Raw genomic sequence first — 57671 nt, 5'->3', positions numbered from 1 at the left:
CCGATTTCCATAGTCAGTCCGTAGTGTTGTTTGAGTAAGCGCTAATGCGCGTGAATGGTCGGATCAGCCTTGCGACTGCTGGTGCCGGTCAGGGCGTTTGCGGCGTTTGGGACGGGCAGCCCGGCATCGGCACGAAGCCCGTGACTTCGAGACCGTAGCCCGACATGCTGCCCAGCTTGCGCGGGTTCGACAGCACCTGCATCTTGCCGACACCCAGTTCGCGCAGGATCTGCGCGCCGATGCCGTAGGTCTTGAAATCGACCGGGCGGCGCTTGAGCGCGTCGGCTTTGTCCTTCGAATCGAACGCCTTGAAGACGTCGATCAGATGCTCTTTCGAATCGCCGCAGTTGAGCAGCACGACTACGCCGAGATCGCGTTCGGCGATCTCTTTCATCGCGGCGTCCAGCGTCCACGAGTGGGTCGACGTGCTGACTTCGAGCAGATCCAGCACCGACAGCGGCTCGTGCACCCGCACCGGCGTTTCCTGCTCCGGGGTGGGCTTGCCACGCACCAGCGCGAGATGCGGCTGGCCGCTCGGCTGGTCGAGGTACATCACCGCGCGGAACGGGCCGTGCGCGGTCTGCATGGTGCGCTCGCAGACGCGCTCGACGATCGATTCCGTGCGGCTGCGGTAATGAATCAGGTCGGCGATCGTGCCGATTTTCAGGTTATGTTCCTTCGCGAACTCCAGCAGGTCCGGCAGGCGCGCCATGGTGCCGTCGTCCTTGATGATCTCGCAGATCACCGCGGCCGGCGTCAGGCCCGCCAGCGCCGTGAAATCGCAGCCGGCCTCGGTGTGGCCGGCGCGCACCAGCACGCCGCCGGGCTGCGCCATGATCGGAAACACGTGGCCGGGCTGGACGATATGCTCGGGCCGTGCGTCATGCGCAACGGCGGTGAGGATCGTACGGGCCCGGTCGGCCGCCGAAATGCCGGTGGTGACGCCTTCAGCCGCTTCGATGCTGACGGTGAACGCCGTACCGTACTGGGTGCCGTTGCGGTACGTCATGAGCGGCAGGTTCAGCAGCTTGCAGCGTTCCTGCGTGAGCGTCAGGCACACGAGGCCGCGGCCGTAGCGGGCCATGAAGTTGATCGCTTCCGGCGTGACGAATTCGGCGGCGATGACGAGGTCGCCCTCGTTTTCGCGGTCTTCTTCGTCGACGAGTATCACCATGCGGCCGGCTTTCAGTTCGGCGATGATCTCAAGGGTGGAGGCGAGCGTCATGGTGGCGAGAAGTTCGGGAAAGCGCGTATTTTACGCCACCAGCGGGTCCGCGTCGTCGCGGCGAAGGGGATAGTCCGTTTGGCGGGGTGGCGAACGGCGGCTGCACGACTCTGTCTTAGGTAGACTGTGGCATCTGCAATGCAACAATTTAACGGATTACGCTCCGTTGCGGGTTGCCGGTACGCTGTGCTCCCATCGTGGTTGCGCCCCCTGTCCGGCGCGGCCGTTTATCGCTTCATCCTGGTCTCAAGTCGAAAACATGTCATTTTTCGGAATCGGTCTTCACGTCATCGTTGCGCTGTTTTTTGCCGTGCATGTAGTGCGTACTCACCAGAACATGTACTGGCTGTTCCTGCTGTTCATCTTCCCGCTGCTCGGCAGCGTGGTCTATCTGTTCGCGATCTATTTGCCGAGCCTGCGCGAGTCGCGCGGCGGCCGGGCTGCCACGCGGGCGATTTCGCAACTGGTCGATCCCAATCGCGCGGTGCGCGAGGCGCGCGTCAACTTCGACCGCGCGCCGACGGTCGAGCATCGGATGCGGCTGGGCGCGGCCTTGCTGGAGGCGGGGCAGGCGGGCGAAGCGCTCGAGCATTATCAGGCGGCCGCGAATGGGCCGTTTGCGACCGATGCTGCGCTGCTGCTAGGCCTGGCAAAGGCGCAGTTCTCCGTCGGTCAGCATGTGGCGGCGCAGGAGAGCCTGGGGCGGCTGTTTGACTCGAACCCGCAGGCTCGGCAGCAGCCTGAGCCCGCGTTGTTGTATGCGCGGACCCTTGCTGCGCTCGATGCCCCCGGCACGCGGGCGGCCTTCGAGCAGTCGCTCGCTTGTGCGAGCGATGCGGCGCCGCGCTGCCTGTTTGCCGACTGGCTCTCCAAACAAGGGGACGCGGCGGATCGCCAGCGTGCCATCAGCCTGTATGCTGATATCGCGCAGGATGCGAAGCACTGGCCGCGTCATGCGCGGGAACACAACCGGGAGTGGCTGCAGCGCGCTCAGGCGGCGCTGGCGGCGGCGCCGTCACGCTCGTAAGGAGTCTTCCTCAGGGAACCCGCTGGCGCCAAGGGCACTGCTAGTCAGTGTCCCCAGCTACTTCCGCGCCCGTGATGTGGTGGCGCGCGAGAGACGCCGCGACAAAGCCCGATGCCTTCATCTCTTCGACAAACCGGGAGAGATACGCGGCCGCCTCATCGCCCCTTGCCTTTGGCACCCCCATCGCCTGACGGATCACCATGAAACGTTGATCGAGGATCCGCAGTCCGCCGGTTTTCGCGGCATCGGTTTCGAGCTGCTGCTTCACGCCTGCGGCCACGTCCAGATGCTGATCCAGAAAACCTTGCACCACGGCGGGCGAGGTTGGAATCCGCACAATCGTCGCGTGATGCAATTCGCGGGTGAGAAACAGATCGTAGGCGCTGTCTTTGCCGACTGCGACAGTCACTCCCGGTTGATCGACCTGATCATTGGTGGTGATCGGCGATGTGTCGTGCACCAGGTAAAAGCCTTCGATCAACACGTACGGCTTGGTGAAACTGATTTCCTGTCCGCGCTTCGGATCGACGGCGAAAAAACCGATGTCGGCCTTGTCCTGATTCACGTTGTCGACGGAAGCGCCCGCCGACTTCACCGCGACCAGTTGCAAGGGCACGCCGAGACGGCGGGCGAGTTCGGTGGCCAGGTCGACGGAAACGCCAACCGGATTGCCGGTGGCCGGATCAAGGCTGGCCAGCACCGGATTGCCGAGATTGATCGAAGCGCGCAGCGTGCCGCTCGGCGCAAACACCTTCACCATGGATTCACCTGCTGGGTTCGTTGACTGCGAGGCGGTTTGTTGTGCGAGGTTCGCGCCTTGACTTTGAGCGAACACGGACCCTGGGAAGAACACGGCGGCGCTAACCGCCAACATGAGCGATAGCTTGCCAACAAGACCCATTGTTCGGCGTCCCGTCGTTGAAAACCGCCTCATCCGAGGATGCCTTTGTTGAGCGTACCGGCGTGGCCCTGCAAGCGCGCGTCGAACGCACTCGAGCATCGATTCCCGAAGCGCCTGCTCACGATTACGAGTTCGGATACAGCGTATCGCGCGGGAAGAACATGCGCGGCTCAAAAGCCGGCATCCTCACGGTCGCACCTTTCGCAGTAAGGACGACATTGCAGGTCTGATCGATCTGCTTGCCTTGCCTGTAAATGAACGCGCCGGGGCCGCCGGCACATTCGGCCGTGTGTTCCACGAGGCGCAGTTCACGCCCCTCCGAGATGGATTGCCTGATGTCGAACCCTTCGGCATAGGCTGCGGTTACGCCGACGAGCGCGGCTACTCCGATGACGACTTTGGCAATCTGCATGATGGAGACCTCCGGGTTCGGCTGTGTGGCGCACCGGTTGCCCGCCAACGGGCTCGAGCCGGTGTGAATGCAACTATATTAGACCGAGCGGCGCGCCAGCGGTTGCGAGGTCGCCGCTTCCTTCCTCAACCACCCGAACCTACTCCACCAGCGCCGACAGCAACTGATTCTTGACGATCGCGGTCGCCAGCGGCTGCCGGCCAAACTCGTACCAGCCGATATGCCGGCGCCACGAGGTGCCGGGAATCGGCTTCACGCTCAACAGCGGGTCGTCGTCCCACGCGGCATGCCGCAGGCGCGGCACGATCGATATCCCTACGTTTTGCCGCACCAGATCGGCAATCGCAGCAATCGAGTTCATTTCCAGCACCAGATTGACCTCCACCCGCAAGCGGCGCAGCAGGCTAGTGACATGCGCGCCGGTGAGCGACGCCGCTTCGAAGCCGATGAACGGCAGGCGCTTGAGCAGCGAGCTCACCGATGCGTCGGCCGGTGCAGCCGCCGGATTGGCTAGCAGCACCAGCGGTTCGTCGTACAGACGCTCCCACAACTCGGGCAAGTGGGTCGCCCGCGGCTCGCTGACGATTACCGCCGCGTCGATCTCGCCGGCGCGTACCTGCCGTTCCAGTTCCGGGCTGCTGCCATGCGTGAGACGCACGTTCAGGCCAGGGTACGACACCTTCAGACGAATCACGTTGGCCGCCAGAAAGCCCATCGAGTAAACGGTCGAGCCGATCGTGATCGAGCCTTCGATGCTGCGCTTGTCGGCCACGCCACGCAGCAGCGAGTCGTAGGCGGCGACCACCGAGCGTGCCTGCTCGATGATCGAGCGGCCGGCATCGTTCAACTGGATGCTCCGTCCGCTGCGGTCGAACAGCTGGCGCTGGCACACGCGTTCCAGCGTGCGCATCTGCGCGCCGACGGCGGCGTGCGTGAGTGCCATGCGATCGGCTGCGGCTGCCATGGTTCCGTGTTTCTCGATCGCCAGAAACGTCCGGAGCATGCGAATTTCACTCATGCAAAACCTCATGAAAAATTGCCGGGAGGCGCGTGAACGGCGCGTTTGCCCCGGCGCTGACCTGAGTTGCATGATCGCATGAAACTAAAAAAAATCTTTCCTTTGGGGAAAGAAAATAACGCTTTTTATTTTATTTATCGCACCCGAGAATCGCTTCATCAAGCCGTGCCGACGCCAGCAGCGCTGACGCGTAGCGGTCCGGGCGCGGCCTGCCCGCAGCCGGACCGTTCGCCATCCTCGGTGCCTTCGGCTAACTCGGTGCTTTCCAGGGTGAGGAGTCCCACGATGTCGCAAATCCAGCAATTTCCTTTTATCAGCGTATCCGGCAAACCGTACGAGCGCGGGGTGCAATACGGCCGTGCGGCGGCCGAGCGCGTGCGCCTGAGCGCTTCCCGATACGGGCAAACGCTGCGCAATCTCGGTTACAGCGAAGCGTCGCAGATGGCGCTGATCCGCTCGCTAGAACAGGCTATCGGTGAGTTTCAGCCGGCGTATCTGGAAGAAATGCGCGGCATCGCCGTCGGCGCAGAGGTGCCTTACGAGGACATCGTGATGATCAACGCCCGTACCGAGGTGCTGGCGAAGGCGCGTGCAGAAAAGGCAATGCAGGCCGAGGACGAAGACGGCTGTACCGGCGTGCTGGTGCTGCCCTCGCGTTCGGCGACCGGGCAGTTGATCCATGCGCAGAACTGGGACTGGAAGGCCGACTGCGTCGATACCGGTGTGGTCTTGCGGGTGCGCAACGACGACGGGCCGGACTTCCTGACGTTCGTCGAGGCAGGCGGCCTCGCACGCAGCGGGCTGAATGCCGCCGGCGTGTCGATCACCGCGAACTATCTCGAGTCCGACCGCGACTATACCCAGCTCGGCGTGCCGCTTTCGCTGTTGCGCCGGCGCGTGCTTGAAGAACCCGTGTTTGCCAACGCGCTGCGTGTGATCGCCACGACGCCGAAGTCATGCTCGAACAACATCATGCTCGGCATGGCCGAGGGCTTCGGCATCGATTTCGAGTGCGCCCCCGACGAGGCTTTCCCGATTTATCCAGGCGACGATCAGTTGATCGTGCACGCGAACCATTGGGTCAGTCCGGTCGCCCGCACCAAGCTGCGTGACACGGGCTGCGAGAACTCGCCGGACAGTTACTACCGCGACTGGCGCGTACGGCAATTGCTGAACGCGACGCCCAAGGTGGATCGCAACGCGGTCAAGGCTGCGCTGTTCGACGCGTTCGGCACGCCGTACTCGGTATGCCGTCCGCCGCGCATGGGCACGCGCCACACGATGTCGGCGACCGTCGCGATGATCGTCATGCATCCGGGCGCCGGCGAAATGGATGTCGCGCCGCTGCCCGCACTCAATCGGATCTTTACTCGTTACAGCCTGCACCACGAGCCGCTGCCCGAAGCGGTGTGAACGGCCGTTGCCCACGCGCCCCGCATGCCGCCGGGCGCCCACGACATATTTGATTCCGTCCTGGAGGAATAACAGATGTTCGAGATTGCCCAAAAGCCGTCCGGTGCCGGTCATGAGAAAGCAGCGGCGCTGTACGACCTTGACTCGACTACCGTCTATGCCAGCCGTCACGATCCTCGTTTTCCGTACGCACTGTATGTGCCGCGCGAAATACTGGCGTCCGGCAACGATGTCGAACTGGTCGTCGTGATGCACGGCACGGGCCGGCAATTCACGCAATACCGCGATGCGTTTGCTCCGTTTGGCCGCTGGAACCGCTGCATCGTGCTGTGCCCGCTCTTTCCGGTGGGCGTGCGTGGCGATGGCGATCGCAACGGCTTCAAGCGTTTGATCGAAGGCGATATCCGTTACGACAAGGTGCTGCTGGACATGGTGAGCGAAGTCGGCGAGCGCTACGGCAAGCGTTTCGATAAATTCGCGCTGTTCGGCTACTCGGGCGGCGGGCAGTTCGTGAACCGCTTTGCCTACGTCCATCCGGAGCGTCTATGGGCCGCGACTATCGGCGCGCCGGGCAACGTCACGGTGCTCGATCAAACGAAGGACTGGTGGCTGGGTGTAGGCGGCTTCGAGCGGCACTTCGGCAAGCCGTTCGACGCGGCAGCGTTGCAGCGCGTCCCGGTGCAGATGGTGGTCGGCCGGGCCGATCTTGAAACCTGGGAAATCACGGTGCGCGAGGACAGCCCGATGTATTTGCCGGGCATCAACGACGCCGGCGCGACGCGGCCGGAACGGCTTAGGACCCTCAAGGCCTCGTTCGAAGCAGCGGGCATCCAGGTCCGCTTTGACGAGCTGGACAATATCGCGCACAACGGTATGCAGGTCGTCGAGGTGGTCCAGGACTTTTTTGCGCAGGTACTGCGCACGATGCGCGCCGGAGAATAGACCCATGCGTACCGACACCGACACCCAGGCGAGGAAGATCCGGAAAGTCATCTTTACGACCGTGATCGGCGGCACGTTCGAGTGGTTCGACTTCATGGTGTACGCCTACTTCTCGAGCATGATCGCGCGGGCGTTTTTCGGCGGCGTCGATCGCGCCGAGTCGTTGCTGCTGACCTTCGCGACGTTTGCCGTCGGGTTTCTGGTCAGGCCGATCGGTGGCGTCGTGATGGGGATGTACGCGGACCGTGCAGGACGCGTGAAGGCGCTGTCATGGATCATGGTGGCGATGTCGATGGGCTCGCTGTTGCTGGCCTTGACGCCGGGTTACGCGACACTGGGGCTCGCTGCGCCGATCCTGGTGGTGATTGGCCGGCTCGTGCAGGGCTTCGCGGTCGGTGCGCAGTTTGCATTGTCGTCGGTGACGATTTACGAGGTGGCGCCTCCGGACAAGAAGATGTTCTATGGCAGCTTCAACATGCTGTCGTTGGGGATTGCGGCGATGTTGTCCTCGGGGGGCAGCTATTTACTGTCGAGGCATCTGTCGCATGGCGAGATGGCGGAGTGGGGATGGCGCGTGCCGTTCCTGATCGGCGCACTGGTCGGGCCGATCGGCTTTTACATCCGCCATCACCTCGCGGAGTCGGACGAGTTTCACCGGATGCAGGCGCGCCCGGCCGCTCGGGCTCCGCTCGGCAAGCGCATGCGCGAATTCGTCCGCGAGAACGGCGACGCGCTCGTCTGTGCGATGGGCGTGATGATCGCCGGCACATCGCTGAACTACGTATGGAATGCGTATTTGCCGAATTATGCGCAGTACCAGTTGCATCTATCGCTGAGTTCTTCGCTGCAAGCCGTGTTCGTCACGAGCATCATGTCGTGCGTGCTTTCGCCGGTGTTCGGCAAGCTGGCGGACCGTGTCGGCCCCTACCGGCTGTTCTGCTTCTTTATTGCCGGTTGGCTGACGTGTGTCTTTCCGTTGTTCTGGTACTTGCTGGCCGCGCCGACTGAAACGAGGCTGATGGTGGTGCAGTTGATTGGCATGCTGTTCGTGACGCTGCAAGGCGCTGCGCATCCGGGGATGCTGGTGAAGATCTTCACTGTGCAGGGCCGTTCGACCGGTGTGGCGATTTCGTATAACACCGCGGTGATGCTGTTTGGCGGGCTGGCGCCTTTTTATATTTCGGTGGTGGCGCGCTTTACGGACGCCCGTTTCATCCCGCCGAGCTACCTGTTCGGCACCAGCTTGTTGGCGGTCGCGCTTGTGCTGGTTTCGCGCACGGGGCGCCGGGTGTTGCGGGACGATCGCTTGGAGCGGCGAAGCCGTGCTGGGTTGGCACCCAATTCTTCCGGGTCGAGCGAAGCGGGGCGAACCTGAACGTTAGTGGCTTTGAGTGAGGCCGAACGCTGCGCTACGTTGCCGGTTTGAATTCCATCACCGGCGACGTAGGTGTTGTAACTGGATTGGCAGGCAGCGGACCATCAAGTGCAATGCTAACGGGACCAGCACGCCATCGTCCACGATCCCGACGAATGGAACAGCGAAATTGAAAGGATCGATCGCGTACAACGCCACGAGAGCGACCGCGGGCATCAGCCATCCCGGTCGGTCGGGATGCCGCAGCGCATACCAGAGTACGCGCAGATCGCCCTTCACAATCTTCCATAGCAAAGCGATTTTTTTCATTTCGACAGTTCCTCACTATCTCTCCATTCGGCGCGCAAGAGTTTTATGAGCGCGCTGATTGGGATTGCGGCAGCACGAGGCCAGATCAATCTTGTACAGGAAGTGACCCTGTCAACTATATCAGTTACGGGAATGAGAGGGCATGGATAGCCTCTGACATCAAGGCATTCTTGAGGTGCCAGCCACAGTGCGGCATTGCGCCGGACGAGCAACACTCTAAATTCGAGCCTGCTTCAAAGAATGCGAATTCACCGGCAATGATTGTCCCGACTGACGTGTGTTCGTCACGTTATCCGGAGTTTAGTAGTGCGCAGCGTTTGTCGACGGCCCGTTTGGGCTTTTTTTGAAATCGTTTCTACGGAAGAGGTGCGAGCAATGGCTTCCCAGACTACTCAATTAACCGCAAACTCCAACAGCACCGCTAGTGGCAGCGGTGATTCAAATCAATCGACCCAGATCCGCTTCATGTCGCCGGCCAACAGCACGGTGTGGTGGCTGCCGACGGTCTCAAACGCGATTACTAATTCTGTCCTGCCGGAAGATACAGGTAACGACACCGTGACTTTCGTGAAGGGTCTCACGGTCACGTTCACTGCCCTGGGCGGCAGCGCTTATCAGGTAACGCTGACGGGCCAGATCCGCGACAAGGTTTCCGGCACGGCAAACATCAGCGGCCTGGTCATCTACTCGCAAACCTGAGAAACGGCTCGCGGAAAGCCTGAGCCTGGTCCGCCGCGGGTTGGTGGATCCGGCTGCAGGCGTGCCTCGTGAATGTCGTCCGGACATCGTCTGGTTGAATCCGGGCCTGGTGGCGGGAGGGCTATTTGCGAGGCAATCTCACGACAGGCGGTGTTAGCAACTGCAGCACGATTCTGCCGGTGCCGAAGCATCGGCGCGGCGGCGTGCGCGCGCTCGTCTCTCGCTCTGTCCGGATGTGCTGGCGTACTGTCGTAACGTTTCGCCTGGCATCGACAAGGCCTGTGTTGGCCGTCGTCGTGCTGATGTCGATGGCCTTGCCGGCAAGGCCTGTGATGGGCGCGGAACTCGAGTCCCTCCAGGTGGAGCCCGGCGTACCGGTCGAGCAGAGCTATGGCGTCATGGGCTTGCGTTTCATGGTCGAGCGGCAGGCAGCGGCATTGAACGTGTCGATCTCGCTCGACGGGCAGGAGGTCGGGGAGCAGACCTTGACGCCGTTCGACAACATCTACCTGCTCGACATGCGGATGCAGCAAAACGGTGTGGAGGGCAGCCTGGTCGCCCACTTCGGCATGGCCGGGGAAGTGTCATCGCTCGAGGGCGATTTCACTGTTACACAATGTCAGGGACCGGCTAACGATTGCAAGGCGCAACAGGTTCGTTACCGGCGCGAGTTCGCCAACTGGGTGTGGACGACGCCCGTGATGCTGAAGCACTGGACAGTCTGGCTGACACCGGAGTTGAACGCCGAGATCACGCTGCAGTTCATCGCGAACCAGAACGTCGAAGTGAAATTTCTGACTGCAGGGCAGTTTATCCGCACGACCAGCTTGTCTGAGGGAGCCAATAGCAGCCGGTTCCCACAGGGAGCGATGGTGGGGACGGTCAGCATCGCGCCGGACATGGTCGTGACGTTGCGTCCGGCCACACCGGTGCAGATGGGTGAGGTGACCTTGCGGGGGCGCTTTTCGTCGTCGGACCACCATAGCGTGAAATATGACGGCACGCTTGCGGCCTGGCGTTATCTGGCGCCGCAGGCAAGAGGAATGTCCCCTTGAGGGCGCCGCTCGGTACCGGAACGTGGCAATGCAATCGGCGTGGCTGCGAGCGCTTCATGAAGATCGCGTGCCGCGGCGTTCGCCGGCGGCAACTCCAACATTCATTTGGTTAGCGCATCCAAGATGACCGACCCGACCGTGTATGTGCAAATCGCCGACCCCAAGGGGAATCCGACGGCGTTGTATGAAACCCGCGAGGCGGGATCGGTGGGCTGGGCCGGGTATCTGGTGACGGCTTCGGTCAGCTTGCCCGCCACGATCGGGCTCACCGATTCGCTGAGCGGACCGTATAACGGTGCCTACATTTTCTGCGTCGATCGACCGGCGATTCTCGATACCGATCCGGCTGGCTTCGCCGAGCAGTTGAGCGCGTACATCAAGAGCAGCATCACTGCCAACCGGGCGTTTTTCTGGCTGCAGAGCAGCACGGCGCCTTATTTCGGCACCTTCGCCAACTACGGTTTCCAGTTCGGCCAAAGCTTCAACAACTACGTCGTCAACACCAATATGAATGCGGTGCTCGGAGCGAATCTGATCTTCAATGTCCAGAGTTCGCTGGTCATGACGGTCGATGAGGCCAATGCCCAACTGCTGCTCAGCTATCCGCTGACGACCAACCCGTTGATCAATCTGCAAACCGGTAAAACGATCATCGTCGCGGCGACCAATGTGCGGATGGGGGTGCCGGTGGCGGGGCAGAGCACGGGCTGCGCGGTGTTCAATGCATCGCTGTCCACGGCGACCGTTTTCGCCGGTGCGCCGAAGGGTCTGCAGTTAGGACTGCAATATGCCTACTACGACGGTGCCCAGGACCAGACCCTGTTCTTCCCGGTGTTTGCGCTCGGTGCAATGCCCGCTACGCTGGCGGCCCAACTTGTGGTCGACCCCAGCGATCCGATCAACATTGTGGTTGGAGGGGCCGCGCTGGCGGCCGGCTATCTGCGCAGCGGCATGCTGTTGAGCGGGGCGCCCGCATTGCCGAGTGCCTACGTGAACCAGCAAGGTAACGCGCTGACGCTGACGCCCGTGGGGGCCAACGTGGACAACGTGACACCGCCGGCGCGAGCCGGCGGTTTCGCGTTTGCCTCGCTGTCGCCGCTTGCTTCCACAGCCGCATCGCGCAACCTCTATCTGACGCCGACCGGCACCTCTCAGGTCGCCACGGCGAGCGTCGCGGCCGGCGCGCAGATCGGCCTGCTCGGCGGCTTGTTCGGCTCGGAGGCGGTCGTCTTTCCCAGCTATTCGTCCAGCGCCGAACAAAACTGCCTGTTGTGCTTCGTGCCGTCGCAAGCGGCCTATGCGCCGACGTTTCCCTTTGCGCCGGCCAGTTTGCAGCAGTCGGGTAGCGGCACGCTGCAACCGCGCTTGACGGACGCTTATCAGACGGCGTGGGCCACGCTGCTGCCGTCCGGTGGCGCGCCCACGGTGTACCAGGCGCAGCCCGAAGGCAGCCCGCTCTATGGGGTGACGGCGGCGCAGCAGAACGATGTGCCGCCGATCCTCGGCTCGACGCCGCCGTTCCTGCCGTTTACGGGCAGCACCGCGGCGCCGTTTCCGCTGATCGCCTACAGCCTGACGCCAACCACCAGCGCGTCGGCGAAGACCTTGACCGACTACGAAAGTCAGATCGTCGCGCCGACCCGCAAGCAGATCATTTCGTCGCAGGCATCAGCCACTAATCTAGCGCGATCGGCGGTACGGAAAGCCCGGCACCTGGGCGCGAAGGACGCGTCGCTGCAGTATTCGACTTCGCCGCAGGGCTTTCTCGTCACGAGCGACCCCGCAACCGGTGCGTACCTGAACGTGCTGTTAGGGCAATCGAGCAACGGCGCGGGCGGCTATCTGCCGTTTTCGTTTGCGCAGCCGGTTTCCGACGCGCTCGAATCGGCGTTGCAAACCAACCAGTTGTTCCTCGTCGCGGTGAATCCAGTCAATCTCGGCACTTTCAACAGTACGTCGGAGATCGCGGGCTGGACCTTCAGCGCACAGGTCGGGCACGGGGTATCGCCGAGCAGCTACGCCAATGTGCTGATCCTGAAGTTCTGCAGCGGCTCGCTGGTGGAGCGCGTGACGAACCCCAACCAGTGGACCGCGCCGCAGGACTTTTCGCTGGCGCCCGATACCGCGGAGAGCACCGCGTCAATCGCCTATGCCGGACTCGCGCAATGGCTGCAGGCGTATCTTGCCGACGCCATCGCCAAGGCGCAGCCCGCTCAACCATCGGCGCGGTTCTATGAGAACTTCGCGACGCTGGTGCAAGACCCGAACTGGAACGGCGTACTCGTACTGAACGCGGACCTGTCGGTCTCGGATCTACCGCCGGAGATCGCCGGTCTTGCGGCCGGCATCGATTTCTCCCGCTTCGCCGCCCACCATTTCGGCTTCACCGTCAGCCGCGTGCTGGCCGATCCCACGGCCACGCCGCCGCTCCATATGGATGGGGAGTCGAGCTTCTTCGGGCTGATCGATTACGAGCAGCCGGCCTATCAGCAGAACATCGACAACAACGTCGATCCGAACGTGCCCGTGGCAGTGCCGGTCAGCGGGGATTTCCAGTTCACGGTGCTGCTGTTGCAGGCCTTGTTCGAGAATACGCGGCTGGCGGATTTCGAAAGCCGGGTGCAGTTGTCGGTGGCGACGCTGTTCGGCTCCACCGTGACGCAGACGGTCAGCAACGCGGTACCCGGCGTCAGCGACGGCGCGAAGATGCCGGGCAACGCGGTCGTGCTGGTCGGCAGCTATGTCGCACAGAGCGGCGACGATTCGAGCGCCGGGTCCTATGTGTTCCAGCAGACCCAGACCACCGTCTTCCAGTTGAACAGCAACGTGTTGCAGGCGGTGGCGTTCGATCACGTGCAGTTCAACACGCTCTCGAGCGACGCAGACACCACGGTGTCGCGCTTCATCGTCTGGGGCGATCTGGATTTCGTGACCCTCGATGCGACCGACGGCACTGGGTTCGATGTGTTGTCGTTCGGCAGCGCGGCGGGCACACCGGCCCTGCAACTGGGCGCGGGACTGTCGTTCTCGAATTTCACCATCACACTGAGCTCGCCCAATGCGACGCCGAACGTGCAGACCTTTGCGGTCTCGACCTCGAACCTCAACTACGACCTCAGTTCCAGCACGGCACGCGAGAACGGCCTGTTCAAGGGCTTCGGCCTGCAGTTGAAGAGCTTCATCACCGCCGGCCCGAATGAGATGCCGGCCAACTACGGTTTTCTGCCGGTCACCTCGCCGCTCAACCTGACGACGCTGAGCTACCCGTGGCAAGGCGTCGTGTACCGCGTGACCATGGGCGGCCCCGGCGCGTTGGCGTCGGCTGCGGGTTTCGATTCCGATCTGCTGCTCGCCTGGGCATCCTCGGGCACGGCCGGCTCCACCCAGACTCCGGTCTTCGTCGGCCTCAGCCTGCCGGGCGCCAGCCCAGGCGCCAAATTGTTCAGCCTGCAAGGGGTGTTCAAGGTGGCGGTCGGTTCGATCTCGCTGATCCGTCAGCAGATCGCGGGCAGCGAGCGCTACGGCTACTGCCTGCGCCTCGACGACATCGCGGTGAAGATTCTTGGCATCGCCAAGCTGCCGCCCGATGCCACCATCCAGTTCTTCCTGTTCGGCGACCCGGACAACACTGGCAGCCTCGGCTGGTACGCCGCCTGGGTGGCCAACGATAGCGCGACGCAGTTCACGGCGAAGCTTGCGGCGCCCGAATCCCGCTTGTTGCCTGTTTCGGGAGACCGTCCATGACCCGCGTGCTGTTCTGGAACATCCAGAAATTCGGCGTCAACAAGATCAACGATCCGAGCTTTTTCTACAGCGCCGGTCATGGCGGGTTGACCGACAATGCGGCCAGCCTCGTGCGGCGTACCGTGGTGTCCAATGTGCTGATGGCGGCGAACCCCGACATCCTGGTCGTGCTCGAAGCCAGTTCGGGCGATTCGACGCCCAACATGCTGGCCAGCAATAGCGGCGGGATGGCCGGCCTGATCACCATGCTCGGTTTGCTGCGGGCCGCAGCGCCTGCCTGGGGATGGCGGCTCGTACCGCCTTTACGGGTCGGGATAGGGGGCCGCAGTGAAACGGTGGGGGTGTTTTACCGAGGGGCGCTGGCCGGCGGCGATCAGCTTTATTTCACCGGTCCCAACGGTTGGGTCGGTGGCTGGGCCGGGGCGTCCACGGCGCCGGGCTTAGGCGTGTTCTTCAACAACTATCCGGCGGCCGGCCTGTTCACCCCCGATCTCAGCACGATGCTCACGCCGCCAGGCACCCTGCCGCGAGTGGTGCCCGCCGGGGCGGGGCACAACGGCAACGGCCTGATGCTGGAAAGCACCCTGGCTGCGCGGGTCAACTTCCTGCCTTCGGCGGCCTACCCCTATCCGCTGACGCCGGCCGGGTTCGTCGATTACGGCCCGTTCCGTCAGCCCTATATGACGACGTTTACGCGTACCAACGCGGCGGGCGCGGTGCTGAGCGACCTGGCGATCTTCTCGGTGCATCCCTCTCCGCAGGATGGGCTGCCGGCGCAGTTCCTGGCGTATCTGACTTACTTGCGGGACGTGGTTGCGGCACGGGGGCTGGTCGAGACGCGGGTGATCGGCGGCGACTTCAATCTGGAACTGCTCGATCCTCTGACCGGGGCCAACGCGCCCGTCTACAACATCATGAACAATCCGCCGAACTACGCATATCAGCCGTTGCTGAGCTCGCCCGGCGCACCGGGCGGCGCCGCGCTCGACGCGTTCAAGGGCTATTTCGGCACCCATATCCGCGAGAACAACAGTCTCGACGAAGCGTCGCTGTTCCTGTGGTCCACCGCAATGGTGAACTCGCCGTATCCCGGCTATGGCTATATCGGTAGCGATTTCGTCGTCAATTTTGAGTCAGTCGACAACATTCTGGTCTGGCCGCGGGTCGGCGGCGCGGCTTACGGCACCACGACCATGAATACGCTGACCGGCGTGCCGTTCACTCAGGTCGTGCCGACGCCGGGCGGCGCCCCGGCTGGCGGTCCGTTGCCGGCCAATCTGGCCTCGGGCATGACCAATCCGTTCAACTGGCTGGCAGGCGTGGGCGGTGCGGCCATCCCGCCGGCGCCCAATGCGCCGAACGGCACCACGATCGGGATTCGCAACAACCTGACCAGTTGGGCGAATTACGGACACCTTAAGAACACCAGCGATCATTTCGCCATCGTGGCCGACATCTAGCCGTCAGCCTTGCCGCCGCCGTTGAGGAGATCGGGCCTTGAGCGCAATCGACAATCTGCAACAAGCCGTGATTACCGCTGCTGGACCAGCCGCGTTCGCGCTGGACGCCGCGTTTCTGACGGCCGGGCTGAACGACGGCTCGGTCACCGTGCCGGAGAACTACGACAAGGAGCTCTGCGCGACCTTCCAGGTGGCGGCGGCCATCGACTTCACCGTGACGGTGTCGTCGGCCAACGTGAGCCCGGTCGCCAACGACAGCTTCACTGTCACGAACGCCGTAGTGCCGTTTCCCGGCGCGGCAGGGCTGCTTCAGGTGCCGGCGACGCTGGTGTTCGCGGTGTCCGGCTCTTCGCTGGTGGTTCAGATCGCGAGCGCACCGAGCGCCTGGACCTGGACCGACTCGTTCCCGTTCATGAACGGCTGGCCGTTCAACCAGCTCGCCCCGGTCAAGCCGCTGATGGTGTTTTCGACCGCTGATGGCGTCTATCCGTGGAGCGCCCAGAGCAGCGGGCTCAAGGTCAGCGGCGGCGCCAAGCTGAATGTGTCGGCCAGCGTGCCGATGCCGCAATCGGCCGTGGCGGTGGCATCGCTGTTCAGCGGGTTGTCGGTCCAGGTTGGGCAAAGCCTGGCGCTCTCCGGCGTGCTGGACATGTCGGACTACAACGCCTCAACGGTCCTGCTGCCGACCGGGACCCTGACGGCGCAGTTGCAACAGGGCGTGTTCGAGATCTTCTATCTGAAGGTCGCCAACCCGAGCTTGATGCTGACCATTCCCGCTCCGTCTGAAAGCGCGGATGATACGTCGGGCCAGGCGCCGTCCTTTACCGTGTCGGCGCTGCTGAGCGTCGGCTCGACGTCCGTGGATCAATCGCCGTACCTGCTGCAGGTGATGGTGTCGCCGTCCTGGCTCGGCGGCTCGAACCAGTACGCCATCGGCCTCAGTGCCACCAACAACAGCGCGCCGCTGACGCCCGATTCGATCGTCGCTCTCGTGGGCGGTGGGGGCAGCTATTTCACCGGCGTGCCCAGCGTGCTCCAGCAGTTCCTCGTCAACGTGGGGCTGCAGGGCTTGTCGTTGTCGGGCAGCATTTCCCCGGCGACGATCGATCAGGTCAGCGTGTTGATCGGCAGCTCGCCGGGCATGAGCTGGACGCCGATTCCGTTCGCGCCGCCCAGCCTGAATTTCACCATTACGGCCTTCAGCCTGAACTGGTCGATGGCCAATCCGCTGTCGTCGCAACGGGCCCAGACCTTTCAGTTTCGGACCACGTTTACGCTGGCGCCGGGGATTTTCAAAGGCCCGGACGGGGTAGGCGACGGTGTCTTCGAGGTCGAGTTCGATTCGGGGCTCAACTTCTCTGCCTCGTTCGCGGGCACGGCCAGCCTCAGCGATTTCCTGTCGACCTTGAGCGGTGGTTTAGTGTCGCTGCCGTCGTCGATATCCGCGAGCCTCGCCAACATTGCGCTGACCGTCAATGGCGGCGGCAAGAGCTTTAACTTCACCAGTGAGTTCAATCTATCGCTGTCGTTCCTGACGGTCGGCAACCAGCCCATCCTGTCGGTCTCCAACGGCACCGTCAGCATCGGCGCCAGCACGCCGGCCGATAGCGGCAGCAACGCCGCCTCGGTCTGGCAAAGCAGCATCGGCGGCCAGTTGAGCGTGGGCCCGTTCCAGACGCTCGTCTCGCTCGCCTATGACGGTACGGTTTCCCCCTCGTTGTGGACCTTGAGCGCGTCGCTGGGCCAGCCGCTGTCGGTGAACGACCTGATCGTGCAGTTCTTCTCGGCAGGGGGCAGTTACGCGTTCCCCGATTTCCTGCCCGGCACGCTCACGATCGAAACCTTCAGCGTCGTGGCGAAGATCCCGTCGGGTTCGGCCGGCAAGACCACCTACACCGTCGATGTATCGTTCCTCTGGGATTTCAGTCTCGGCGACCAGACCATTAGCAATCTGGATTCGACCATCGGATTGGCCTACGACGGCAGCGCGTTTTCCGGCTCGGTCGTCTCGAAGTGGACCTATCCGGCCATCAATCTGGAACTCGATCTGAGCTATCAGTTCGAAGCCAACGGCAACAAGACCTTGTCGCTCGCCTGGGAGGGCTTTACTGCCACGTACACGAGTGAAGACAAACAGATCACCTTCTCGCTGAAGGGCTGGACCGTCGGCGCGCTGCTGCAAGCGCTCGTGCGGACACTTGGCAATCCTTATTTCACGCTCGACTCGCCGTGGGATCTGCTGAACCAGATTTCGCTCGACGGCCTGCAACTGAACGTGTCGCTGGAGAACGGCCAGACCAACCGGCTCTCGGCGAGCTATCAATTGTCCAGTCCGCTCAATCTGGGCTTCATCACGATCACCAAGCTGAACTTCCTGCGCTCGACAGAAGGCAACGGCAAGGTCACTTTGGAAATTGAGGGGTCTTCGCCGATCTCGGACCAGCTTGGCGACCTGATGAAACCGGGCGGCCAGGACGTCACCGAGATGCCGCCGGTGCCCGGGCGCGGCTCGGACTATTTCAAGGTCTTCCTGCTGGTGCTGGGGCAGCGCATCGGCATTACCGGCTCGGATAAATTCGATTCCACGCAGTCGGTGATCAATGCGCTGGCGAAGGTGCCGAGCACGAACAGCGACACCAATCCGGTCAATCCGAATCCGAGCGGCCAGCCCGACGGCTTTCCCTATTACAACCAGGACAACAACTGGCTGATCGCCGGGCACCTGGGCTTTCTGCAGGTCGAAGGGTCGTGGACGGTCGACGCGATGTTCGTCTTCAACGACCCCAATCTGTACGGTCTGCGTCTCGCCCTCGCCGGGCCCAAGGCCGGCGGCCTGGCGAACCTGGCGATCGATATCCTCTACAAGAAGATCACCGACGACATCGGGCTGTTCCAGGTCGACTTCTCGTTCCCCGATGCGATTCGCAAGCTCAATCTCGGCGCGGTCTCGGTGACCTTGCCGCAGATTTCCGTCCAGGTGTATACCAACGGCGATTTCCTGATCGATATCGGCTTTCCGTACAACAACGATTTCAGCCGCTCGTTCGCACTCTACGCGATCATCGCGGGCGTCCCCGTGGTGGGGGGCGGCGGATTCTATTTCGGCAAGCTCAGCGCGGCGACCGCGACCCAGGTGCCGGTCACGACCAATGGCACGTTCGATCCCGTCGTGGTGTTCGGCATTGGCTTGCAACTGGGGCTCGGCTACAGCTTCTCGGCCGGCCCCTTGTCGGCCAGCTTCTCGCTGACGGTGTTCGGCATCGTCGAAGGCGTGATCGCGGCCTGGCATCCCTATTCGTCGTCGAGCGGAACGAGTCTGACCACGCAGAGTAGCGGCGCCTTGCAGGACCAGTATTACTTCAAGCTCACTGGCACGATCGGCATCATCGGCACGCTGGCGGGCAAGGTGGATTTCGTCATTATCCAGGCGTCGGTCAGCGTCAACATCGTGCTGTCGGTGCAGATGACCTACGAGTCGTACCGCGAAATTCCCATCACGGCCTCGGCCTATGTCAGCGTCAAGGTGACGATCAAGATCGATCTCGGACTGTTCTCGATCAAGATTTCCTTCTCGTTCTCGATGACGGTGACGGCGTCGTTCACGATCGGACAGAACCAGAGCGCGCCATGGGATTCCCCCGGCAGCAATGCCGTGCGCAGTCTGCTGTTCACAGCGCGCTCGCTGCGCGCCCAACGGGTCGCCGCCCTTGCCGCCGCGGTCCAGCCGCGGCCCAAGCGGGTGCTGCGCGAAGCGGACGCCAAGCCAACCTTGAACGTGCTGATGGCGCCGCAATTCACCGTGCTGGCGCCCGAGGGCGCGACGGCCTATAGCCAGCAGCAGGGTGCGTTCGTGTTCCTGCTGGCGATGGACGCGTCCATCCCGGGCGGCGACGGCACGGGCGATACCTCATTCGATCAGTTGTGCGCCAGTTTCTTCCCGTGGCTGATCGACACGCTGAGCGGCACGAACGGCGCTGCGGTCGACCTCGCGGGCGTGTCGGCGCAAGTCGTCAGCGCCGAGCAACTGGAGGCATGGATCAACGCGTTGGCCAACAACGCCAACCCACCGCTCGATATCGCGTCGATTCTGGGCTTCCTCGATTCGGCGTTCTTCCTGAACTTCGAGACCGCCGACTATGCGAGCAGTTCGGGCGACAAGACGAAATTCCAGGCCGGCTCGACGATTTTCCCGGTGTTCGACGGCTTGTCCCTGACGGTGCCCAAGCCGGATGGCAGCGGCACCGATCCGATCGATTTCGGCAGTTACACGACGGTCAACGACGCCTATCGCGCAGCGGTCGCCGACGAGTTCGCGGAGGTGGAGACCAGCATCGAGCAGGAGAACAACATCGGTTCCCCGCCAGCGAATTCGCTCACCGTAGCCGATGACAGCGTCGAGTCGATGGCCGCGCTGATCTTTGTCGATTACTTCACGATGATCGGGCGGCAATTGCTGCAGACCGCGCAGAACCTGCTGGCGTCGTATGCATGGCCGCTGCAGTCCACCGACAGCATTGCCAGCATCCTGGCGGCGGTCAACGCGATCAGCCCCAACGAGCTCGATGTCGACGATATCGCCTCGCCCAACCAGAATCACGCGCTGAGCGCCGCGAAGATCCTGACCACGCCGCCGCTGGCTTATACGGTGCAAAGCGCCGACACGCTGACCGGCATCGCTGCGCGCTTCAGCGACGGCACCGACAAGCCGGCGCGCTGGCAGACCACGGTGTCGAGCCTGATCACCGCCAACTGGACTGCCCGGATCATTCAGCCGGGCGTAGCCATCGACAGTTACACCACGGTGGCCGGCGATAGCTTCGAGTCGATCGGCAAGGCCTTGGGGATGAATGCCGATCAACTGGCGCAAGTTCCAGCCATCGCGAGTTCTACGAAGCTGCTGACGCCGGCCGCGCCGATGAGCGTCGCGCCGATCGCCTACACGAGCGCCGACGGCGACACGCTAGCCAGCGTGGCCACCCTGTTTGCGACCACGGTACCGTTGCTGGCTACGGCCAGCCAGACGGTAGGTGGGCTATTCTCGGTCAGCGCCGAAGGTGGGCTGCTGACGCTGGCCAATCTGCAGGCATGGACCGTGTCGGACCTGTGGACCGCGATCGCCGACACCGATCAGGTGGCGCAGACCGCCGGCATGGTGTCGCGCTTCCTGATGTTCGGCCTGAGCCTGCCGGCCAGCGACGGCTTGACCCTGTCGGACCAGTTCCTGTTCCCGACCGGGCAGAGCGCGTATGGCCTCTATCAGTTGACCGGCCAGGAGTTCCCGACCCCGGCGCCGGCTGCCGTCACCGGCTATGCGGTCACCGTGTCGGCCGCAACGGCGTCGCATGGCGTCGACCTCAACTTCGTGCAGTTCGACGGCGTCGCATCGAGGTCGGCCGCGCTCGATCTGCTGGACTCCTACAACAATCTCTGCACGGTGCTGAGCTGGGCGCAGGCTGGCAACTTCAAGCCCGCGCCGGGTTTCAGCGCCGTGGCGCCGGTGCTGTTGCAGCCCAAGGCCGTGGCGACCGGCAACTACGCCTATTGGGTCACCTCGGATATGGCGGCCCTGCAGACGATCACCACCCGGACCGGAGGCACGGCCACCTCGCAGACTCAGGCGACCTTGTGGCCGCTGCCGTCGAGCGTGCTGGCACTCACCGCCACGCGTCAGGCCAGTCTGGATAGCCTGTTTGGCTCGCTGTCCGCCGAACTGCCGCTGCTGCCCCAGTTCCAGCCGCAGCGCGGCCAGACCTCCCCGGCCAGCAGCCAGACCGATTACACCGATCTGCAGAACTGGGCGTGGGCGACGCGCATCAACTTCAGCATCAAGCGGCTGCCGGTGTCGGGCGTATCGTCCGGCGGTTCGGACGACACACCGAATGGCCCAGCCAATGCGGCCTCGTTGCCGAACGTCTACGAGATCACCGGCACGGCGACTGCCGATGCGCAGACGCTCGAACAGTTGCTGAGCGCGATCGACTCGATGAGCGTGTCGATGCTCTCGGGGCTGTTCGTCTGCTACGAGCAGCAGACCCAGCCGCCGGCGCTGGCGACGCTGGGCACACAGGAATTCCTGACCTTTATTGCCCAAACCAACCTGTCGACCGAAACCAATCCCGAGCTGGCGGTGCGGGGGGCGCTCGCGTTAGGCGCGGATATTCCGCCGCCGCGCGGCATCGGCAATCCGCCTGCTGAATTCATCAAGCTGTTGTGGGAACAAAGCACGGTGCGCAGCGGCGGCTACTACCTGTTCTATCAGGTGGTCAGCGACGGCACTGGCTTGCCGGCCGATATCTTCGATGCCAACGGCAACGCCACGCTATCGATGATCGCGACCTTCACCGCCACCGGCAGCACCAATTTTGGCTATGCGCTGCCTTGCTTCGTCAACGCATTCGTGACGACCGACGGCATCAACGTCGCCTCGGATGTCGTGCAGGTGGCATCGCTCTCGACTAGCGGTCAATCGGCGGCTGTCGGCGCGCAGGGCGCGAGTCTCGCCGACGTAGCGAGCCTGTATGGAGCCACCCCCGCCAGGATCGCCGCCGACAACCAGACGCTCGCCCTCACGAGCGGCGCGGTGATTCCGGTCAACGGCCTGACGCATCAACTGACCGAAGCCGATCTAGCCGATCCCGCCCAGACGCTCGCCAACCTTGCGGCTTATTATTCGCAAGGTGCGGTCACGACGATTACCGGGCCGCAAATCGCGACCTATAACCCCGGCGTTGCGGTGGCGCTGGGCTCGGTGTTCTACATTCCGTCCGTCAGTTACAAGGTCGCGGCGGCGTCCGCGCCTGGCGATAGCTTCGCCAGCATGGCCGCCTACTATGGCATTAGCATCGACGCCATGGCTGTGCTTGCGCTGCCGGTCGCCGGATTGTTGCGCGCCGGTGCAGTCCTGACCATCGATACGCAGTCCTTCGATCTGCGCAATCAGTTGCCGGCGGGCAATGTCAGCTTCTCGCTGAACCGTGTCGACATGGGGCCGCCGCCAGACCAGTCCAGCGACCCGGACTACGCGGCGACGTTCATGTATTCGCTTTACAACACCTTGTCGGCGGGGGTGCAAGCCAACGCGTTCTTCAAGGCGAGTGCGATGGGCCTGCCGTTCGGTCCACAGGATAACGAACCGTCCGATGTCCCGTCCGCATTCGCCAGTCACGCCGAGATCAAGCAGCGCCGCCGGATGAAGCTCAATAGCGCGGCGCAGGCCGAGTTCATCTATAGCCAGTCGCTGGGGTTCAGCAAGGTCTCCACGCTCAACCCGGCGCCCGCCGCACCGGCCGACGGCTTGCCGCCAGCCAGCGCGAATCCCTACGTGGGGGTAGGCACGCCGTGCCAGATCGCCCTGCAATGGCAGGACCTGTTCGGCAACACCACGGTGACGCCGTTCACCGTGCCACCTGCCGGCTACAGTGGCGCGTTGAACGGCTCGGCGATCAATCTGCTGTACACCGATCTGCTGATCGGCTTGTCGTCGTGGTCGAATACGACGGTCAATTACCTCTATGCCGGCACGGCCGGCCAGCCGGTGCTTAACGTCAATCTGGCGTTTGCGACGGTGCTGTATGCGACCAGTCCGGATGAGGCCGTCAAGGATCTCGCGCTCTATCAGAAGATCTATTTTCAACTGAATCAGAACTACAAAGACCTGGGTGTGCCGGACCTTAGCGGCAACGCGGTGAGCATGAGCCTCAGTAATTCGTTGCTTGCGACGCCGGAGAGTGTGCTCAGCGACACCCAGGCCGACCAGGTGCGCAGCTATGTCAGCGCCTGCGTGCAATGCCTGCAAGGCATCGTCAATGGCGGCGCGCTGCCGGACAAGGGGCCGAGCGCGTTGCTGGCGGTGCCGGTGACGCTCGCCAGCGTGGCAAGCGGCGACATCATCGCGCTCGACGTGACGCTGACCTTGAGCCGCGCGGCGGTCCTTGTCGATCCGCAAGTGGCCGCCGGCGCGGGTGGCCTGGCGGCGCAAAGCGTGATCCTGCCGCAGCCGGATCCGGACACGGTGTCGGGCGGACAACCGGCGTTCCTGACCTTCTCCCGCAACTTCGAGGCTGCGTTCCAGAACGCTGACTGGCAGATGCGGATAGGCGAGGGCCTGAAGGCGTCGGACAGCAACGCCGGCAGTTCCGGCACGATGCAGCTTTGGGCGGTCCGCTTCGGTGCGTCGAAGGGTAACGGCATCTATTTCAACATCGCGCAGAACGCGCCGAGCTATTACACGGCCGCGCCGGTGGCGACATCGCTCGTCAGCCGCACGGCCAGCATCACCGAATACTCGAGCGGCAACGCGGTCACCCTGAGCTTCACCGGGGTCGATCAAAACCAGTGGTTCCAGACCTGCCTCGACGCGATCGATGCCTTCCTGTCGGCCAGCGATTCCACCTCGGCCTTCATCCTCGACCAACTGTTGGGTAAGAGCGACCCGTTGATCGACGGCTATCTGGGCGCGGTACTCGAGGCCAAGGACAGTCTTGCGACCAGCATCGCTGGTACGGTCAAGCCGATCCTTTCGACCAGCGCGTCCGACGCCTCCACTTATGAAGCGGCGAAGAACAAGCTGTATCAGCAGTTGCTGAACCAGATCGGCTCAGCCTATGCCGCCAGCGCGGTGGTGCTCTACCAGGTCAGCGACGCGTCCGGCGCCGGTCAGCCCGACGCGGCCGGGCCGCCCGATCTGTACGGCCAACCGCAGGGCGTCATCGCCGGCAACGCAAGCGTCAATCAGAACTTCACGTTGAGCGCGGCCCGCATCCCGCTCGGCCCTGTTACAACCGATGGCGTGCCGGCCGACCCGCGCCTGAGCTTCTTCTTCAGCACCAAGAACACGGACGACGAGGCGTATGTGCCGTTGACCCTGAACTTTGCGATCACGCATCTCGAGTTCAACAAGGCGACGGTGGCCGGCATCGATGGCTATATCGACAGCGAGTGGCTCGTGTTCGTCACCGGTCCGTATATCTATGGGCTTAATCCGGTCCAGGCCGCGAATATCCCGGTGGTGAACCGCAACCTGCCGACGCCGCCCACGGTGCAGAACCAGCTTGCTTCGCAGTCGACGAGTGTTCCAGTCGTGCCGGTCGATCTGACCGGATGGGATTACTCGTTCGTCTATACCTATCCGTTTGCGGCTCAGGATTCGGTGCAGACCACGATGCAACTGAATGTACCGAACGCCGCGACTCGCCTCATGGCGCCGGCAGCCGGTCCCGATCTGTTCACGGCGCTGGCGCAGTTCGTCACCAGCTATCCGGCGATTGCCGAGGACTTCCGGACTTATCTGACGAAGATCGACGCGGACACGACCGATCAGACCGTCATCGAGGCGGCGGCGCACGCGGTGCAGTGCTTCGCCGAGTATCTGGCCAACGTGGCGACGGCCTACGCGGGGCAACTGAGCCAGGCGCGCTTTGCCGCGGCGCAGGCGCCGGAGCTGATCGAACTCGACTTCGAGACGGTGCTGACGCGCAATGGCAGCGGCAACGCCGTGACGAACCTGCTGAATGTGACGATCAATGGAACCAATGCGAGCTGGGATCAGGCCAATGCAACCATTTCGGCAGGCGGGATCACGCTGCCCGCGCCGGTCGTGCAGATTCTTCCCGACAGCTATACGCCGGTGCCGACTGCGCCGACGGACGGGCTTTCGTTGTTGACGTATCTCTATCAAGAGACCGCATCGCCCACGCATTATCTGTCGTGGGACGACGCCGAGATCGTGCAGGAGCGAACCGTGGTGCTGCCGGGACTGGACGTGCTGTTGCATCAGAACGGGCAGTCGTCGATCCGGATCGAGCGCAACAAGACCTTGTTCCCGCTGGATACCAGTGGCGTCTCCACGAATCCGGCGTTTATTTTCACCACGCCGAGCGTCAGCTTCTCGGGGGCGGCCGTGCCGCGTCTCGTGCATCAGGACTTTTCGCTGGAGAACGCGGGTAACGCCTCTGCCAGTCTGGAGGCGCTGCTGACCGAGTTCTTTGCCGGGTTGTTCGAAGGGGGCAATGGCGCGGTGTCGGTGGAAGCGAGTGTGACCGGCAGCTTCACTTATCCGTTGACAGGCAATTTCCCGGTTAGTCTGCCGGTTTGCCTGTTGCCGCCGGTCTTGACGGTGGTCGAGCCGGCGGTGACGCCGGCGTTCGTCAGCGTGCTGGCGGAGACCGTCGAGGATTGGCTGGCGACGCAGAAGCCTAACCTTGCGAACGGCGCGGAGAATAGCTTCAAGCTGACGTTGTTTGGGGCTGGGGATCAGCAGCCGTTACTGGTGGTGAATAATCTTTATCAGGCTATTCCGGCGGGGTGAGGGGAGGGAGGCATCGGCTGCGGGCGGTCGATGCTAACCAGACCGTCGATCTTCATTTTTATTTCCATTCGGACAGCGATATGGATGTCGGGGACACCACCAGGGTGTTCTCCGTCACGCAGGCTCTGATGCGAGGGATCCAGCTTGGCTTGGCGGTGACGACCCAGTACTCGCTGTTACCGGTAGGGCCGGGATACACCTTCCATACGTCGCCCACTGGACGCTTCGGCGTTCCCGCTACGAACAGGCTCTGCAGGTCCGTGAGAACGGGCAATGCGTCTTCGATGTAGCCGTGTCCCGGAAAATCGTTGTCGAGCATCGAGACAACGCTGTCGATTCCGCTGATGTCGACCTGTGGCCTGGTACCACAACCGACTCGGGGATATTGATGGAAGAATTGCGACGCGCCTACGGCAAAGTCGTAAGGCGACAGATAAACCGTAGTTCGATCGGCTACTTGGGCGAACTCCTGCCCCATGTTTGCAAACACCTCGCGGTCCACATCCGCCGCGGCTAGCACGATTTGGCCGAAGTGGATTTTCTCTTTGTCGTAGCCGTGGAGTAGCGCGTCTACGACGCGTAGGAGAGCGCGATTTCCCATGCTATGGGCGACCACGTGGATCTTCTTTCCCGGCGCGACCTTTTTCGACAATTCCATGAAAAATTCACGCAGGAATTGTTCGCTGGCATCGACGGTCGCTTCGTCAAACGTGTAGTCTGCCAATTCGCCCCGTGCCGGCCACGAAAACATGAACATTCGATTGGGCGGTATGCCGAGATCGGCCCCAAGTTGCGCCGCGCTCTCTGCCGCGTCTTTGAAAGAGTCGTTATAGCCGTGAATGTAGACGACGATATAGTCGTCGTTCGAGCCAGCGGACGACGCGATAGCATTTGCTGCCCATCCCACGAATTCCTGTTCACTCTGGGCGGGCTCGACACGCGATATCGTCAACCTCGGGTTGGCCCCCTTCTTGAAATCGCTCCACCAGGACTCTTCCGGCTTGATCTGGTGGTGTTTGGGAATCGTCACCCATACACGCCCATAGTGAAGCGTCAAATCTCGTGCTGAACCGTACTCGGTACTCGCTTCGCCACCCGTTGCCCCAGCCGCATATATCGGTATTCGATTCGTTCCGTACAGGACGGGGTAGTCGATTGCTTGCGTGGTCGGTCCGGGATTGATCGGCGGTATCTGGACGATGTTAGACAACTCGCTTTCCGTTCCACGGTTTCCGGTAACCGACAGGCGAGTCGCACAGGCCGCCAGTATGATCACGCTCCCGAGCGTGATCAGCGCTTTAATTCCCCGTTTCATGACCGGTCCCCTTTTCTTATGGCTATACGCAGCCGGCGTGTTTATACCGCTTAGGCCGTGTGTGTTGTGTTGGATTTCCGTATTATTTAGAGGATATAAGTCCGTCAGACAGCAGACAATGTCCGTCGAATCCGCATAAACCCTTATGAGTCGGCCCTTCAGAAGCCGATCAGGCAAGCCTCCGGCGATAGACCGTGATTTAGCGAACTCCCAGAAACGATATTGATTGGGTTCGCTTTCTGGGAGTTTGCGAGTCATGCTGATGAGCACCGTCGATTTTTTCCCGCAGCCATCTCGATGCCATGATTGACCTGCGCCATCCGCTGGCGATGCGCCGTGCGACGATGGAGGAAATCGGCTACGGTACCGACATCTTCTCCCTCGATGACATCGCCGACAGCCAGCGTGAATACCTGTACTGGCTGCTGGGCGCGTGTGCGTCCGGCAGCACCGCTGTCGAGACGATTCTCGCCGAGGATGCGGCCGACCTCCTGGCGACGAAACTGCGCACACCGTTGCAAATCCAGTTGCATCTGGCGCTCGCGTTCGAGGCCGGATTCCGGACTGGCGAGAGGCCCATGTCGGCCAAGCCGGTCGAGTCGGTCCTATCCCGGCAACTGGACGACCTCGAACCGACGCTGACGCGGCACGGTTACCGCATCAAGGATCTCGTGGAGCAGTTCGACGCCAAGCCCGCCGAGATCGAGGCACTATTCGGCAATTTGCTGAAGCCGGAGCGAGGTCACAGCACATCGAAGGGATCACCTTTTCTTTACAGACCAAGGCGGTCTGGCCTCACGATCGTTGGACCAATAAATGCGAGCTTGCGCAATGACGAATTCGGTCCATGTGGTTGCATTCTGAAATGCGGTCGACGCCAGTGTCCGCGGACTTCGTGATGTACTCCGTCAGTCAACAATGAATCTGTCGATTCCCTATCGAGGATTGCAGGACCAACAATGTGCCGATCGTACAGTTGCTCGATCTGTGCGAGGCGCTCCACACGTTTGCGCTTGCCCAGACCGCTAAATTCGCGGGGGGCCTCCGAGTAGTCCCGGTCGTGAACGACATGCGCATCACGTGCAGTCAGGTAGAGAAGCATCTTGATCGCGTAATCGAGTGCATGTCGCCAGTGCTGCCTGATTTCTCCGTCGCCTGGTTGGGGCTCACTGAACGCGTCATCTAGCAACTCGCGAATGGTTTTGCCGGGATCGTCCAGCGACAGGTCCAGCGCATCGACCACCATGGACCGTCTGGCATCCGCGCTTCGCGAGCAGGTTACGACGCTAATGATGCGCGATCTGCCGTTGGCGGTTGCTTTAGTGCCCCGGAACAACGCGATCGCCTCGCTCTCGCCCGTTTGTGCCCAGCGTGATGGTTCGGGAATGATGCATAGGGTTTCGACCGGCAACTCGAGCGCGCCGATTGGCACATCGTCTGCGATATACGCCTGGTCCAGCAGCCGGTGCAGGGCGGGAGTGGGCTCGTACAGCACACCGTGCCGCTCGTCGAACGCCTGCCAGACGACGCTGTGCGAAGCATGCACAGCCAGGTTCTCCGGTGGCACGTCCTCAACTCCATGCGGCAGCAGCCGGCGTGTGATCTCAGCGTAGTCCCGAACGAGCATTGTCGGTGGATCAGTTTTCAGCATCGCGGCGAGACTGGACGGTGCGAATGCCTCGGCCTCCTTGCGGAACTCTCGCCACGCGGTGAGCGCACCGGTCGCACGATATCGCACAGAGGCGGGTAGCCGGGCATACAGAACATCATTGGTCTGGATGCTTTTCTCCAATGCAGTGACGAGCAGGCCACGCAGTTGCGTTTCCTGCTTGCGTGCCCGGTCCACCGGCTCAGGCGACCGCTCGACGAGCGGATGCTGTCTGCGTCGTTTCGGGTACTCGGCCGCAAACGCGGGATCGTGCTCGACATCGATCTGCATCGCGCCGTCGCACACGCGATGCCGGTCGTCCCAGCCAAACTCGAGGCGGATATCGGAGCCCAGCGCCATTGTTACGCCAGCTGGTGACGTTCGCATGGTTAGCCAGTCGACGAGTCCCGGGCGAATCCTTCCCCATATGTCGTCAATGACCTGATCCGCCTCGTTGCCGCCTGGGGCGCGAAGTGCGCCGGTGCTAACGAGCAGTGTGACGCCCGGGAGCACTCCCGAGCAGCGGACGGGTTTCCCGGCGAGCGCCATGGAGCCGAGAACGGCAATGGAGACCACACCTGCCGTGCTGAGGCTGGAGCCATCGCGAATCGTGACGTGTTCGCCCTCACGAAACTCTATGCTGTCATCATCAACGATCCGGGCAGGCTCGCCATGTGTTTTGCGCGGGAATTGCGCTGCGTCGGTCAGGATAGTGTCCTGCATGAAGCCCTCGATTCACACGTGATGCGGTTCCAATTGTCCGCACCATACGTGGTGAGACAAGGGGGGCGCGTGACGTTGCCGGGTCTCGTATCTACCCTATGGAAAGGGTCGTGCCGCGGCTCACGAGCGTACACCCGCACGCGGCGTGGTGGCCTTGCAGAGCGACCGGCTGACCGCCGACCATGCCAGCTTCGTCGCCTTCAGAGATGGTCTGGGTGCCATGCTCCTTGCACTCGACCGTATCGCCTTTACGGGCAATCTGCTTGCCATCGACGATGTCCGCACTCGAGCCCGTCGTAACGGAACCGCCGTGCGGGGCCAGCGTGTCGCCAACCACAATGACCTGACGAACCATCAGTTTTCTCCATCCGGTACGGGTGCTGCGTTGCGATCAACCAGTACGCTTATAAACCGATCGCGTGGATACCGGGCATGCCGGTATCCACGTTGGGGCTACCGAGATACGTCCATCGCAGATCTTCCGCAGCGATATCGATGAAACGTACACCTGGGCTAGGAAAAGCCTGCCCCTCTTCGACGAAAGCCTGTTGGTCCCATCGGTTGTACAACATCGCCAGCGGATGATCGCCAGCAACGCGGCCTTCCCATATGCCGGTTTGCGGGCAGCGTTGCCGCCCATTGCAACGCACCGGCGAAGCCGGTTGAGGAACCTCGCGCAGGAACTTGGCGTCAATCATATGTTTCAGGAAATCGTCCCGTTGCGGAGGCAAGGCATAGGCTTCACCGAGATAGTGCCACTGCACCTGGTCAGCAGTGAGCCATTCCGATGACGATACTTCGAATCGTTCGCCGGCCTGATAGCGCTCGGGGGTGTTCTTTCGGGCTGGAAGCAACTGCGCTTTATTCGCCGATGCCGGGCCGTATAGCGCAAGCCAGTAACCAGCGTGGGGCACAATCTGGCTACCCGAGACTGCAATCGTGCTCTCTGAGAGCGGGGATACGGCGTAACCGTGCGGGATGAATTCGCGCCCTTGCTGGGCTGCACCCTGCTGTATCTTGGGCGACGGTGCCACAGCCTTTGCAGCGTCAATCAACGTTTGCACGTTGCCGTCCCACTTGGGCAGCGGAGTTGGAGGCAGCGGGAGCACCTTGTCGAGGTTCGGGAGTTTGAGCCGTCCTTGATAGTGTTCGAGGGATCTACTGATTGCGCGATACCTGTCGGCTCTGGCCTTATCGATGCTGCCAGGCAGGTTCCGACCATTGGTCAAGTTAAATCCGTCAAACTCAATGGATAACTTGCTGGCACACTTTGCGCTTCCCAATTTCACCCCTTCATGGAGAACAGTTAGTGCACGAAGCTTTGCGTCTGCTGTTCTCGGTCGTGCATAGACGAACCCCAGTTCTTCAGCGGCATCTCCGTAGCCCTGTGCCAGAGCACATTCCAGCATTTGCGTAGCAATCGGAAGATTGCCCCAGAATTCTCCGTCTGGGTCATCGTGTGTGGCATCAAGTTTCTCCGCAAGAAATGTCATTGCGGATGGACTGCCCATGTCCGCGGCTTGCTGAAAGAAAGCATAGGCGCTGGTTGCGTCGCCGCCCTTGATCATTCCGTTTTGATGGTACGTGCCCATCATGTCATATGCATCGGGAACGCCCAACCGCATTGCCTTCTCAACCCATTCAATCGCGGCTTCGGGGTCATGTTGAGGCACACCTGGATAGCTGCTTAGAATCAAAGAGGCGAGATTGAGCATGGCTTTCCAGTGACCGCGATCAGCGGCCTGCATGTATAGCTGATAGATCTTTGGATAGTCACGTTTTTCGTAGTAAATGTCCGGGTTGTCAAGTGCTAACGCTTGCTGAAACCACAATTCGGCCTGCGGATCAACCGGTGGTACGTGCTGATCCTGATAGACGCAGGTGAAAGTTGTGCGGTGAGGGTTGAACAGTGGCAGTTTTTCGTAGCGTGGAAGATCAGACATGGCAACTTTGTGCTCGATGGACGATGTTGGTAGCAACTCCGCGTGGACACTCACGGCGAATACACACAAGGCAATCAAAATGGTTCTGCAGAGGGCCGCGATCGGCATCAGATCGACTCCGTTTAGGCGGTACTAGAGACGTTGGTAGGCGACGGCACATCAATTTGTGCATGCAATACGGTCTTCGCCCGGCGGTCAATGAACGGAAGAATGAATCCCTGCATTTGTTCCTTGGCTTCTTTCCGAATATCGTTGTTGTCTTTCATTCGCCCTTCCCAAGTGTCGTACACCGCTGGCACCTGATCACGATCCCCGCTACCGGCGGTGGCCGTGCCCGAAAGCAAGGAAAACACCCGCTCGCGAAGACCTGCTGCCCACTTCTGTCCTGTCGCTGCAAGATTGATCTCACTGTCGACGGACATACTGCGTTGGTTCATGTTCGCACTCCCCACTGTCACGAAGACGTCGTCAATTAGCATCAACTTCGCATGGATGTAGATTTCGCGGTAGGCCATCACCTGATTGGCCGTCATGCCGCTGGTACGTAACCGCGCGATACTGACTTTCAGACCAATCGTGTCTTGCAACTCCTGCGCGCTTTCAGGATGGAATGTGTTTTCGCCCTTGTCATTCGTGTACTTTTCCTTCGTCTTGCCCTTGTCCGACAGGACGCTTTCGTCCTTCCAGGCATCGCCATGACCTAGTTCGGCCATCGTGTCGTAGGTGCGCGGGACCATCCCCGGGTCCTGCGGATGTGGTGTGACGACGAACAGGTGTAGCATCGGCGCGTCCTGCTGCGGTTTGTTCGCCAGCTTCGCCCACGCATCGTGAAATTTCTGTCGCTCCTGCTTCAGGTGCCGTGCAAACTCAGGATAAAAGAAGTACTGGTTCTCCATGTAGATGTAGTTGCGGGCGAAACTGGTTGCCTGCAGGTAGACCTTCTTGATGTTCTTCTCGTGCTCATGTGGCTGGGTACGCACTATCTGCACGCGATATGCGGGATCGTCCGGCAGGCTCGGAATCTTCGATGGCAGACTCGGCAGTTCGTGTTTCTGCCATGCGTCAGGGGCGAACGGTTTCCAGCCGCGCTCGAAATTCTGGTGCAGCCGCTTCAACGCCTTACCGATCACGAGGCATGCATAGTCCTGGTACGGATTCGTGTGCTTGTACTCGGCCTTGCTGAGGGGGCCAGCCGGGTCCTGCGTTTCCTGCTCATGTTTCAGTTCGGCCTGAACATTGGCGGGGGTCCACTCTTCCCGTAGCGGATCATCGATTTCGTGAGCGGTTCTGTCCCAATAGTCTGTCACCGAGTTCAGGCCCATCACATAGCCGACGGCCTTGCTGCCATTATCGTAGTTGTAGTCGATAAGGATCGGCTTTTGATGGTGCGTCGGATAATTTTCAAGCAGACCTTTCTCACTCGTTCCAATCAACGTCTCTTTGGGACCCTCGGTGTATGTGCTGGGCGCATCTTCTTCCTTCGGGGCTGTGGTAATGAGCGTCTTGACGTCATCGCTCGCAATGCTACGCAGGACAATCTGCAATCGTTGATTCTTCGTCCGGATGCCGCTTCGTTTGCCGTCGAGCTTGTCTTCGCCGTCGGGCAGGTTTCGCTTCCACCAGTCAACGCAGTACTGGTTTCGCATCGAATTCGCGTAAGGGGGATCTTGCTGCACTGCTTTTTCCCCTGGGCTGGTCCAGCCAACTGGAACGTCCGTGAACCCCGGCATGCTGTTCTGGATCCTCGACCCGTATGGGTCGAACCAGATCATCAACCGTACGGTGACAGGATTTTCCTTACGTTGGGTAATTTCTTCAAGCAGTGCGCCATAGACGACCCCGCGTGGCCAGACACCGGAAGGCGGTGGGGAGGCTGTGCAGACGGCATCAGACTCACCGCCAGGTTGTGCGGGGTTGATGACGTCAGGTATTCCAGCACTGCCGAGGACAGCCTTGTCGAGATCAATTGTTCCCATTTTCGGGTATGGGGCTCCGACACCAGCAGGTGCTGTGGCGCCGCGCCAGATCTCCATACCGGGATCAAAACCCCAGCAACAGATGTCGACGGTTGCACGCGCCGCCATGATCTTGGAGGCTATCGACTGGAATCCTTCCTCGCCGCAGACGAAAAACTCTAGGTCATTGCCGGTGGTCGGTTTGACATCATCGTCTACGCCTGTTTCAAGAAGCCATTGAACGGAGCCCTGCGCGCTCCTTCCGGCTTCGTCGATGGCGACGTCCATCGGGTTATGGGTTTCGAGAGGAAGCTGTGCCACGTTCTTTTTCCCTGGTTGTTTTGAAGTGCATCGATATCCGGCTCAGGCCAAACGCTCGCCGCGATTGCTTCGCTGGTCAACATGATCGGGGTCGCCCTGAAGCGCGTCTTTCACTTTCAGATCGAATTGTCCGCCGTTGGCAAGTTTGACCTGATACGCCGGCGTACCGGGCTGATGATCCTTTACCACTACCCTGCCGAATTCGTCCGTGACACCCTCACCAATCTTTGCGCCACCCTTGTACAGTTCGTACGGCTCGCTCACGTACTGATGTGCCTCACCCGGCAGCGCTCCCAACGCGAAATGTAGTTGTTCTTTCTCTGGCGGTAGTGCGGGGATGTTCGGCGTGCTCACGCTGTCCGGTCCAACGAACGTGCGGCTGGCCGAATGCACTTCGAAGCCGCCCGACGTACCGCTCTTGATCTGTCCAGCTGTCCAGCGGGTATAGCTGCCACCGCCGTTGACCTCGACCTCCTGCTGCGCGCTGATGGTGATCTTGCTGGCCGTCACTGTCACATTCAGCTTTGCCAGCAGGTTGATGCTGTCCTTCAGCGCCTTCACATCGATATCGCCTGCCGCAGCAACGAGTCGCATGCCCGCCTCGGCGACGAACAGACGCAGCGCTTTGCGCGCACTGGCGAAGAAGCCGCCGCCAGTACTCACCGATACGTGCTCACCGGTCGTAATAGAGGTGGTCTTCCCGCTGCTTAGGTGAATCTGCTCCGGCGTACTGGTGGCTATTCCCGCAGGACTTGCCGCCACCAGATGTGGCTGCTCGAACTGCTTCAATGCACCGCCGCCCTGGATCGCCTTCGCCTGTGCTTTCAGGGAGGCGGCCGCAGCCTTCTGTTCGCCATCCTGTGCCCCAGCCGACTGGGCCGACTGCGCCAGACTCGTCGCGGTATCCAGCGCGTTGGCCAACTGGAGGTTGACCTCGTCAACGCTGAATGCGTCGCCGGACGCGCCGGGGCGGGGGTGGGTCGTCAATAGCAGCCCGCGTGCGCCACGCATCGCTGCGTGTCCGTCGGTGCGCAGCTCGACGCCTTCACCCCGTTTCTCGCCGCGACCGGCTGGTTCGCTCACGCGCGTGAGGTACCCCGCGTGGAAGCCCGATTCGAGGTGATCGCTCCGGATCTGCGTCTGCACCTGCCCGGTCGTATCATCCTTGAGCCAGACATTGTTCTGATCGCCGCCGATTTCCTTACTCACGAACCCGGACAACACGTGCTGCCCCGGGAGGTTCCACTGTGGCCGGTTCGCGCCGTTCCCAACGCGCGCCGTGATGATCGGCCTGTCCGCATCGCCGTCGAGAAATGACACGACCGCCTCGTCGCCGATTCTCGGCAACTGGATGCCGCCGAAGCCAGCGCTCGACCACGGCTGTGCGACGCGCATCCAGCAGGAACTGCGCTCGTCACGCTGGCCGATGCGATCCCAGTGAAACTGCACTTTCACGCGGCCCAGTTCATCCGTATAGACCTCCTGTCCACGCGGTCCCACCACGGTTACCGTCTGCAACTGCATGACCGGCTTGTGATGTTCGAACGGGCTGCGATACGGCACCGACTTGCGCTGAGTCTCGATCTCGACAAGGAAAAAGCCTTCGGAGCCATCCTGATGCGGCACGCGGAACGCCTTATCACCTTCACGGGCCGCATGGGCTTCGACTAGCCGTCCTTGCAGACTGTGTGGAAAGTTCGCATGGTGGCTCGATACCGGAATGTTGTTCTCTACGAACCACACCGTTTCGATGACCGCGAACTGCCGTCTGTCGGCCGAATCGCGGTCGTGCTCCGGGTGTCCGACCAGTTCGAACCATCGGCCGGCATCGATCCCGCGCACGCCCCCGACACCATAAAATCGCTTACCACGCGACTCCCATTCCTCCATGCGGATTTTGGTCAGATGGTCGCCACGGTCCTGCTTCAGGTACGTATAGGGTCCGGTATACTCGTATGCCTCCAGCTGCTCGGACAACTCGTGCGATAACGTCGGCACATTGGTGCCCTTCGGATTGGCGACGGAGGATGGACTTTTGTAGTCGAAGGTACGCGTCGTAAGGACCGCGCTATGAAGGGACCGCATGCTCGACCACTGAGTCAGCCCGTCGATCTCGCCATTTGTACCGGAGCGGTAAAAGTGAACCATCCGCGTGGCGAGTGGCTCGAAGGTGTCCAGACGGTCCGTGATTATCAAGGTGTGCGACTTGCCGTCTTCACCCTGCTTCCACGTGCCGAACAGTCCTTCTTCCTCCATCAGTCGATGGACAAAGCTCCAGTCATCCTCGTATTGCGTACAATACGATCTTGGTGGCAAAGGCTTGGAGAGCGCGAACCTGAACTGGCCTTTCGCTTGGGGATGAGCGTTGAAGATGTCGCTCAGGATTTCGTCCACAGGTTTGTCCTGCCAGATCCGCTGATCGCGGCGGAATTTCAGGAAGTACATCCATGATGCGAAGCTGATCTGGTAACTCGTGAGGGTGCCATCCGCGCCAAGCCGGCGTGCGGCGTGCACATAGCCATGATGCGGCAGGTAGCTCTTATCGGTCTGCTCGAGCCACAGTGTGACCGGCTGGGCGATCAGTTTCTTGAGTTCGATATCATTCTTCGTCGAGACAAGATCCACCGTGAATTCGAAATGGCGCCCGATACGCGAGCGGCCGTACACTCGCTGCGGCAACAGTACGTTGCTGGCAAAGGGCGTATCAAGTTTGACCAGCCGGTCCTGCTGGATCAAACCACCCTGAATCGCTTTCGCGATGTCCTGCGCACCCATTGCCATCCCCTTCCCGAATTATGCGTTTTGGATTATCTGTATTTAAACGGTGTTCTTATGTCGGATTCTACAGACTATAAAAAGACAGAATGTTAATGAAGTTGAAACAAAGGGTAATTTTCTCTGGAAGGTGGCGCTCAAAATAATCAGCCGATCCTTCAAGTACACGAGACCGAATTTGTCAAGGCAGCCAGCGGCGTATCACTGCGCTTTCCGAACGATCGGCATGAGATTGGGCACAGTTCTACGCGGACCTGATCTCTTTTGGGCATGGGAGACGACGTCTGCGCAATGATGCTTGACTTGGCCCGCGGTTACACAAGCCGTGAGCCGTGGCGCTGTAAATACGGCCGCAAAACTCCAGCCGCGAAATCTCTGCGCTAAAGATAGACGGCGTCAAGCCATTGTCGTCAGAGTGAGTATCCATTCAGCATCGGACCAGGTTCGGCCAGGAAGAGACGGTCGATGGGCTGGGCAGAATTGATGACAATCCCCTTCTGCGTAGGTGCATGCGGCGCGGGGTCTGTCATCGAAAGGTCGGCTCTATTAGGTTGCGGAGCGCGTAATACATGTAACGGACAATCGAAAATCTATTTAGCATATCTGAGAAATCAATGCCCAAAGACGGTTGTTGAAAAATAATGTCTGCTGCAAACTTCGAACCTCACAGCAAATCATCAGGCTCAATATTGGGTCATCAGGAATATGCAAAATCTTGCGGGTGCGACAGTCAATTCAATAGGCCTGAAAGCTCAGATGGTTTTGATAGCGCTGCAAGTCTTGCAGGTTGCCTTTCTGTGGTTCCACGACTGGATTCCGCTCGGTCGCTTAAACGACGTCCGAGCAGTACGCAGCCAAGACACGCTACAACGTCTCATATTGGTTACGCTTATCCAGAGCGTGCCTTGGACCATAGGCTTGGTCTTTAGCGGCCTGTATTTCGGCCAGTCGTATCCGGATTGGCTCGGTAGTTGGTTGAGGGGTACGTATATTGCCCTCTTCCTAGGTGAACTCTACGCATGGTGGGTTCCTTACCTTGTCCGGGCCGATGCAAAGCGCGCCGCACGCTATCAGCTCATGTTCGGCAACACGCACTCGTTCCTACCGTTACGTAACGGAATCGTCCCCAACACCTTGCATGTCGTCCTACATGTTTCGACGGCCGCGACGCTGGTTACGTTGTTTGCTTTCTTCGACGGCAATTGATCGCCTGAAATGCGCGTAGGGCACAGGTCGCTGTCCGGCCCACAAACGGTCAGTCGACGCAGGACCACGAATCGCTGACACCCATTAGCGGGCCCGGTGTCAAGTGAGCAAACAACACCTTCGACTGCCTGAGCAGCCGATTTCGATTGCACTGACCGAATGCAGTAGCCGAGCGCACCCGTTTCTTCGATTCATGGCTGCGACGGATCGCGCCAGACACCCATCAGGCTCAAGCGATCGGCGTACATCGGTTGCCTGTCGCCCTGGTGGCTCTGCCACCCCAGAAGAACGTTGGTGCCGCAACACGTCCAATGAATTCGCACAATACTCGTGGTTGCCAAACGTCCGGCACCAATCCAGGTCGGGCTCGCGTTGCAGGCGATCCGCTTTACTGCACATCGGGGACGACGGCACGGCATCCCATTCAATTGGGTGGCTTCTCGCCAGTCAGCGATTAGGGCTTGCCGGTCGCCGTCGTAACTCTTATGCGAAGCAGCGGTTGACATCAAATGGTTTTCGCTCCTTCAGCATGTGGAAGCACGCACGGGCGAGCTTGTGGGCCAGTGCCTTGCGTGCGACCACTGAATTCGTCCTGGCTTTCTTGCGCTCGTAGAACTGCCTGGCTTCGGCGCTAAAGTGCATCGCGAAGTTGGCTGCTTCGATGAATGCCCAGCACAGGTATGGATTTCCGTTTCTGGTATTGCCTTCGCTTTTTTTCTTGCCGTTGCTCATGCGCTGGCTGTCCACGCACCGCGCGTAGGAGGCGAAGTTGCCGGCGCTGGCGAAACGTTCGATGGTCCCGGTTTCCAGCACGATCACAGTGGCAAGCGTCTGGCCAATACCGGGCACCGTGGTCAGGAGGGCATAGTCTGCGTGTGTCGTGACTTTTTCCTGAAGACGCTTTTCCACGATGGCAATCTGTGCCGAGAGGGTCGTGATGACCGCGACGTTCGCGCGGACCGCGAGTGCCACGTCCTCCGGGAGGTGCAGTTGGTCGACAGCGGCCTCGTCCAGTTGCTTGACCCGATTGCTCGTGATTCGCGTGCCGTACTGACGCGCCGTTGTGTTCTCGACCGCGAGGATGTGGCTGGTGCGGCTGCGTACCAGTTGCATGCGTTTGCGGGCCAGGTCGCGCACCTCCCGGTGCTTCGCCGGCAGGATGGTGCCGGTAGGCAGGATGCCCAGGCGCAGCAGGTGGGCCAGGTAGCGCGCGTCGGTCTCGTCACCACTGTGCTTGAGCCCATCGTATTTTTGATCGCCGTGGTGTTGGCCAGATGTACCACGAAGCCGGCCGCCTGCAGGCCGTCGACCAGCCAGTACCAGTTGTATGTGGATTCGACCACGATGCCTGCCAGCTCAGCTCGCCACGGGGCAAGGAACGCCAGAACCCTTACGAGGTCGTTCGGCAGCCGCTTTTCGGCGACCACGCGGTCCATTTCGTCAATCACACTCACCACACTGTTGTTCGAATGCAGGTCAATGCCGCTATAGTTCATGATGACCTCCTACCGGTTAAAGCGGTTTTGGCAAACTCACTTTAACCCCGTCGCCCGGCAGGGCGGCGGCAGGAGGTCCGCTAGGTGATTTTCAATCGGACAACTACGAACTCATGGGGGTGAAAGTGTCGCTGCACGTTGATAACGAAACCTACATCAATTGGCTGAGGAAAAAGGTTGGTAGCGATTTGCTATTGAGTCCCTCCGTTGCAGCCGTGATTCACGATAACGAAGGCAAACTGCTCCTTCAGGAAAAGTCGTCAGGTGAGACATGGAGTTTGCCAGCCGGCGGAATTGAACTGGGAGAAAGCCCGCAAGAAGCAATCGTCCGGGAGGTAATGGAGGAGACCGGATATGCGGTTCGAATTCACAGTATTCTCGGCGTGTTCGGCGGCCGATCGTTCCGATACACATATCCAAACGGCGACCATGTTGAGTACGTAGTGACGCTGTTTCAATGCAAAATCATCGGCGGCTCCGCGGTGCCCAGCGATTCCGAAACCAAGTCCACCCAATATTTCGGAAGGTGCGATATGCCGGAACTCGCACTGCCATATCCGAAAGACGATTTGTTTCGCGCATTCTAAGAATGCCGTCGAGCGACCGCACCGACTGGTAGAGCCCGGATTCAACCTAAGCGGCCCTTCGATGGAGCCGATTGTCTGCTCACGAGTTTCGATCTACGTATGCCCATCGCATGGTCCATGCACGCGGCCAGCTTCGGTCGTTCGATACCACCGCCGAGATCGGCGACCATCTGTACCGGACGGCAATGGCTCAGCGCTGTCCCTCAGAACGGGCGAGGAAATGTCGCCTAGAAGCCACCAAAGCGCGCAAGCGTTGCTTGTTCCTTCTCCGAACTTAGCGTTTTGACCCGCAAGGGCGATTCTTTAACCTCGCCGGTCGCGCGGCTCCAATCCCGGGTGTCCTTGATGGTTTGAGCCAGAGGTCTGAATTCGAGTCCGTGCGCTATTGCACGGCGATTATCAGCGTAGAAAATTCCTCCGGCGGCGACATCGCTTTCAGCGAACCAGAGAGGAAGTTCGGTCCATCCTTCGATGCCAGCAGCGAGTACCTGCTCGTCTGTGAGCCAATCAAGCTGCGCTGTGCTTTGTGAGACTTCGATGCACTGATCGAGGAACTGTTTCATCGTCAACGTTGATTCTGGGCCAACCGCATTGAAGATGGCATTTAACTTATCTTCGGCCATTTGCACCGACCACTCGGCAAGGTCTCGTGCATCGATGAACTGAATCGGGCGATCGAGACGCCCGGGGACAAGTACATGGCCACCCGCGTCAAGACGGCGAATCCAATACGTGAATCTATCGGTGGGATCGTGAGGACCAGCGATTAAGCCTGGCCTTAGAATCGCGACGCGCCCTGGCATAGCGGCCTGAATTGCGGTTTCCGTCCTCGCCTTCAGCGCGCCATAACCATCATTGCCTGAAAGCAAGACGGCGTCTTCGTCATAGCGGACGCCGGGCCGGAAGCTACGATATGCAGATATGGTAGAGATGAACGTGTAGTGTTCCGGAGGCACCTTGAGGGCAGAGAGTACAAGGTCGATTTGCTCGGGGTTATACGCCGAGGGGTCGATTACGGCGTCAAATTGTCGGCTCGCCAAAGTCGACAGATTCGAATTCCGGTCACCGACGAGGTGTTCAATTTCAGGAAATAATGCAGGATTTTCTCGGCCTCGATTGAACATCGTTACGTCATGTCCACGCTTCAGAGCCGCTTCAACGATGTGGCGACCAAGAAAGAGCGTGCCTCCCACCACTAGAATTCGCATCTGGGCTCCATATCCGGTTCGATAATCCGAAAACTTAACACACCAAACTTCCGCGTTCGGCTTGGTAACCGAATGGCGGCTATCGAGAACGCTGGATGTCTCTAGCGGGTCGCGCGCTGCCGATCGCAGCCTGGCGCGGTTGAAGCTGCGTATGCCGATTGCATGAGACGTCACGCGGCCAGAAAGCGACGTTCGACATCCGGTCCTGGATTGGAGACAATCCGAGCTTAGGAAATGGACGCTAGCAAGGGACCGGGATGGAGGATCGAGTTGAGCTACTGACAGAGCGCCTGCGTTTGCGTCGCGCGCGACAAGGTGATGCACCAGTCCTATTCAAGAATTACACGGGAGCCCAGAATTGCACACGCTTCCTGCAGCGGCGCGCCCATGAGGATGTCGCCCGCACCGAGACGATGCTCGAACAGTGGTGCATCACAGCTTGGGATGAAGCTGGTGCGCCATTTTCCTGGGTCATTAGCACACTCGACGATGATGATCCGATTGGCTTATTTGTCGTAATCCCAGAGGGACACAAGACCGAAATCCACTTTGGAATCGGCAAGCGGTTCTGGGGACGCGGCCTAGCAGTCGAGGCTGGCCGGGCCGCTATTTCGGCACTATGGCGCTGGCCCAACGTCCAAAGAATCTGGACGGTGTGTGATGTTGAAAACACGGGCTCAAGACGAGTTTTGGAGAAACTGGGATTTCAGTGTGAGGGGACGTTGCGGAAATGGTTGGTGCTTCCAGCGTTCGGGAATCGGGCGAGAGATTGCTACGTATTCTCCAGCATGTCCCGCCGCGGAGTTGAGTAGCGTTTTGCAACGCCGACGTCTCAGACCGAGTTGAGATTGACCCGGTTCAACGGACAGATTTGCAGTTGGGTTTAGTGTGATGTTGAACCTCCGGGGAGTGTTGAGTCGCGGGTTGTCCACGGCCGGGCGGCGGGTCGCCTGTCACGACCATGGCGCTGCCCGGCGGTGGGCAACCCGCGCGGCGATGACATTTGATCCTGCGAATGCAGGTTTTCGAATTCGAGCGGCGAGCAATAGCCGATACTGCTATGCAGGCGGCGTATGTTGTACCAGCCCTCCAGAAACCAGAAGATGCGTGCGCGGGCCTGCTCGTGGGTCGCGAAGTGTTCTCGCATCAGCAGCTCCGTCTCGAGCGTGCCGAAGAATGATTCGCACATGGCGTTGTCATAGGCGTCGCCGGCCGTCCCCATTGACGGCTGCACGCCAGCCTCGCGGCAACGCCTCCCGAAGGCAATGGACGTGTATTGGATGCAACACGCCAGCACGTGGCGTGCATTTTTTACGGTCCGCTGCGACGCAATATGCGTGCGGCATAACCCTTTGCGGGAAATCTTGGTGAAAGATTGTCACGGTACAATCCCACCCGAAAATTAAACGGTCAGACGGTATAGCTATAAAAACACGGGGTGCCAATGAGAATTAAAAAGTATCTTCTCCTTCCGACGCTAGGCGTCCTTACGAGTATCGCCCACGCGCAAAGTAGTGTGACTCTCTATGGATCGATTGACGAAGGTTTTCAATACACAAGCAATGTCGGCGGACACTCCATCTACGCTCTGGTAAGTGGAGTGCAGCAGCAAGGCGATCGATGGGGCCTAAAAGGACAGGAAGATCTGGGTGGCGGCGTGAGTGCGCTCTTTCTGCTCGAAAACGGCTTCAGCCTGAACAACGGTACAGCACTTCCGAACGGACAGATGTTTGGTCGCCAGGCATACGTTGGCATCACCTCGGACAACATTGGTGGGGTGACGTTCGGGCGACAATATGATTCCGTGGTCGATTACGTCGCCCCGCTGACTGCGACCGGGACTTGGGGCGGTGCACTTTTCGAGCACCTTTTTGACAACGACAATACCGGAGAATCCTTCCGGATTGATAACTCGGTGAAATACACGAGCGCGAATTACTCGGGATTGCAGTTCGGTGGCCTCTACGGTTTCAGCAATCAGGCGGGGGCGTTCGCGGATAACCGCGCGTGGAGCGTCGGCGCGAAGTACGTGAATGGTCCACTGGCGGCCGGTGTGGCGTTCATGGATATCGACAATGCGAGCGCCAACACCAGCGGTGCCGTTACAGGATCGCCATATGATTCCGCCCAACAACGCGTCGCTAGTGCAGGCGCAAACTACACGATCGGAGCCGCCACGCTCGGCCTCGTGTATAGCCACACTGAAATCGTCGACCGTCCGACGATCCCCGTGAGTACACTGAAATTCGACACCATTGAATTTAACGCGAAAGTTAGCCTTACGGCACAGTGGTTCGTCGGTGCGATGTACAGTTACTCGAACGTGTCTAACGTATTTTCGACAGACCGCTCCTCCGCACATCAGAACCAACTCGGGCTGATGGCTGACTATCGGTTGTCCAAGCGCACCGACTGTTATTTGCAGACGGTCTACGTAAAAATGTCAGGCCCGAACATTCTTCCGCTGATTGGCGACAGTGGCGGTGAATCATCAGCCAACAATCAAACAGTGGCGCGAGTCGGGATCCGCACATCGTTCTAAGCGGATCGGCGCAGCAACGTGAGCCCCGCAGACTTGCGCCTGCGCAGAGCTGACTCAAACGCAGGGGGCAACGCCCGGGGGATGCGTAGGCTAAAGGCAAAAAATTAGAACCTTCCCCCGTGTTGCCCATCGACCGCTGCCAGCACTTCGCGCCCTCCTCAGAGGCCGCCGTGCGATAAGTCCTACGGCGTCCGCGAGCGTCTCAAGTTGAGTCCGTGAGCAGACGGTCGTCGGCTTTGCCCCGATGACTCAAACGGGTCGACTTGCGACGATCGATCTCAACGACGTGCCGAGATCGAATCTGGTCGTGGGTGGCCGATGTGATTGCTAATACGATACCTTGAAAGTAGGCGAGTCCTCGGGGCGGCTCTTGCGCCGGTCATAGAGGCGGGTCGTCGCGATGTTCGCGTGGCCTAGCCACTCCTGCACCTTAGCAATGTCGGCTTCGTGTTCGAGCGCGTTGGTGGCGGCGGTTGCGCGCAGGCTGTGCACGCCGAATCCGTCAACGCTGATCTTCGCCTGCTGAGCATAGGCGAGTACGCATTTGTAGACCCCATCGGCAGTGATTGACGCACCGGTCTTGCGCACAGGCTGGAACAGCGGCGCATCCGTTATTGCGCCGTGTCCGGCCATTTCCAGATAGGCGTGAATACGTTCGGCGCTCGCCGGATGCACCGGCAAGTAGCGAATTTTGTTCCCCTTCCCGTGTATTCGCAGATGCGGCACGCCGCGTCGGTCGTGAATGTCGCGAACTTTGAGCAAACACAGCTCTTCGCGGCGCAGGCCGTGGCACAGCAGCACGGCGATCATGGCGCGGTCGCGCTTGCCCTTGAGCGTGTCGGGATCCGGCGTATCGAGCAGCGCGCGGGCTTGATGGTCACCTAGCGCAGGTGTTTTGCCTTCGTTATTGTTTCCGCGAGGTCTTTTCACGCCGGCGACGGGATTCAACGAGACCGCGTTGCGTTCGCACAGGTAGTCGAACAGCGACGACAGTGCGGCGAGCTTGCGCCGGATCGTCGCGCCGGATAGCTGGCGAGCTTCGAGATGCTTGCGCCAAGCGAGGACGTGCGCGCGCGTGACGGTGCGAAAATCGGTTGCCTGCGCGATGCCGATGAAGTTCATGAAATCGCGCAGGTCGATCTGATATGCGCGTCTAGTTCGGGCGTTGTCGATGTTCGCAAACCACTCTTTCTCGGGCGGGACGTTCGCGAGCTGGTGGAATTCGACGGCAGTGAGGGATCGGGGTGGCTCTTGATGCGTGGGAATTAAACTGTTTGACACGGGTTTTCCTTTTTTCTCCGTGCCGTGCGCAGTTGAATGGATTAAAATCGGTTATTCTTTTAATTCGACTGGCAAAGTTGGTGGTATTAACGGTGGCGCACGGCTATGCATAATGTATTTTATCAATAGTCGATAGCCGACTGTACTTCAGCTAACTTTGACGCAGCAGCGTGTCGGAGTCACGAGTCTGGAACAGTTGTAGGCGTCGATTCGCTGCGTTGATGGTGAGCCAAACGAAACATCAGCGTTTCATGGTCGACGCTCGACGCCTATTCCTTACCAAGAAGGTTCATCGTAAGCGAGGCATAGGGGTGAAATTCCGGCAAGGTACTGAGGATCTGGCCGTCTCGGAACCTGTGGTGTGCGATGGTCGGAAATAACTCTTCTGGAACGGGATGCAGCGCGTTGGGATTATGGAACATCGACAGACCTTCCGCCCAGGTCTCGCTTTGGGTTTCGTCTACGATGTACTTAAACGGCCGGGGCAAGTGGGCGTTTGGATTGTGATCGTAGTGTGTGCCAATACGTACCATGACGTGACCTGGTACCTTGAAGCCGGCCTGCCTGCCCAATCTGTTGAACTTTGAGATCGTGCCGCTCGCCGAAAAGAGTACTGCACTGATGTGCTCGGCGTCAGCCTGGAAGAAAAAGCCCGACGGGATCTCTTTGTTGCCGACCTTGTGCTTCTCGATCTTCAACGGCGTGATTACCAGTTGCCCGTTCTCATCGAAGTGGAAGTCGTGACGAACAGCGTAGAGGTAGTCGATAAGCGCAGTCGATGTCCACATCATCGACTGGTCGTCATGGAAGTCAGCGATGGCAAAGACCAGCGGCAGACCTTTGACGTGGTCCAACTCCCAGTAACGTTTCTGGAGCTTGCTGAAAAGCGGGCTCCCGAAGCGGATCGGAATTTCGTGTTCCCGACGGCGTAGCACTTCCTCGTGATCGCGCGGCAGACTTATTTCGGTTTTGAAGTATGAGACCGGCCTATCGGTACGACGGCCAACGATAGTGGCTTCGATCGCGACGGACTTACCGTACTTCTTGACAAAAAAATCAGGGCGATCGTGCTCACGCTCGATGAAAAGCTGTTCCTCAACCAGATAGGAATGCAGGTATAGCTCCCACAGCCTCGCATCGAAACCCGTTGTCTGAAACTGCTCGACGAAATTTCCATCTACATCGACGTAGTGCGGCATGATCTCTGCAATCAGACGACGTGCCGGAGCAAACGCTTTGCTTTGGCAAAGCCTAACAAAACTGGGATGTAATTTCCCGGGCGGGACAATTGGCGTAAAGAGGTCAAGAGGCCTGGTATTTTTCCCATCGCCCTGCGGAAACGTGGTCTGCTTGTCACGGCCATGCCACGCCATCGCCCGCTGGATCCAAGCTTCAGCGTCCTCCTTCGTAGGGAGGCTCGACTCAACGTCAATGCACCGAAACCGCCCCATTTCGTCTCGCCCCAGCACAACACCCACGTAGTCACCATCCACCGTATCGAGCAGCAGTGTTGCCAGCAGTGTCTCGTCGTCGTTGGCAAACCAGTCAAGTTCCTGACTCACGTACGCCGCCGCCGGACTACGTGTGTGCGCCGCCAATGCGTTAAATTTTTTGATGTCGATGCGTCGCATGCCCATGTCGCCTAGACCAGCCAATACAGTAAAGGAACTAGCTTCCGCGCCGCACGGGCACGATGCCGCTTGGTCGCCAGTCTGAGATCAGACTGGCAGTTCGGGAGTGTGGCTGTCAGTTTATCGGACGGCCGTCACTGACGCCACGGGATCGACTACGGAATTCAGTCGATCGTCCGAAGGCCAAACTGCTGGTCCCATAGTCGCTCGCTCTGCACGAACTTGTTCCAGCGACTCAACCACGCGTCCCGCGCTGTCTCGTCGGCGATCTCCGGCAGTACGCCATCGCGGACATATTCGAGCCCTTGTTTCAGTTCCTCGATAATCGCCGGGGCAGTGGCATCACACAGCACCAGATTCCGAAACTCGGTCGGCACTCGCCAGCGTTTGTCGTATGCGAGCTGCCGCCCCACGGATTTCAGCCTGTCCATGACGCCTGCGGCGCGAGGGGCAATGTCCGGGCCGCCCGCAGCGAGGATTTCTTGGCGGTGGCGCGTGAACGTAGAGTCAGACAGCGACTGTTCGATAGGATCCCCAGCTTCATAACGAACCAACGTCTGTCGCGCCGCCTCCCCGAGCGCAGAGGGATCGAAAGAAGACGCAATGCTCAGCCCCGCCTTTTGCCAAAACCACTCCACGACCTCTCGCATGGTATCGGGCGTCCACGCGTTCGGATGCGATAGCTTCAGCCTCTCCAGCGTCTCGGGGCCAAGAATGATTTCGTTGCGCACGTGGCTATCGATCGCCCCGAGGAGCTCCTTAGCATGGGACCGGATCGACGGTGAAACTGCATATTTGCTCTTTCCCCGGTTCGTTTTGGCAAGAACCTGATCATACTTCGGATACTGGCGAAATTCGTCGCCAGTCTTCAACGTAACGAGCAGGCTGCTCGCATTGTTCTTCTCGCGGAAATCGACGTCCCGCACGATGACATCGTGGCGTCTGCTGAGCGCTCGCAGACCGTCGAATGCCTCGCGCGTACGCTTCATCAGGTTCCGCTGGGCGTTGCGGCTTTTCGTGTGCGTGTGCCACGTCAGTTCCAACTGCTCGACACGCACATGTTGGATAAAGTTGTCGATCTCGTCCTGAGAAAAGCCGCATGCGGTCAGGGCAATCTTTGCCAACTGACCTGCGCACCGCTTTTCAAGCTCGATGTCGGCGAGACCCACATGTGCATAGTTCTGGCCGATGGTCGCCGATGCCAGCGGAATCCTCACCGACGCAGTCGCGATCCATGATCCGCCGGCCTGCTCAACCCAGTACCGTACCTCCATTTGCGCACCGGTGAGAGGGCTATTGACGTAGGTAACGGTCGGCTTGCTTTTTTCGCAGGAAAAGCGGCCGAGTGACATCTGCGCCAGGCGCTTCCGGTGGTGGGTTTGATGCGGTCCAAGCGGTCCTTTGACGAGAAGAGTGTCGATCATGGCTGCAAAAATCGAGTGTATTTTGGTGACGGGCAGCACGGTCGCGCGACGCTCGATCCGGATTGAGCGCGCATCCGAGCAGGGCGACTGGAGCTGGCGATTGCTGTGTGATGGATAGTTGCGGCTAACAACTTCCTGGCGAAAAAGTTGACGAGTGCCGATGGGAGCTTGATGGCAGTTGGCCTGCTCGGCGAGCATCGGGGACGTGTCTATGGGCTGAATCGTGCGGACCATGGCTGCAAAAAGTCAGTGTATTTTGAGCATTCGGCGTACGACCATTTTTAACGCTGGTCGTACGCCGAGCTTATGAGGGCAGATACCGTCAATAGCCGTTCCGGCAGATGGTGTTTCGCCACGGTGCGGGGATGCACCTAGGCTCTCCGCACGGGCACGGTAGTTCAAAGAGCCATCCAAGGCCAACTCGAATCCATTTGCGCGGATGCGGCAGAACGATGTTCAGGTCGTTACGCGTTCGCCGAACGCTGATGTGATCCAGCGCATAACGAGATCGGACTTCGACCGAGCACGTGAACTCGTACCCGAGTTGGAAAACGTACGGGCCACGGAAGTGCGGAAGATCTCGTTGCCACTGATCCCGTCGGTGGAAAAATTCCGTGATCGCGTCTTCGGTCATGTACGTATGTGCCTTCCAATCTTTGGGCGGCCGATGAAACCTGATTTGCATTTGCCCGATGAGAATCATCAACGGTTGATCGGAAAGCAACGTCGCATCCTCGGCGAAGTCGAAAGGAACAGCACAAAACAGATCGCGACAGATCTTGTTCAGTTCCTTCGTCGACACTTCGCGGCCTTTGCCGGCAACATGCTTTTTCTTGTCCATCGTTATCACCTTATTGGAAGAGATTTCTCGTGCTCGTATTTGCTACGTGCCAGCCTGCGTTCGGGCAAGAACGCCGTAGAAATGGCGCGGGATCGCAGTGGTACGATCCACAGCGACACCGCGGAGTGGCGAGCCAGTTCAAAGACAGCTTTCTCCAACGCTGAGGTGTCGGAAGATAAATGGCCAGTTCATCGCCAGCCCGATAGTGGGCACCCACAAAATCGGCATCTTGCGCCGCCGTCCATAGTTGGAATACGCATCGAGTTCCGCGTGGCAGATCGAAGCAGTAGGGTTCGTCGAAGTGGGCTAGGGACGGCATCCACTCATGGCGCCTGTGCTGGAATGTAACCATCGCTTCCAAGACCAGCTTTTTTGCGAACACCTTGTCCTTCGGCGCTGGTTTAAATCGAAACGGCGATCTGAAAAGAGTGCTCCTTAAGACGTGATGCCCAGCCAAGCTGGCGTCACGGCCGGAATCGAGCGAAGCTTGGTCCTCGAGAGGGAACAAAAGGCACTGACCAGAATTTGAAATATCTTTCATATCGATAAGTAATCCTCTAGATGGTGGAAACTTTTATTCACTTCCACCGTTGATGATCCTGCTCAGTCGTCTGGGTTAGATCGCCGGTGCGCTCATGGCCGAAACGAACTCCTCCATGGAGAAGCCGGGATTGGCAACGCGGGAGAGGATCGTCGTTGCCTCGACCCAGGCCATGACCTCCGATTCACGCCACCGACTTGACTTAATGCCGGTCTTGACCGGTGAAGGGAAGCGACCTAGCGAGACATCCCGGCGGACCGCCGCTTTCGAGCGGCAGGCAATCGCCAGAACTTCTTGTTCTTTCAGATAGCGGTCGCGAACGCAGGCACGCACTCGGGCGATCAGCTGATCGAGAAGCGGGGCGTTCGCGGAGGACGCGGCGCTGGCGGTGGTCCTGGTGGTCGCCGCAGAATCCGGGAGCACGCAAGCATGTGAGCTGCCGCCCGTATTAGCCGGCAGGGGCTGCTGCCTGCAGCGAATCTGCGCAATCGGTGAGAGGGGCTGTTTGGGGTTTGCCGCTGCCCCGGTCGCGGGGAGAGTTGTTTGAGTCATCGAAGGCTCCGTTCGTCTATTCAGGTCTGTTCAGGAGTGAACGGAACCATTGTTCCGGTATCGACGAGAGCAGTCACATGATTGGGAGGCTGCTTGGGAAGCCAAATGGCCCGCGAAATAGGGATCTTGTGATTTGCCTTTTGTTGCGTAATGTGGTTGGGGGGATTCTGGGGCGGGCTGGTTCAATGCTGCATGCTGGCGTACCGACATGGGCGGTTTCCCCCGACTGCGGGCCGATACTCGTTAGAGATGTCGCTGCGAACGGGGGCCGAGGGAAGCCTCGGGATTTCGAGGCCGATAGTGACGACAGCGGATTTCGCTGTGGACGGCAGGAGCTGTTTGACTGCGCGAAGAGATCGCGTTCAACTGGTGGCACGGTCGCTTGCCGAGCAGCGCTGTCCGTGCCTAGGCGAGTTACTTGGCCGAGATCCGTCCATGGACCAGCAGTCTATGCTCGCCATCGATCAGTGCTCGTGCCCGCCGCACGTGAAGGGGAATAGCGGAAAGAAAAGATTCTAGCCACGGGAGATATCTGCCACTTCCCCTTCGAATACCCACGTCTCGAGCAATTTCGTCGGCTAGGACATGATCGTCGTTGAAGGTTGCTGTTTTCGGATGCTGCGCAAGCGATAGCAGCACCTTCAGATAGCTGTAGTCAGGTTCTGGGCATTGACGTATGGAGCTTGGGAAGCGAAGAGGCCATAGCGGCTCGTCTAGCGATTCGTGGAGTTGTTGACGGACAGCGAGCAGAGTCTGTCTGCATACTTCGATCTGTTTTCTCACTGGGGCGAGTACGTCGATTGAAACGGCTCTCCACTGCGTTGATTGGTGCACGGCTACTGAGTTCTTGTCTCCCGAGGATGAGAACGAGATGAGCGAAAGGGCGTCGCTGTCTGCAATGTTCGAGACATGCCATCCCGTAGGCTTCGTGTTGTCGCGCGCCGTCACTCGGCCGATCGAGACGAGCGGGGCGCGTAACGATTTCGCCAGCATCGCTAGGGCTTCGAGCTGGCCATCTATCGGTACGCTGCAATCTATTGGTACGCATACCCACGACGGCGTGTGCGGCCCAGGATTAGCCAGCCGTAGGTCATCGGTGAGCGTGGGCACCAGATAGCCGAACGGTGTTCGGTATTGATATGGATTCGAATCCATATCTAGCGGTCTCCAGCATCGGTCGCCCTCGTACTCGTCCCGAACATATGCATGTTTGAATCCCGTTGTTGGGAAGAACCACGATCGTCGATCCTTGAGTTCAGGAAGCGTTTTGTGCGCAGGGTTGAGAAACGCGACTAGCCCAAATCCTTTCGCGCACTCCCTATTTTTACCGCCAGCGACGCTCACGCTGGCGGGATCTTTTATCGAGCTCGAAAGCCCAGCGCCTGGAGGCGGGCGGCGAGGTCCGCCGGTTTCTCGGCAAGCAGCCAAGAATGCCTGCTCGTAGCGGGGACTCGAGCTCAGAAACTGCCAAGCCCAGTCGTCAGAGGTGAGCTTCTTCTCGGAATCAGTCAGCGCGAATGGGTTTGTGCTGTTCGTCATCATGGAATGATCTTTCCGGATGCAGAGTTGTCAGGCTGCCCCTGAGACCATCATAGCGGGTAGCGGCACGGACAGAGTTCCGCTGGCCGTCGCTTGGTCGGGCAGTACGAAGTCTGCCCACATCTGCATAGCGGCCACGCGTTCCGGCCAATAGTCGGCGCGATTGTAGGCTGCCCGCACGCGGTTACGCTCCACGTGCGCGAGCTGGCGTTCGATCACATCAGCGCGCACGCCGCGATTGTTCAGCCAGGTACTTGCCGTTGCCCTGATTCCGTGCGGAGTGAAACGATTCCCGTAGCCCATCCGCGCGAAGACGACGTTGGGCGTAGACATGCCCATCGGCTTCATATTGCTGCCGAGGCTCGGGAACAGATAGGCCGAGGCGAACGAAAGCTGCTTCAACTGTTCGAGTGCCGCCAGTGCTTGCCTACTTAATGGCACGGCGTGCGGATCGCGCATCTTCATTCGTTCGGCCGGAATCACCAACACGGCGTTGTCGATATCGAATTCGTCCCAGCGAGCTTGCACGATCTCGTTCTTGCGCACGAACGTGAGCAACATGAGGAGAATGCAGAGCTTCGTCGTGGTCGCCCCCGTGTCGGCGTCGAGGCGCTCAATGAACTCGAAAATTTCGTGCTCGCGCAAAGGCGCGTGACTGACCTGAGCAGGAATGTCCGCCCAGCCTTGCAAAACGCGAGCAGGATTAGCTTCTACCTTCAACTTGCGCCGCGCATGATCGAACACTTGGACAGCTGTTTGTCGGACCCGCTCAGCAGTCTTGACACCGCGCTGACGACGGACGGCTTCGAGCACATTGAGTAGTGCACGGGCGTCGATCTGTTCGAGTGGCACATTGCCGATGTTTGGGTTCAAATCGCGGCGGAGATACAGGCTATGTCCATCCCGCCACGGTTTAGAGCGCAGTTCGCTTTTGCTGTCGTACCAGTGCTTTGCGGTGGCTTCGAACGTGTCGCCGAAAGACGCATTGACGGCGAGTTTTTCGAGCCGCTTCTGTGTCGCCGGATCGATGCCGCTGGCGAGTAGTTGTTTGGCTTCCCTGTTCCGTTCGCGAGCTTGGGAGAGCGTCATGGCAGGGTACTGCCCGTGAACCACGGTTCCCCTTCGGCTGGCGATCCGATAATCGGTTCGCCACGACTTGGCAGTTGGGGTTACGAACAGGTAGAGGCCGTTGCCATCGGGCAGTTTCAACGACTTGCCGTCTGATGAGGCTCGGGTGATTTCCAGCGTGGTGAGAGGCATTCGAGTCATTCAACATGGAGGTTTTCGATGTTGAAACGATATCGGATCGTATCGAAACCATGTGAGCAAAATAACTTTGGCGTACAGCACGAGATATACTAATCAAGTGACAATGTCCGGGCTCGATATGCGGAAAGAAGAAGCTGAAGACTTTGAGGCGCGCCGGCGCAGAGGAATGCGAATGCTTACGCGTGGGGCGTCTCAGGCAGAGGTCGTGCACGCTCTCGGAGTTACTCGACAGACGGTATCGAGGTGGGCAAAGATGCTGGTCGAGGATTCGGGCTCGTGGCGTGCTGGAAAGCGAGGACGCCCAAGCACGTTGACCGAACAGCAACTTCGGCGTCTTGATAGACTCGTGAGGGGAAGGGAGTCGCAGGAACATGGCTTCGCGCAGTATCGCTGGTCAGTCGTCTTGGTTCGCGATCTGATCGAAAGAGAATTCGGCGTGCGCTACGAGTCGATTCCGAACGTGCGCCGAATTTTGCGCGAAATCGGACTGTTTCCCGGCTATGGGTGGCGGAGGATAATGTTCCGTCGGGCACATGACAGTTGGGAAAGAGATGGGAGGCCGGTGCCGTGGTGACGTGGCCGCCCCTTTCAAGTCGCTTGGGTTGCTTCAAAAAAATGGCCGTTGAGCACTGAAAACTCCACGTCCGGCGCAGCGTGTACTATGCATATCTCAGACATGGGACGGCTCACGAGCAAAAGCTTTCTAACCGCGTTAGGCCGCGCCAAGCTGGCGACAAAAGCCGCCGGCAGTCGAGACACGATTGTCCTTTTGCGCACGGGTTGGGGACCGGACGTCGAGCCACCGGATGTGCGAAGTAGGTACGACGTCTGCGGTCGATGTATGTTATGGACCCGTGTGCTTGCTGTGCAATGCAGAAAACTTCAAACACCGTCTGTTCTGGTTCGTTTGGGTTGATGCTTAGTCGGGCCACGCAACCGGTCTAACAACTAACAAGCACGTTGCGCACAATTCAAACTGTCGACAATGAGTAGCTTCCAGTTTTCGTTTCCTAAACATTGGGCGTTCGTCCTTAATCCAATCGTTCTTCCTGGTATCGACTCATACGAACTTGCTCCGAACCTGATCCTGCGAAAAGCAGAACAGCACGAGGTGGTCGCGATCAAGCAAACCTTGGCGCGCTGCGTGGGCTCACCCTTCGGTGTTCCGCGTGAGTTGAACTACGAGATGGATAGGCATGAAACGCCAACGGGCCCGAACAGCAAGAGCGTCACTCCGATTCCGCTCGCCATGAGCGATTGGCGATATCACATAGTCACCAATGAGGGTGATCAAAACCTCCTCTATCGGTCGCACTTGGCTATCAATGCCACAGCCGCGCCTTTAGAGATTTCCGCTCTGACGTTCGTCGGAGGCGGACTTAGCGGTTGGCGTAGCGACGCCGCCTCGCGATACTTTCGCGACTTCATGCCGCTCCCGGTCTCAGATTTGAGCACAGCCGATCTGGACGAAGCTCGCGATACGATCGCTGGATCCGAACCGTTCTTGATTGGCGGCGTGCTTTGCGAGCAGCACCCGGAAGTTCAGCGCGCCTACCTTATGTATGACTCTCTGAGCATGTTGCCTGCGAATTCCGAATTCCAAGTAATTGGACTGTTCGCGATCATTGAGATGATGATTACACATAACCCCAAGCTGGAAGATCGGGGGGACTCGATTACCCACCAGATGCAAGCGAAGCTACCGCTTTTAATGCGTAGGTTCCGTAGACCGATATCTACGAAGCAGCATTTCGGTGATGTCGATGCAAAAAAGGTTTGGTCCGCGCTCTACTCCTATCGGAGTGCCTTGGCGCATGGTGGTGTGGCGAATTTCGCTGCGGGCCCATTGCAGGCTATCAAGTCGGCTGAGGCTGCGGCCGAGTACCTTCGTTCAGTGGTGAAGGGGTTACTGAGGCATGTTCTCGTAGAGCCTCAGCTCTTTCTTGATCTGAAGAATTGCTGAAAGCAGTAACCGATATGCCGAAGCCTGTTTCGTACTGTGGCGAGCGCGCCCCTCGGTCACTTCGCAAGGCAGACGTGCAGATCGATAATCACTGCCGCTCGCCCGATAAGGGCCTCTTGAAGCCGTATAGGGCGGCGACGACGTGGCAGGTGCTTGCTTTGACGGCGAGTAGACTGCAATTCTTGGAGGCGTGACGGTATACGAACTTGAGAAAACAGCCGTATACCGTCAGAAATACCGTCACCAAAACGTGGATTTAGCGAGATTTGGCCATACGACAGTAGACGGGAAAATCGCCAAAAACCTAATCACTTCAATGATTTAGAGCCATCCTGAGACGCACTGAGCATCCGCTCCACATACCGCGCAATCAAATCGATCTCCAGATTAACCTTCGACCCTTCCCGCAGGTGCTTGAGCGCAGTGACCTGAACCGTATGAGGAATCAGGTTGATCGAGAATTCGCAACCGTCATCGCGGTCTTTGACGGAGTTGACCGTCAAGCTCACGCCATTGACCGTAATGGACCCCTTGTACGCCAGATACCGCCCAATCTCGCGCGGCGCCAGTACACGCAGTTCATGCGACTCGCCGACCGGCGCGAAATGCGTCACCGTACCGAGCCCATCCACATGCCCGGACACGATATGGCCGCCCAACCGGTCATGCGCACGCAGCGCCTTCTCGAGATTCACCTCGCCCGGCTCACCCAACCCAGCCGTGCAATTCAGGCTCTCGCGCGACACATCCACTTCGAACGAGTTGGACGTCTTGGCGACCACGGTCATGCAGGCGCCCTGAATCGTGATGCTGTCGCCAAGCTGCACGTCCTCGAGATCGAGGCCGCCTGCATTGACGTTCAGGCGTACGCCCGCGTCCCCGTCGTTGCCGAGGGGTTTGACTGTTTCGATGCGGCCGACCGCCGCGACGATGCCGGTAAACATGGTGTGCTGTTTCCTTGCTTAAGGGGAAGTAGGATGCGGCGCGAAGCGCGCCAGAATCCGCAGGTCGTCGCCGATCCGGTCGACGGCCTGGAAGTTCAGTAAGACGCGGCCTTCGAGCGCCGGCGGCGCAACGAGATTGAACATGCTCATCGAATCGGTACCGAGCAGGCTCGGCGCCAGATAGACCAGCAGTTCATCGACGCAGCCTTCGCGCAGCAGCGAGCCGTTCAGCTTGTAACCCGCTTCGACATGCAGTTCATTGACGTTGCGTTCGCCGAGCGCCTTCAACATGGCCGGCAGATCGACCTTGCCCGCCGCATTCGCCATCTGCACGATCTCCGCGCCGCGATCGCGGAGTACGTTGGCACGCTCGGTGTGACGTTGGTCGAGGTTGCCGCAGAAAATCAGCGTCGGTGCACCGGCCAGAATCTGCGCGGTGGGCGGCACATCGAGCTGGCTGTCGATCAGCACGCGTTGCGGCTGGCGCGGCGTATCGACGGCGCGTACGGTCATGCGCGGATCGTCTTCCTTCACCGTACCGATGCCCGTCAGAATCGCCGACGCGCGGGCGCGCCACGCGTGGCCGTCGGCGCGTGCGGCCTCACCGGTGATCCACTGGCTCTCGCCGGACGGCAGCCCAGTGCGGCCGTCGAGCGTGGCCGCCACCTTCATGCGCACCCACGGCCGGCCGCGCGTCATGCGCGAGACGAAGCCGATGTTCAGTTCGTACGCTTCATTGGCGAGCAGGCCGCAGCGGACTTCGATGCCGGCGTCGCGCAGCATCTTCAAGCCACGCCCGGACACCTGAGGGTTTGGATCTTCCATGGCCGCCACCACACGCTCCACCTGCGCCTCGATCAGCGCATTGGCGCACGGCGGCGTGCGGCCGAAGTGGCTGCACGGCTCGAGCGTCACGTAGGCGGTAGCGCCGCGCAGGTCGTGGCCGCGCGAGCGCGCATCCTTCAGCGCCCGCACTTCGGCATGGTCCTGCCCGGCAGGCTGCGTAAAGCCTTCGCCAATCACTTCGCCATTCTTGACCAGCACGCAGCCGACCCGTGGGTTCGGATCGGTCGTGTACATGCCGCGCTTCGCCAGAGCGAGCGCGCGTTCCATATGGACGAAATCGGTTTGCGAGAACATCGGCGTCCGTTAAGTGCTATTTCGTTCTGACTAATGCTGTCTGGTGCTGTCCGGCGTAGTGCTGCAGCCTGTTTTAAGCCGCCAGCGCCGCGAAGGCGCCGCGTGCCGCGTCGATCGTGGCGTCGATGATCGCGTCGTCGTGCGCGATCGACACGAACCCTGCCTCATAAGCCGACGGCGCGAAGTACACGCGCGCGTCGAGCATCTTGTGGAAGAACGCGTTGAAGCGCGGCACGTCGCTCGTGGTGACTTCGGCAAAACTCGTGGGGATCTTGTCGGCGAAGTAGAGACCGAACATGCCGCCGAGCGAGTCGGCCGCGAACGGCACCTTCGCTTCGCGTGCCGCATTGCTGAGTCCTTGTACGAGGCGCGTCGTGCGGGTCGTCAGCGTATCGTAGAAGCCCGGTGCCTGGATCAGTTGCAGCGTCTTCAAGCCCGCCGCGACAGCGATCGGGTTGCCCGACAGCGTGCCCGCCTGGTAGACGCCGCCGAGCGGCGCGAGGTGGGCCATGATGTCGCGACGGCCGCCGAACGCAGCGGCCGGCATGCCCCCGCCGATCACCTTACCGAGACACGTGAGGTCCGGCGTAATGCCGTAGACCTGCTGCGCGCCGCCGAGCGCCACGCGGAAGCCGCACATCACTTCGTCGAAAATCAGCACGGCGCCGTATTCGCTGCACAGGCGGCGCAGCGCTTGCAGGAACTCAGGCGTGGCGCGCACGAGGTTCATGTTGCCCGCCACCGGTTCGACGATCACTGAAGCGATCTCGTTGCCGAAGGCCTTGAACGCTTCTTCGAGCGCGGCGACGTTGTTGTATTCGAGGACGGTGGTGTGCTTGGCGATATCCACCGGCACGCCCGCCGAGGTCGGGTTGCCGAAGGTCAGCAGGCCCGAGCCGGCCTTGACCAGCAGGCTGTCCGCGTGACCGTGATAGCAGCCC

General features: G+C 60.2%; 39 protein-coding genes and 2 pseudogenes (2 of these 41 only partly in view). 15 read left to right on the top strand and 26 right to left on the bottom strand.

Annotation, left to right across the window (positions count from 1 at the left end):
* Both ribH and ribBA read right to left on the bottom strand, forming a co-directional pair.
* Positions 1-11, bottom strand: the 5' end (the start) of a protein-coding gene (ribH, locus tag BLQ92_RS12635) for a 6,7-dimethyl-8-ribityllumazine synthase (protein ID WP_090684808.1). The gene continues 511 nt to the left of window position 1, outside the view; only the first 11 of its 522 coding nucleotides appear in the window; its start codon is at positions 9-11; the stop codon falls past the left edge of the window.
* Between the two features lie 77 nt (positions 12-88).
* Positions 89-1225, bottom strand: a complete 1137-nt coding sequence (gene ribBA, locus BLQ92_RS12630; protein ID WP_090684807.1) for a bifunctional 3,4-dihydroxy-2-butanone-4-phosphate synthase/GTP cyclohydrolase II — start codon at positions 1223-1225, stop codon at positions 89-91.
* Between the two features lie 259 nt (positions 1226-1484).
* Here ribBA and BLQ92_RS12625 point away from each other — a divergent pair, with 259 nt between their 5' ends.
* Complete coding sequence (locus tag BLQ92_RS12625; protein WP_090684806.1) at positions 1485-2252, top strand: tetratricopeptide repeat protein; 768 nt, start codon at positions 1485-1487, stop codon at positions 2250-2252.
* Positions 2253-2292: 40 nt separating this feature from the next.
* Here BLQ92_RS12625 and BLQ92_RS12620 read toward each other — a convergent pair whose 3' ends face one another.
* From BLQ92_RS12620 to BLQ92_RS41075, 4 genes are all read right to left on the bottom strand, one after another.
* On the bottom strand, positions 2293-3012 hold the full coding sequence (locus BLQ92_RS12620) for an ABC transporter substrate-binding protein (RefSeq protein WP_244106556.1): 720 nt from the start codon (positions 3010-3012) through the stop codon (positions 2293-2295).
* A 265-nt stretch (positions 3013-3277) separates the two neighbouring features.
* Positions 3278-3565, bottom strand: a complete 288-nt coding sequence (locus tag BLQ92_RS12615) for a hypothetical protein (protein WP_090684804.1) — start codon at positions 3563-3565, stop codon at positions 3278-3280.
* Between the two features lie 139 nt (positions 3566-3704).
* The gene (locus BLQ92_RS12610) at positions 3705-4583 is read right to left on the bottom strand and encodes a LysR family transcriptional regulator (RefSeq protein ID WP_244896637.1); all 879 of its coding nucleotides are present in this window, start codon (positions 4581-4583) and stop codon (positions 3705-3707) included.
* 158 nt (positions 4584-4741) lie between these two features.
* Positions 4742-4867 carry a hypothetical protein gene (locus BLQ92_RS41075; RefSeq protein ID WP_279607961.1) on the bottom strand — a complete coding sequence of 42 codons (126 nt, stop codon included), beginning with the start codon at positions 4865-4867 and terminating at the stop codon, positions 4742-4744.
* A gap of 1 nt (position 4868) precedes the next feature.
* Between BLQ92_RS41075 and BLQ92_RS12605 the strand changes: the two genes are divergently transcribed.
* From BLQ92_RS12605 to BLQ92_RS12595, 3 genes are all read left to right on the top strand, one after another.
* On the top strand, positions 4869-5996 hold the full coding sequence (locus BLQ92_RS12605; protein ID WP_090684803.1) for a C45 family autoproteolytic acyltransferase/hydrolase: 1128 nt from the start codon (positions 4869-4871) through the stop codon (positions 5994-5996).
* Between the two features lie 249 nt (positions 5997-6245).
* Positions 6246-6938 carry an alpha/beta hydrolase gene (locus BLQ92_RS12600; protein WP_090684868.1) on the top strand — a complete coding sequence of 231 codons (693 nt, stop codon included), beginning with the start codon at positions 6246-6248 and terminating at the stop codon, positions 6936-6938.
* Positions 6939-6942: 4 nt separating this feature from the next.
* Positions 6943-8313 (top strand): MFS transporter, encoded by a 1371-nt coding sequence (locus tag BLQ92_RS12595; RefSeq protein ID WP_090684802.1) that lies wholly within the window; start codon positions 6943-6945, stop codon positions 8311-8313.
* A gap of 57 nt (positions 8314-8370) precedes the next feature.
* Here BLQ92_RS12595 and BLQ92_RS12590 read toward each other — a convergent pair whose 3' ends face one another.
* Positions 8371-8622: a YkvA family protein gene (locus BLQ92_RS12590; RefSeq protein ID WP_090684801.1), complete on the bottom strand. Its 252-nt coding sequence runs from the start codon at positions 8620-8622 to the stop codon at positions 8371-8373.
* 375 nt (positions 8623-8997) lie between these two features.
* Between BLQ92_RS12590 and BLQ92_RS12585 the strand changes: the two genes are divergently transcribed.
* From BLQ92_RS12585 to BLQ92_RS12565, 5 genes are all read left to right on the top strand, one after another.
* Positions 8998-9321, top strand: a complete 324-nt coding sequence (locus BLQ92_RS12585) for a hypothetical protein (RefSeq protein ID WP_143016569.1) — start codon at positions 8998-9000, stop codon at positions 9319-9321.
* A 281-nt stretch (positions 9322-9602) separates the two neighbouring features.
* On the top strand, positions 9603-10376 hold the full coding sequence (locus BLQ92_RS12580) for a hypothetical protein (protein WP_090684799.1): 774 nt from the start codon (positions 9603-9605) through the stop codon (positions 10374-10376).
* 123 nt (positions 10377-10499) lie between these two features.
* Positions 10500-14120, top strand: a complete 3621-nt coding sequence (locus BLQ92_RS12575; protein WP_090684798.1) for a hypothetical protein — start codon at positions 10500-10502, stop codon at positions 14118-14120.
* Positions 14117-15580 carry a hypothetical protein gene (locus BLQ92_RS12570; RefSeq protein ID WP_090684797.1) on the top strand — a complete coding sequence of 488 codons (1464 nt, stop codon included), beginning with the start codon at positions 14117-14119 and terminating at the stop codon, positions 15578-15580. The genes BLQ92_RS12575 and BLQ92_RS12570 overlap by 4 nt, the downstream gene beginning before the upstream one ends.
* Before the next feature lie 37 nt (positions 15581-15617).
* Positions 15618-25886: a LysM peptidoglycan-binding domain-containing protein gene (locus BLQ92_RS12565; RefSeq protein WP_090684796.1), complete on the top strand. Its 10269-nt coding sequence runs from the start codon at positions 15618-15620 to the stop codon at positions 25884-25886.
* Between the two features lie 58 nt (positions 25887-25944).
* Here BLQ92_RS12565 and BLQ92_RS12560 read toward each other — a convergent pair whose 3' ends face one another.
* The 6 genes from BLQ92_RS12560 to BLQ92_RS12530 form a co-directional block, all read right to left on the bottom strand.
* Positions 25945-27201: an alpha/beta hydrolase gene (locus BLQ92_RS12560; protein ID WP_175773185.1), complete on the bottom strand. Its 1257-nt coding sequence runs from the start codon at positions 27199-27201 to the stop codon at positions 25945-25947.
* A gap of 772 nt (positions 27202-27973) precedes the next feature.
* Entirely contained in the window at positions 27974-29572 is a 1599-nt protein-coding gene (locus tag BLQ92_RS12550) for an AcrVA2 family anti-CRISPR protein (RefSeq protein ID WP_090684794.1), read from the bottom strand.
* Positions 29573-29663: 91 nt separating this feature from the next.
* Positions 29664-29927, bottom strand: coding sequence for a PAAR domain-containing protein (locus BLQ92_RS12545; RefSeq protein ID WP_090684793.1), 264 nt, complete (start codon positions 29925-29927; stop codon positions 29664-29666).
* A 49-nt stretch (positions 29928-29976) separates the two neighbouring features.
* Positions 29977-31515, bottom strand: coding sequence for an SEL1-like repeat protein (locus tag BLQ92_RS12540; protein ID WP_090684867.1), 1539 nt, complete (start codon positions 31513-31515; stop codon positions 29977-29979).
* Between the two features lie 122 nt (positions 31516-31637).
* Entirely contained in the window at positions 31638-33791 is a 2154-nt protein-coding gene (locus BLQ92_RS12535; protein ID WP_244106561.1) for a phospholipase D-like domain-containing protein, read from the bottom strand.
* A gap of 42 nt (positions 33792-33833) precedes the next feature.
* Positions 33834-36566 (bottom strand): type VI secretion system Vgr family protein, encoded by a 2733-nt coding sequence (locus tag BLQ92_RS12530; protein WP_090684791.1) that lies wholly within the window; start codon positions 36564-36566, stop codon positions 33834-33836.
* Between the two features lie 705 nt (positions 36567-37271).
* Here BLQ92_RS12530 and BLQ92_RS12525 point away from each other — a divergent pair.
* Positions 37272-37772, top strand: coding sequence for a hypothetical protein (locus tag BLQ92_RS12525; RefSeq protein ID WP_090684790.1), 501 nt, complete (start codon positions 37272-37274; stop codon positions 37770-37772).
* A 483-nt stretch (positions 37773-38255) separates the two neighbouring features.
* Here the strand turns inward: BLQ92_RS12525 and BLQ92_RS12520 are convergent.
* Positions 38256-39268, bottom strand: a pseudogene (locus BLQ92_RS12520) (IS110 family RNA-guided transposase).
* A gap of 119 nt (positions 39269-39387) precedes the next feature.
* Here BLQ92_RS12520 and BLQ92_RS12515 point away from each other — a divergent pair.
* On the top strand, positions 39388-39855 hold the full coding sequence (locus BLQ92_RS12515) for an NUDIX domain-containing protein (protein WP_244106178.1): 468 nt from the start codon (positions 39388-39390) through the stop codon (positions 39853-39855).
* A 227-nt stretch (positions 39856-40082) separates the two neighbouring features.
* Here the strand turns inward: BLQ92_RS12515 and BLQ92_RS12510 are convergent, their stop codons facing one another.
* Complete coding sequence (locus tag BLQ92_RS12510) at positions 40083-41063, bottom strand: NAD-dependent epimerase/dehydratase family protein (protein WP_090684788.1); 981 nt, start codon at positions 41061-41063, stop codon at positions 40083-40085.
* Between the two features lie 257 nt (positions 41064-41320).
* On the opposite strand from BLQ92_RS12510, the gene BLQ92_RS41400 reads away from it, so the two are divergent.
* Positions 41321-41875, top strand: a complete 555-nt coding sequence (locus BLQ92_RS41400) for a GNAT family N-acetyltransferase (protein WP_090684787.1) — start codon at positions 41321-41323, stop codon at positions 41873-41875.
* Between the two features lie 203 nt (positions 41876-42078).
* Here the strand turns inward: BLQ92_RS41400 and BLQ92_RS40650 are convergent.
* A pseudogene (locus tag BLQ92_RS40650) lies at positions 42079-42342 on the bottom strand (transposase); the annotation flags it as partial.
* 165 nt (positions 42343-42507) lie between these two features.
* On the opposite strand from BLQ92_RS40650, the gene BLQ92_RS12495 reads away from it, so the two are divergent.
* Entirely contained in the window at positions 42508-43605 is a 1098-nt protein-coding gene (locus BLQ92_RS12495) for a porin (protein ID WP_090684785.1), read from the top strand.
* Between the two features lie 327 nt (positions 43606-43932).
* Here BLQ92_RS12495 and BLQ92_RS12490 read toward each other — a convergent pair whose 3' ends face one another.
* From BLQ92_RS12490 to BLQ92_RS12465, 7 genes are all read right to left on the bottom strand, one after another.
* Positions 43933-44886, bottom strand: coding sequence for a tyrosine-type recombinase/integrase (locus BLQ92_RS12490; protein WP_208449352.1), 954 nt, complete (start codon positions 44884-44886; stop codon positions 43933-43935).
* Positions 44887-45155: 269 nt separating this feature from the next.
* Positions 45156-46517 (bottom strand): glycosaminoglycan attachment protein, encoded by a 1362-nt coding sequence (locus tag BLQ92_RS12485; protein WP_175772266.1) that lies wholly within the window; start codon positions 46515-46517, stop codon positions 45156-45158.
* Between the two features lie 164 nt (positions 46518-46681).
* The gene (locus BLQ92_RS12480; protein ID WP_090684783.1) at positions 46682-48139 is read right to left on the bottom strand and encodes a hypothetical protein; all 1458 of its coding nucleotides are present in this window, start codon (positions 48137-48139) and stop codon (positions 46682-46684) included.
* A 124-nt stretch (positions 48140-48263) separates the two neighbouring features.
* Positions 48264-48782, bottom strand: coding sequence for a hypothetical protein (locus BLQ92_RS12475; RefSeq protein WP_090684782.1), 519 nt, complete (start codon positions 48780-48782; stop codon positions 48264-48266).
* 616 nt (positions 48783-49398) lie between these two features.
* Positions 49399-49875 (bottom strand): helix-turn-helix transcriptional regulator, encoded by a 477-nt coding sequence (locus BLQ92_RS12470; protein WP_090684781.1) that lies wholly within the window; start codon positions 49873-49875, stop codon positions 49399-49401.
* Positions 49876-50289: 414 nt separating this feature from the next.
* A complete protein-coding gene (locus tag BLQ92_RS39335; protein WP_143016565.1) occupies positions 50290-51417 on the bottom strand; it encodes a hypothetical protein in 1128 nt (375 codons plus the stop codon).
* A gap of 27 nt (positions 51418-51444) precedes the next feature.
* Complete coding sequence (locus BLQ92_RS12465; RefSeq protein ID WP_175772267.1) at positions 51445-52674, bottom strand: tyrosine-type recombinase/integrase; 1230 nt, start codon at positions 52672-52674, stop codon at positions 51445-51447.
* A gap of 112 nt (positions 52675-52786) precedes the next feature.
* Here BLQ92_RS12465 and BLQ92_RS41395 point away from each other — a divergent pair, with 112 nt between their 5' ends.
* Together BLQ92_RS41395 and BLQ92_RS12455 are read left to right on the top strand one after the other, a co-directional pair.
* Positions 52787-53257, top strand: a complete 471-nt coding sequence (locus BLQ92_RS41395) for a helix-turn-helix domain-containing protein (RefSeq protein ID WP_090684779.1) — start codon at positions 52787-52789, stop codon at positions 53255-53257.
* Between the two features lie 411 nt (positions 53258-53668).
* Positions 53669-54646, top strand: coding sequence for a HEPN domain-containing protein (locus BLQ92_RS12455; RefSeq protein WP_090684778.1), 978 nt, complete (start codon positions 53669-53671; stop codon positions 54644-54646).
* 308 nt (positions 54647-54954) lie between these two features.
* Here BLQ92_RS12455 and BLQ92_RS12445 read toward each other — a convergent pair whose 3' ends face one another.
* The 3 genes from BLQ92_RS12445 to hemL all read right to left on the bottom strand — a co-directional run.
* Positions 54955-55590: a riboflavin synthase gene (locus BLQ92_RS12445; protein WP_090684776.1), complete on the bottom strand. Its 636-nt coding sequence runs from the start codon at positions 55588-55590 to the stop codon at positions 54955-54957.
* 18 nt (positions 55591-55608) lie between these two features.
* The gene (ribD, locus tag BLQ92_RS12440; protein ID WP_090684773.1) at positions 55609-56730 is read right to left on the bottom strand and encodes a bifunctional diaminohydroxyphosphoribosylaminopyrimidine deaminase/5-amino-6-(5-phosphoribosylamino)uracil reductase RibD; all 1122 of its coding nucleotides are present in this window, start codon (positions 56728-56730) and stop codon (positions 55609-55611) included.
* A gap of 73 nt (positions 56731-56803) precedes the next feature.
* On the bottom strand, positions 56804-57671 hold the 3' portion of the coding sequence (gene hemL / locus BLQ92_RS12435; protein WP_090684771.1) for a glutamate-1-semialdehyde 2,1-aminomutase. Its footprint extends 425 nt past the window's final position; 868 of the gene's 1293 nt are visible here — the last part of the coding sequence; the start codon falls outside the window, past its right edge; it ends in the stop codon at positions 56804-56806.

The organism is Paraburkholderia phenazinium (assembly GCF_900100735.1).
GTDB classification, from domain to species: Bacteria; Pseudomonadota; Gammaproteobacteria; order Burkholderiales; family Burkholderiaceae; genus Paraburkholderia; species Paraburkholderia phenazinia.
This window is presented reverse-complemented; position numbering and strand designations above follow the sequence as displayed.

What these genes read in the sequence shown, in the direction of transcription:
- BLQ92_RS12620 (WP_244106556.1), bottom strand. Translation starts at nt 3,012, where the DNA reads ATGGTGAAGGTGTTTGCGCCGAGCGGCACGCTGCGCGCTTCGATCAAT.
- BLQ92_RS12605 (WP_090684803.1), top strand. Translation starts at nt 4,869, where the DNA reads ATGTCGCAAATCCAGCAATTTCCTTTTATCAGCGTATCCGGCAAACCG.
- BLQ92_RS12455 (WP_090684778.1), top strand. Translation starts at nt 53,669, where the DNA reads ATGAGTAGCTTCCAGTTTTCGTTTCCTAAACATTGGGCGTTCGTCCTT.
- BLQ92_RS12510 (WP_090684788.1), bottom strand. Translation starts at nt 41,063, where the DNA reads ATGCGAATTCTAGTGGTGGGAGGCACGCTCTTTCTTGGTCGCCACATC.
- BLQ92_RS12465 (WP_175772267.1), bottom strand. Translation starts at nt 52,674, where the DNA reads ATGCCTCTCACCACGCTGGAAATCACCCGAGCCTCATCAGACGGCAAG.
- BLQ92_RS12615 (WP_090684804.1), bottom strand. Translation starts at nt 3,565, where the DNA reads ATGCAGATTGCCAAAGTCGTCATCGGAGTAGCCGCGCTCGTCGGCGTA.
- BLQ92_RS12475 (WP_090684782.1), bottom strand. Translation starts at nt 48,782, where the DNA reads ATGGACAAGAAAAAGCATGTTGCCGGCAAAGGCCGCGAAGTGTCGACG.
- ribBA (WP_090684807.1), bottom strand. Translation starts at nt 1,225, where the DNA reads ATGACGCTCGCCTCCACCCTTGAGATCATCGCCGAACTGAAAGCCGGC.
- BLQ92_RS12625 (WP_090684806.1), top strand. Translation starts at nt 1,485, where the DNA reads ATGTCATTTTTCGGAATCGGTCTTCACGTCATCGTTGCGCTGTTTTTT.
- BLQ92_RS12570 (WP_090684797.1), top strand. Translation starts at nt 14,117, where the DNA reads ATGACCCGCGTGCTGTTCTGGAACATCCAGAAATTCGGCGTCAACAAG.
- BLQ92_RS12560 (WP_175773185.1), bottom strand. Translation starts at nt 27,201, where the DNA reads ATGAAACGGGGAATTAAAGCGCTGATCACGCTCGGGAGCGTGATCATA.
- BLQ92_RS12530 (WP_090684791.1), bottom strand. Translation starts at nt 36,566, where the DNA reads ATGGGTGCGCAGGACATCGCGAAAGCGATTCAGGGTGGTTTGATCCAG.
- BLQ92_RS12540 (WP_090684867.1), bottom strand. Translation starts at nt 31,515, where the DNA reads ATGTCTGATCTTCCACGCTACGAAAAACTGCCACTGTTCAACCCTCAC.
- ribD (WP_090684773.1), bottom strand. Translation starts at nt 56,730, where the DNA reads ATGTTCTCGCAAACCGATTTCGTCCATATGGAACGCGCGCTCGCTCTG.
- BLQ92_RS12610 (WP_244896637.1), bottom strand. Translation starts at nt 4,583, where the DNA reads ATGAGTGAAATTCGCATGCTCCGGACGTTTCTGGCGATCGAGAAACAC.
- BLQ92_RS12545 (WP_090684793.1), bottom strand. Translation starts at nt 29,927, where the DNA reads ATGGTTCGTCAGGTCATTGTGGTTGGCGACACGCTGGCCCCGCACGGC.
- BLQ92_RS12550 (WP_090684794.1), bottom strand. Translation starts at nt 29,572, where the DNA reads ATGCAGGACACTATCCTGACCGACGCAGCGCAATTCCCGCGCAAAACA.
- BLQ92_RS12445 (WP_090684776.1), bottom strand. Translation starts at nt 55,590, where the DNA reads ATGTTTACCGGCATCGTCGCGGCGGTCGGCCGCATCGAAACAGTCAAA.
- BLQ92_RS12485 (WP_175772266.1), bottom strand. Translation starts at nt 46,517, where the DNA reads ATGCGACGCATCGACATCAAAAAATTTAACGCATTGGCGGCGCACACA.
- BLQ92_RS41395 (WP_090684779.1), top strand. Translation starts at nt 52,787, where the DNA reads ATGTCCGGGCTCGATATGCGGAAAGAAGAAGCTGAAGACTTTGAGGCG.
- BLQ92_RS41400 (WP_090684787.1), top strand. Translation starts at nt 41,321, where the DNA reads ATGGAGGATCGAGTTGAGCTACTGACAGAGCGCCTGCGTTTGCGTCGC.
- BLQ92_RS12600 (WP_090684868.1), top strand. Translation starts at nt 6,246, where the DNA reads ATGCACGGCACGGGCCGGCAATTCACGCAATACCGCGATGCGTTTGCT.
- BLQ92_RS12525 (WP_090684790.1), top strand. Translation starts at nt 37,272, where the DNA reads ATGCAAAATCTTGCGGGTGCGACAGTCAATTCAATAGGCCTGAAAGCT.
- BLQ92_RS12480 (WP_090684783.1), bottom strand. Translation starts at nt 48,139, where the DNA reads ATGCTCGCCGAGCAGGCCAACTGCCATCAAGCTCCCATCGGCACTCGT.
- BLQ92_RS12590 (WP_090684801.1), bottom strand. Translation starts at nt 8,622, where the DNA reads ATGAAAAAAATCGCTTTGCTATGGAAGATTGTGAAGGGCGATCTGCGC.
- BLQ92_RS12575 (WP_090684798.1), top strand. Translation starts at nt 10,500, where the DNA reads ATGACCGACCCGACCGTGTATGTGCAAATCGCCGACCCCAAGGGGAAT.
- BLQ92_RS12470 (WP_090684781.1), bottom strand. Translation starts at nt 49,875, where the DNA reads ATGACTCAAACAACTCTCCCCGCGACCGGGGCAGCGGCAAACCCCAAA.
- BLQ92_RS12585 (WP_143016569.1), top strand. Translation starts at nt 8,998, where the DNA reads ATGGCTTCCCAGACTACTCAATTAACCGCAAACTCCAACAGCACCGCT.
- BLQ92_RS39335 (WP_143016565.1), bottom strand. Translation starts at nt 51,417, where the DNA reads ATGATGACGAACAGCACAAACCCATTCGCGCTGACTGATTCCGAGAAG.
- BLQ92_RS12495 (WP_090684785.1), top strand. Translation starts at nt 42,508, where the DNA reads ATGAGAATTAAAAAGTATCTTCTCCTTCCGACGCTAGGCGTCCTTACG.
- BLQ92_RS12595 (WP_090684802.1), top strand. Translation starts at nt 6,943, where the DNA reads ATGCGTACCGACACCGACACCCAGGCGAGGAAGATCCGGAAAGTCATC.